59 protein-coding genes and 1 pseudogene (2 of these 60 only partly in view) are annotated in these 54148 nt (G+C 62.6%); 39 read left to right on the forward strand and 21 right to left on the reverse strand.

Features of this window, described 5'->3' with window-relative positions; translation table 11 throughout:
- The 4 genes in view from panC to K6M89_RS02030 are tightly spaced (at most 43 nt apart) and all read left to right on the forward strand, a layout consistent with a single transcriptional unit that may run on beyond the window.
- Positions 1 to 203: the end of a pantoate--beta-alanine ligase gene (gene panC / locus K6M89_RS02015; RefSeq protein WP_222138257.1), read on the forward strand. The gene continues 691 nt to the left of window position 1, outside the view; the window shows 203 of its 894 coding nt (coding positions 692-894); the start codon falls outside the window, past its left edge; it ends in the stop codon at positions 201 to 203.
- Positions 200 to 1021: a 3-methyl-2-oxobutanoate hydroxymethyltransferase gene (panB, locus tag K6M89_RS02020; RefSeq protein ID WP_097581405.1), complete on the forward strand. Its 822-nt coding sequence runs from the start codon at positions 200 to 202 to the stop codon at positions 1019 to 1021. Before panC ends, panB begins: the two co-directional genes overlap by 4 nt.
- Positions 1022 to 1064: 43 nt before the next feature.
- A complete protein-coding gene (locus K6M89_RS02025; protein WP_222138258.1) occupies positions 1065 to 1757 on the forward strand; it encodes a vWA domain-containing protein in 693 nt (230 codons plus the stop codon).
- Positions 1754 to 2062: a hypothetical protein gene (locus K6M89_RS02030; protein ID WP_222138259.1), complete on the forward strand. Its 309-nt coding sequence runs from the start codon at positions 1754 to 1756 to the stop codon at positions 2060 to 2062. The genes K6M89_RS02025 and K6M89_RS02030 overlap by 4 nt, the downstream gene beginning before the upstream one ends.
- On the opposite strand, the gene K6M89_RS02035 is transcribed toward K6M89_RS02030, so the two are convergent.
- A complete protein-coding gene (locus K6M89_RS02035) occupies positions 2052 to 2990 on the reverse strand; it encodes a hydrogen peroxide-inducible genes activator (protein ID WP_222138260.1) in 939 nt (312 codons plus the stop codon). The genes K6M89_RS02030 and K6M89_RS02035 overlap by 11 nt on opposite strands.
- Positions 2991 to 3134: 144 nt before the next feature.
- On the opposite strand from K6M89_RS02035, the gene katG reads away from it, so the two are divergent.
- Complete coding sequence (katG, locus tag K6M89_RS02040; protein ID WP_097581528.1) at positions 3135 to 5318, forward strand: catalase/peroxidase HPI; 2184 nt, start codon at positions 3135 to 3137, stop codon at positions 5316 to 5318.
- Positions 5319 to 5954: 636 nt separating this feature from the next.
- Positions 5955 to 6679 (forward strand): annotated as a pseudogene (locus K6M89_RS02045) (SDR family oxidoreductase).
- Positions 6680 to 6718: 39 nt separating this feature from the next.
- Here K6M89_RS02045 and K6M89_RS02050 read toward each other — a convergent pair.
- Both K6M89_RS02050 and K6M89_RS02055 read right to left on the reverse strand, forming a co-directional pair.
- Positions 6719 to 7270 carry a DUF3299 domain-containing protein gene (locus K6M89_RS02050; protein ID WP_222138261.1) on the reverse strand — a complete coding sequence of 184 codons (552 nt, stop codon included), beginning with the start codon at positions 7268 to 7270 and terminating at the stop codon, positions 6719 to 6721.
- A 274-nt stretch (positions 7271 to 7544) separates the two neighbouring features.
- Entirely contained in the window at positions 7545 to 8000 is a 456-nt protein-coding gene (locus tag K6M89_RS02055; RefSeq protein ID WP_097581408.1) for an SgcJ/EcaC family oxidoreductase, read from the reverse strand.
- A 427-nt stretch (positions 8001 to 8427) separates the two neighbouring features.
- On the opposite strand from K6M89_RS02055, the gene K6M89_RS02060 reads away from it, so the two are divergent.
- From K6M89_RS02060 to K6M89_RS02075, 4 genes are all read left to right on the forward strand, one after another.
- Positions 8428 to 9315: a sensor histidine kinase gene (locus K6M89_RS02060; protein ID WP_246642281.1), complete on the forward strand. Its 888-nt coding sequence runs from the start codon at positions 8428 to 8430 to the stop codon at positions 9313 to 9315.
- Positions 9312 to 9971 (forward strand): response regulator, encoded by a 660-nt coding sequence (locus K6M89_RS02065; protein WP_222138262.1) that lies wholly within the window; start codon positions 9312 to 9314, stop codon positions 9969 to 9971. The genes K6M89_RS02060 and K6M89_RS02065 overlap by 4 nt, the downstream gene beginning before the upstream one ends.
- On the forward strand, positions 9968 to 11884 hold the full coding sequence (locus K6M89_RS02070) for a sensor histidine kinase (protein WP_222138263.1): 1917 nt from the start codon (positions 9968 to 9970) through the stop codon (positions 11882 to 11884). The genes K6M89_RS02065 and K6M89_RS02070 overlap by 4 nt, the downstream gene beginning before the upstream one ends.
- Positions 11885 to 12026: 142 nt before the next feature.
- Complete coding sequence (locus K6M89_RS02075) at positions 12027 to 12494, forward strand: response regulator (RefSeq protein WP_222138264.1); 468 nt, start codon at positions 12027 to 12029, stop codon at positions 12492 to 12494.
- 46 nt (positions 12495 to 12540) lie between these two features.
- Here K6M89_RS02075 and K6M89_RS02080 read toward each other — a convergent pair whose 3' ends face one another.
- Positions 12541 to 13116, reverse strand: coding sequence for a pyridoxamine 5'-phosphate oxidase family protein (locus tag K6M89_RS02080; RefSeq protein WP_222138265.1), 576 nt, complete (start codon positions 13114 to 13116; stop codon positions 12541 to 12543).
- Between the two features lie 14 nt (positions 13117 to 13130).
- Complete coding sequence (locus K6M89_RS02085) at positions 13131 to 13835, reverse strand: SDR family oxidoreductase (protein WP_222138266.1); 705 nt, start codon at positions 13833 to 13835, stop codon at positions 13131 to 13133.
- A gap of 106 nt (positions 13836 to 13941) precedes the next feature.
- On the opposite strand from K6M89_RS02085, the gene K6M89_RS02090 reads away from it, so the two are divergent.
- A complete protein-coding gene (locus K6M89_RS02090) occupies positions 13942 to 14790 on the forward strand; it encodes a LysR substrate-binding domain-containing protein (RefSeq protein ID WP_222138267.1) in 849 nt (282 codons plus the stop codon).
- A gap of 70 nt (positions 14791 to 14860) precedes the next feature.
- Here K6M89_RS02090 and K6M89_RS02095 read toward each other — a convergent pair whose 3' ends face one another.
- Positions 14861 to 15322, reverse strand: a complete 462-nt coding sequence (locus K6M89_RS02095) for a nuclear transport factor 2 family protein (protein WP_222138268.1) — start codon at positions 15320 to 15322, stop codon at positions 14861 to 14863.
- 141 nt (positions 15323 to 15463) lie between these two features.
- Here K6M89_RS02095 and K6M89_RS02100 point away from each other — a divergent pair, with 141 nt between their 5' ends.
- Positions 15464 to 15835: a winged helix-turn-helix transcriptional regulator gene (locus tag K6M89_RS02100; RefSeq protein WP_222138269.1), complete on the forward strand. Its 372-nt coding sequence runs from the start codon at positions 15464 to 15466 to the stop codon at positions 15833 to 15835.
- Positions 15836 to 16027: 192 nt separating this feature from the next.
- On the opposite strand, the gene K6M89_RS02105 is transcribed toward K6M89_RS02100, so the two are convergent.
- A complete protein-coding gene (locus tag K6M89_RS02105) occupies positions 16028 to 16996 on the reverse strand; it encodes a zinc-dependent alcohol dehydrogenase family protein (protein ID WP_222138270.1) in 969 nt (322 codons plus the stop codon).
- Between the two features lie 54 nt (positions 16997 to 17050).
- Here K6M89_RS02105 and K6M89_RS02110 point away from each other — a divergent pair, with 54 nt between their 5' ends.
- The 5 genes from K6M89_RS02110 (at position 17051) to K6M89_RS02130 (ending at position 21970) form a co-directional block, all read left to right on the forward strand.
- Complete coding sequence (locus K6M89_RS02110) at positions 17051 to 17467, forward strand: acyl-CoA thioesterase (protein WP_222138271.1); 417 nt, start codon at positions 17051 to 17053, stop codon at positions 17465 to 17467.
- Between the two features lie 3 nt (positions 17468 to 17470).
- Positions 17471 to 18991 (forward strand): class I adenylate-forming enzyme family protein, encoded by a 1521-nt coding sequence (locus K6M89_RS02115; RefSeq protein WP_222138272.1) that lies wholly within the window; start codon positions 17471 to 17473, stop codon positions 18989 to 18991.
- Positions 18969 to 20162: a thiolase family protein gene (locus tag K6M89_RS02120; RefSeq protein ID WP_222138273.1), complete on the forward strand. Its 1194-nt coding sequence runs from the start codon at positions 18969 to 18971 to the stop codon at positions 20160 to 20162. The genes K6M89_RS02115 and K6M89_RS02120 overlap by 23 nt, the downstream gene beginning before the upstream one ends.
- 589 nt (positions 20163 to 20751) lie before the next feature.
- On the forward strand, positions 20752 to 21516 hold the full coding sequence (locus K6M89_RS02125) for an SDR family oxidoreductase (protein ID WP_222138274.1): 765 nt from the start codon (positions 20752 to 20754) through the stop codon (positions 21514 to 21516).
- Between the two features lie 40 nt (positions 21517 to 21556).
- Positions 21557 to 21970, forward strand: coding sequence for a cupin domain-containing protein (locus K6M89_RS02130; RefSeq protein ID WP_222138275.1), 414 nt, complete (start codon positions 21557 to 21559; stop codon positions 21968 to 21970).
- A 45-nt stretch (positions 21971 to 22015) separates the two neighbouring features.
- Here K6M89_RS02130 and K6M89_RS02135 read toward each other — a convergent pair whose 3' ends face one another.
- The 3 genes from K6M89_RS02135 to K6M89_RS30895 all read right to left on the reverse strand — a co-directional run bounded on the left by K6M89_RS02135 (position 22016) and on the right by K6M89_RS30895 (position 25432).
- Complete coding sequence (locus tag K6M89_RS02135) at positions 22016 to 23299, reverse strand: cystathionine gamma-synthase family protein (protein ID WP_222138276.1); 1284 nt, start codon at positions 23297 to 23299, stop codon at positions 22016 to 22018.
- 86 nt (positions 23300 to 23385) lie between these two features.
- Positions 23386 to 24465, reverse strand: a complete 1080-nt coding sequence (locus K6M89_RS02140) for a YihY/virulence factor BrkB family protein (RefSeq protein ID WP_222138277.1) — start codon at positions 24463 to 24465, stop codon at positions 23386 to 23388.
- 790 nt (positions 24466 to 25255) lie between these two features.
- Positions 25256 to 25432 carry a hypothetical protein gene (locus K6M89_RS30895; RefSeq protein WP_246642282.1) on the reverse strand — a complete coding sequence of 59 codons (177 nt, stop codon included), beginning with the start codon at positions 25430 to 25432 and terminating at the stop codon, positions 25256 to 25258.
- Between the two features lie 964 nt (positions 25433 to 26396).
- On the opposite strand from K6M89_RS30895, the gene K6M89_RS02150 reads away from it, so the two are divergent.
- Positions 26397 to 26981: a DUF4304 domain-containing protein gene (locus K6M89_RS02150; RefSeq protein WP_222138278.1), complete on the forward strand. Its 585-nt coding sequence runs from the start codon at positions 26397 to 26399 to the stop codon at positions 26979 to 26981.
- Positions 26982 to 27598: 617 nt separating this feature from the next.
- Complete coding sequence (locus K6M89_RS02155) at positions 27599 to 27853, forward strand: GFA family protein (protein ID WP_222138279.1); 255 nt, start codon at positions 27599 to 27601, stop codon at positions 27851 to 27853.
- Between the two features lie 96 nt (positions 27854 to 27949).
- On the opposite strand, the gene K6M89_RS02160 is transcribed toward K6M89_RS02155, so the two are convergent.
- The 3 genes from K6M89_RS02160 to K6M89_RS02170 all read right to left on the reverse strand — a co-directional run bounded on the left by K6M89_RS02160 (position 27950) and on the right by K6M89_RS02170 (position 30629).
- Positions 27950 to 28561 (reverse strand): phosphotransferase-like protein, encoded by a 612-nt coding sequence (locus K6M89_RS02160; RefSeq protein ID WP_222138280.1) that lies wholly within the window; start codon positions 28559 to 28561, stop codon positions 27950 to 27952.
- A gap of 108 nt (positions 28562 to 28669) precedes the next feature.
- Positions 28670 to 29608, reverse strand: a complete 939-nt coding sequence (locus K6M89_RS02165; RefSeq protein WP_222138281.1) for a diacylglycerol kinase catalytic domain-containing protein — start codon at positions 29606 to 29608, stop codon at positions 28670 to 28672.
- Positions 29595 to 30629, reverse strand: coding sequence for an SPFH domain-containing protein (locus tag K6M89_RS02170; RefSeq protein WP_097581428.1), 1035 nt, complete (start codon positions 30627 to 30629; stop codon positions 29595 to 29597). Before K6M89_RS02170 ends, K6M89_RS02165 begins: the two co-directional genes overlap by 14 nt.
- A 127-nt stretch (positions 30630 to 30756) precedes the next feature.
- On the opposite strand from K6M89_RS02170, the gene K6M89_RS02175 reads away from it, so the two are divergent.
- The 8 genes from K6M89_RS02175 to K6M89_RS02210 all read left to right on the forward strand — a co-directional run bounded on the left by K6M89_RS02175 (position 30757) and on the right by K6M89_RS02210 (position 38857).
- Positions 30757 to 31452 (forward strand): NUDIX hydrolase, encoded by a 696-nt coding sequence (locus K6M89_RS02175; protein WP_097581535.1) that lies wholly within the window; start codon positions 30757 to 30759, stop codon positions 31450 to 31452.
- Positions 31453 to 31602: 150 nt separating this feature from the next.
- Positions 31603 to 31923 (forward strand): hypothetical protein, encoded by a 321-nt coding sequence (locus K6M89_RS02180; protein ID WP_222138282.1) that lies wholly within the window; start codon positions 31603 to 31605, stop codon positions 31921 to 31923.
- Positions 31924 to 32167: 244 nt separating this feature from the next.
- The gene (locus K6M89_RS02185; RefSeq protein WP_222138283.1) at positions 32168 to 33172 is read left to right on the forward strand and encodes a LacI family DNA-binding transcriptional regulator; all 1005 of its coding nucleotides are present in this window, start codon (positions 32168 to 32170) and stop codon (positions 33170 to 33172) included.
- 36 nt (positions 33173 to 33208) lie between these two features.
- Positions 33209 to 34501 (forward strand): ABC transporter substrate-binding protein, encoded by a 1293-nt coding sequence (locus tag K6M89_RS02190; RefSeq protein WP_222138284.1) that lies wholly within the window; start codon positions 33209 to 33211, stop codon positions 34499 to 34501.
- A 74-nt stretch (positions 34502 to 34575) separates the two neighbouring features.
- Positions 34576 to 35514 (forward strand): carbohydrate ABC transporter permease, encoded by a 939-nt coding sequence (locus K6M89_RS02195; protein ID WP_222138285.1) that lies wholly within the window; start codon positions 34576 to 34578, stop codon positions 35512 to 35514.
- Complete coding sequence (locus tag K6M89_RS02200; RefSeq protein WP_222138286.1) at positions 35507 to 36400, forward strand: carbohydrate ABC transporter permease; 894 nt, start codon at positions 35507 to 35509, stop codon at positions 36398 to 36400. The genes K6M89_RS02195 and K6M89_RS02200 overlap by 8 nt, the downstream gene beginning before the upstream one ends.
- 4 nt (positions 36401 to 36404) lie before the next feature.
- On the forward strand, positions 36405 to 38123 hold the full coding sequence (locus K6M89_RS02205) for a GH32 C-terminal domain-containing protein (RefSeq protein ID WP_222138287.1): 1719 nt from the start codon (positions 36405 to 36407) through the stop codon (positions 38121 to 38123).
- Positions 38124 to 38329: 206 nt separating this feature from the next.
- Complete coding sequence (locus K6M89_RS02210; RefSeq protein ID WP_222138288.1) at positions 38330 to 38857, forward strand: sigma-70 family RNA polymerase sigma factor; 528 nt, start codon at positions 38330 to 38332, stop codon at positions 38855 to 38857.
- 31 nt (positions 38858 to 38888) lie between these two features.
- On the opposite strand, the gene K6M89_RS02215 is transcribed toward K6M89_RS02210, so the two are convergent.
- The 3 genes from K6M89_RS02215 to K6M89_RS02225 form a co-directional block, all read right to left on the reverse strand.
- Entirely contained in the window at positions 38889 to 39041 is a 153-nt protein-coding gene (locus K6M89_RS02215) for a hypothetical protein (protein ID WP_222138289.1), read from the reverse strand.
- 68 nt (positions 39042 to 39109) lie between these two features.
- A complete protein-coding gene (locus tag K6M89_RS02220; protein ID WP_222138290.1) occupies positions 39110 to 39754 on the reverse strand; it encodes an NrsF family protein in 645 nt (214 codons plus the stop codon).
- Positions 39751 to 40299 carry a sigma-70 family RNA polymerase sigma factor gene (locus tag K6M89_RS02225; RefSeq protein WP_097581437.1) on the reverse strand — a complete coding sequence of 183 codons (549 nt, stop codon included), beginning with the start codon at positions 40297 to 40299 and terminating at the stop codon, positions 39751 to 39753. The genes K6M89_RS02220 and K6M89_RS02225 overlap by 4 nt, the downstream gene beginning before the upstream one ends.
- Before the next feature lie 184 nt (positions 40300 to 40483).
- Here K6M89_RS02225 and K6M89_RS02230 point away from each other — a divergent pair, with 184 nt between their 5' ends.
- The 3 genes from K6M89_RS02230 to K6M89_RS02240 all read left to right on the forward strand — a co-directional run bounded on the left by K6M89_RS02230 (position 40484) and on the right by K6M89_RS02240 (position 42539).
- Entirely contained in the window at positions 40484 to 40732 is a 249-nt protein-coding gene (locus K6M89_RS02230) for a pentapeptide MXKDX repeat protein (RefSeq protein ID WP_222138291.1), read from the forward strand.
- Between the two features lie 191 nt (positions 40733 to 40923).
- Positions 40924 to 41766: a cytochrome b/b6 domain-containing protein gene (locus K6M89_RS02235; protein WP_222138292.1), complete on the forward strand. Its 843-nt coding sequence runs from the start codon at positions 40924 to 40926 to the stop codon at positions 41764 to 41766.
- A complete protein-coding gene (locus K6M89_RS02240; protein ID WP_222138293.1) occupies positions 41763 to 42539 on the forward strand; it encodes a molybdopterin-dependent oxidoreductase in 777 nt (258 codons plus the stop codon). Before K6M89_RS02235 ends, K6M89_RS02240 begins: the two co-directional genes overlap by 4 nt.
- A 27-nt stretch (positions 42540 to 42566) precedes the next feature.
- Here the strand turns inward: K6M89_RS02240 and K6M89_RS02245 are convergent, their stop codons facing one another.
- From K6M89_RS02245 to K6M89_RS02255, 3 genes are all read right to left on the reverse strand, one after another.
- Positions 42567 to 43328 (reverse strand): Crp/Fnr family transcriptional regulator, encoded by a 762-nt coding sequence (locus K6M89_RS02245; protein ID WP_222138294.1) that lies wholly within the window; start codon positions 43326 to 43328, stop codon positions 42567 to 42569.
- A gap of 194 nt (positions 43329 to 43522) precedes the next feature.
- Positions 43523 to 43837 carry a hypothetical protein gene (locus K6M89_RS02250; RefSeq protein WP_246642283.1) on the reverse strand — a complete coding sequence of 105 codons (315 nt, stop codon included), beginning with the start codon at positions 43835 to 43837 and terminating at the stop codon, positions 43523 to 43525.
- A gap of 75 nt (positions 43838 to 43912) precedes the next feature.
- On the reverse strand, positions 43913 to 44284 hold the full coding sequence (locus K6M89_RS02255) for a hypothetical protein (RefSeq protein ID WP_097581442.1): 372 nt from the start codon (positions 44282 to 44284) through the stop codon (positions 43913 to 43915).
- A 268-nt stretch (positions 44285 to 44552) separates the two neighbouring features.
- On the opposite strand from K6M89_RS02255, the gene K6M89_RS02260 reads away from it, so the two are divergent.
- From K6M89_RS02260 to K6M89_RS02290, 7 genes are all read left to right on the forward strand, one after another.
- Positions 44553 to 44855: a hypothetical protein gene (locus K6M89_RS02260; RefSeq protein WP_097581443.1), complete on the forward strand. Its 303-nt coding sequence runs from the start codon at positions 44553 to 44555 to the stop codon at positions 44853 to 44855.
- Positions 44845 to 45129, forward strand: a complete 285-nt coding sequence (locus K6M89_RS02265; protein WP_097581444.1) for a hypothetical protein — start codon at positions 44845 to 44847, stop codon at positions 45127 to 45129. The genes K6M89_RS02260 and K6M89_RS02265 overlap by 11 nt, the downstream gene beginning before the upstream one ends.
- Positions 45130 to 45384: 255 nt before the next feature.
- Entirely contained in the window at positions 45385 to 46143 is a 759-nt protein-coding gene (locus tag K6M89_RS02270) for a FadR/GntR family transcriptional regulator (RefSeq protein WP_222138295.1), read from the forward strand.
- 21 nt (positions 46144 to 46164) lie between these two features.
- Entirely contained in the window at positions 46165 to 47139 is a 975-nt protein-coding gene (locus K6M89_RS02275; protein ID WP_097581445.1) for a sialic acid TRAP transporter substrate-binding protein SiaP, read from the forward strand.
- 381 nt (positions 47140 to 47520) lie between these two features.
- Positions 47521 to 48093 (forward strand): TRAP transporter small permease, encoded by a 573-nt coding sequence (locus K6M89_RS02280; RefSeq protein WP_097581446.1) that lies wholly within the window; start codon positions 47521 to 47523, stop codon positions 48091 to 48093.
- 4 nt (positions 48094 to 48097) lie between these two features.
- The gene (locus K6M89_RS02285; RefSeq protein ID WP_222138296.1) at positions 48098 to 49504 is read left to right on the forward strand and encodes a TRAP transporter large permease; all 1407 of its coding nucleotides are present in this window, start codon (positions 48098 to 48100) and stop codon (positions 49502 to 49504) included.
- 10 nt (positions 49505 to 49514) lie between these two features.
- Complete coding sequence (locus tag K6M89_RS02290; RefSeq protein ID WP_222138297.1) at positions 49515 to 50549, forward strand: L-idonate 5-dehydrogenase; 1035 nt, start codon at positions 49515 to 49517, stop codon at positions 50547 to 50549.
- 9 nt (positions 50550 to 50558) lie between these two features.
- Here K6M89_RS02290 and K6M89_RS02295 read toward each other — a convergent pair whose 3' ends face one another.
- On the reverse strand, positions 50559 to 50750 hold the full coding sequence (locus K6M89_RS02295) for a hypothetical protein (protein ID WP_097581448.1): 192 nt from the start codon (positions 50748 to 50750) through the stop codon (positions 50559 to 50561).
- 131 nt (positions 50751 to 50881) lie between these two features.
- Between K6M89_RS02295 and K6M89_RS02300 the strand changes: the two genes are divergently transcribed.
- Complete coding sequence (locus K6M89_RS02300; protein WP_170964819.1) at positions 50882 to 51079, forward strand: hypothetical protein; 198 nt, start codon at positions 50882 to 50884, stop codon at positions 51077 to 51079.
- Between the two features lie 51 nt (positions 51080 to 51130).
- Here K6M89_RS02300 and K6M89_RS02305 read toward each other — a convergent pair whose 3' ends face one another.
- Positions 51131 to 52423, reverse strand: coding sequence for a GGDEF domain-containing protein (locus K6M89_RS02305; RefSeq protein WP_097581450.1), 1293 nt, complete (start codon positions 52421 to 52423; stop codon positions 51131 to 51133).
- A 152-nt stretch (positions 52424 to 52575) separates the two neighbouring features.
- Between K6M89_RS02305 and K6M89_RS02310 the strand changes: the two genes are divergently transcribed.
- On the forward strand, positions 52576 to 54148 hold the 5' portion of the coding sequence (locus K6M89_RS02310; RefSeq protein ID WP_222138298.1) for a sensor histidine kinase. The gene runs 122 nt beyond the window's last position; the window shows 1573 of its 1695 coding nt (coding positions 1-1573); its start codon is at positions 52576 to 52578; its stop codon lies off the right edge, out of view.

Here is a 54148-nt window from a genome sequence, read left to right on the forward strand (position 1 = left end):
TCGGTCGCGAACCTCTGGCAAAGCCCGAGGTCGTTGCGGTTAGGGACGCCTCGACGCTACAGCCGGTGAATTCCATCACCGCGCCCGTTGTCGTCGCGCTCTTCGTGCGGATCGGTTCGACACGGCTTCTCGACAACAGGGTCATCGGGGGCAACAGGTTTATCGGCGAGCGGAGCTTGCCGGGAAAGGGAGTGAGCAGATGAGTGCGGTCGGATCCCACAAGCGTCTTACGCCAGCCCGCATCTCAGCCATGAAGGGCGGCAAGCCGATCGTCTGCCTGACCGCCTACACCACGCCGATGGCGCGTCTGCTCGATGAGCATTGCGACCTGCTGCTGGTCGGGGATTCGCTCGGCATGGTGCTCTATGGCATGGAGACCACGATCGGCGTCACACTCGATATGATGATCGCACATGGCAAAGCTGTCATGCGCGGCGTCGCCAAGGCCTGCGTCGTCGTTGACATGCCATTCGGCAGTTATCAGGAATCAAAAGAGACCGCCTTCCGCAACGCCGTCCGCATTCTACAGGAAACCGGCTGCGACGGCGTCAAGCTGGAAGGCGGCGAGGAGATGGCCGAGACCATCGCCTTCCTGACGAAGCGCGGAATTCCGGTCATGGGGCATATCGGCCTGATGCCGCAACAGGTCCAGACCGCCGGCGGCTATCGATCCGTCGGGCACTCCGAACACGAGACCTCGAAGATCCGGCGCGACGCGCATGCCATCGGCGGCTCGGGAGCCTTCGCCGTCGTCATCGAGGGCACGGTGGAACCGCTCGCTCGCGAGGTGACTTCAGCCATGCACATACCGACCATCGGCATCGGCGCCTCCGCCGCCTGCGACGGCCAGGTTCTGGTCTCTGACGACATTCTGGGGCTCTTCAACGATTTCACGCCACGTTTCGTCAAGCGTTACGACGAGCTCGGCAAAAGAGTCGCGGATGCCGCCGCCGCCTATGCTGGCGAGGTGCGCACGCGAAAATTCCCGGCAGCCGAACATACGTTCAAACGCCGCTCGTAGGGCGAGGGCGCCCGCCCTTCAAACGCGCGGGATATCCACAATCATGGCTTTGCCGGGAGTAAAGCAGTTGGAGATCGCGCTGGTGCTCGACGTGTCGAGCTCGATGATCGAGGAGAACCGCTTCACGCCGATGCAGACCGCGGTCGCCGGCTTTCTCCAGGCCTTTTCCTCTAACGCATCGCTCGTTGACAAAACGAAGATTTCGATCGTGCCCTTTTCCAGCCGCGTCAATTTCGGCCTGGCAAACACGGCATGGCTCAAGTCCTACAATAGAACGGCTGCAGTTCCCAAGCGCTGGACCGACCCCAAATCGGTCTACACCTCCTCCAGCTACAAGCTCTCCTACTGGATCGACGGCGTCACGCCTGTCATGTCCACATCGAAGAATTACTACTGGATGGGCTGCGTCGAGCCACGTGCCGATGTCGAGGTCAGGGATACCGGTGCGATCGGTGACGGCATGGGCGACGCGCCGCCTGGTACCTCCGCCTTCGTCGCCATGGACGCCAATCCCAAATCGGGAACGAGTTTTTTCCCGCCACCGGTCACGCCGCTGACCGGCGACTTCGCCTATCTTAAAAGCGTCGTGAAGAACCTGACATCCGAAGGACCCGGCTGGATGCAGGCGCGGTCGCGGGATGGTATACGCTCTCGCCGAAGTGGCAGGGCGTGTGGGGAGACGCAACCTCGCCTGCGGAGGTTTCCGATTCCGTGCATAAGGTCATGGTGTTCATGACCGATGGCGAAATGAACACCAAATACGACCCCAACGACAAGTTCGACTGGATCTGCTCGCAAACGAAATCGTCGGCGTGCAACGCATTCGCCACCGCCGCGATGCAGACCGCATGCACGGCGATGAAGAAGAGCGGCATCGAAATCTATACGCTTTCCTACAGCGCCGATGCCGATGTGGTGAACATCCGCAACTGCGCCACCAACACCGCGCATTTCTTCACCGCATCACCGGCGACGATCAAGACCGTCTATGAAACGATCGCGGCTGCCATTCGCGGGGATACATTGCGGCTCACGCAGTAATCGCGAACGCTGCCGCCCCATCGGCATATTGCTCGCGCATCGTCTCCGCCGAGCGGCGCACCGCCTCGGCGACCTCCTGCAGCTGCTTGGCCATCGGCGTGGAGTTACGCCAGACCATGCCGATGGTTCGCGATGGCTGGGGTGACGGGAAGCGGGAGATCGAGACGCGGGCAGAGCGCGTTTCGACGGGAACGGCCATCTCCGGGATCAGGGTGACGCCGATGCCGGCGCCGACCATCTGGACGAGGGTGGAGAGCGAGCTGCCTTCCATGATTTCCCGCGGGCGGGCCGGCCCGACCTTGCAGAACGACAGGGCCTGGTCGCGGAAGCAGTGGCCCTCTTCGAGCAACAGCAGCCGCATTTCGCGCAACACCTCGCGTTCGGGCACCGGCTTGCCGCCATCCTCGTGCCGTCTGACCAGCACGAATTCTTCCTTGAACAGCTCGAGTTCGGTCAGCGAAGGTTCCGACACCGGCAGCGCGACGATCGCCATATCCAGCTGGCCCTGCGCCAGTTCCTGAACTAGCTTGGCCGTCTGTGTCTCGCGCACCTCGATCTGAATCCCCGCGAAGCTTTTGTTGAGATCGTTTATAATCGCCGGCAGCAGATAGGGTGCGATCGTCGGGATGATGCCAATGCGCAGGCGCGTCAGGAAGCTGTCGCGGGAGGCGCGGGCAAACTCGCCGAGCTCGTCCACGGCGCGCAGGATATCGCGGACGCGCAGCGCAAAGGTCTGGCCGAAGGGGGTGAGCTTCACCTCGCGGGCGCTGCGCTCGAAGAGTTCGCTGCCCAACTCCTGCTCAAGTTCTTTGATCTGCATGGAGAGCGCCGGCTGGGAGATGGCGCAGGCATCGGCGGCACGGCGAAAGCGACCATCCCTTGCCAGGGCTTCAAAATAACGTAGCTGTTTCAGGGTAAGATTTTTCATAAGCTCAGCTTATCGCAGCAATCAGTAAATCCAACTTAAAATTATTGAACGCTTCCGATATGAAGACTGCAAGGGAGAGAGTGGGGCGCCAGCTCGGCTCATCTTTTTGAACCGAAGACAGATCAAGCAATGAAGGAGACGATCATGGACAACCCCACTGACACCGCAGGCAAATGTCCTGTGGCCCATGGCAATACGCCGCGAGGCCGAGCCAATCGTGACTGGTGGCCGAGCCAGCTGAACGTGCAGATTCTTCATCACAATTCCGGCCGCGCCGATCCGATGGGCAAGGATTTCGACTATGCCGAGGAGTTCAAGAAGCTCGATCTCGACGCGCTGAAGAAGGATCTTCACGCGCTGATGACCGATTCGCAGGATTGGTGGCCGGCCGACTTCGGCCATTACGGCGGCCTGTTCATCCGCATGGCCTGGCACAGCGCCGGCACCTATCGCATCACCGACGGGCGCGGCGGCGCCGGGCAGGGTCAGCAGCGTTTTGCGCCGCTGAACAGCTGGCCGGACAATGCCAACCTTGACAAGGCCCGCCGTCTGCTCTGGCCGATCAAGCAGAAATACGGCAACCGCATCTCCTGGGCCGACCTTCTGATACTTACCGGCAACGTCGCGCTCGAATCCATGGGCTTCAAGACCTTCGGCTTCGCCGGCGGCCGCGCCGACGTCTGGGAGCCGGAAGAGCTCTACTGGGGTCCTGAAGGCACCTGGCTCGGCGACGAGCGCTATAGCGGCGAACGCCAGCTGGCCGAACCGCTTGGCGCCGTGCAGATGGGCCTCATCTACGTCAACCCTGAGGGACCGGGCGGCAATCCCGATCCCCTCGCTTCGGCGCGCGACATCCGCGAAACCTTCGCCCGCATGGCGATGAACGACGAAGAGACCGTGGCGCTGATCGCCGGCGGCCATACCTTCGGCAAGACGCATGGCGCCGGCGACCCGTCATTCATCGGCGCCGAGCCGGAAGGCGGCGCGATCGAGGACCAGGGCCTTGGCTGGAAGAGCTCGTTCGGCACCGGCGTCGGCAAGGACGCCATCACCGCCGGCCTCGAAGTCACCTGGTCGCAGACGCCGACCAAGTGGAGCAACTACTTCTTCGAAAACCTGTTCGCCTATGAATGGGAGCTGACGAAGAGCCCGGCCGGCGCACATCAGTGGCAGGCCAAGAACGCGGAAGCCTCCATTCCGGATGCTTACGACGCCGGCAAGAAGCATCTGCCGACCATGCTGACGAGCGACCTGGCGCTGCGTTTCGACCCGATCTACGAGAAGATCTCGCGCCGCTTCCTTGAAAATCCGGATCAGTTCGCCGACGCTTTCGCCCGCGCCTGGTTCAAGCTGACCCACCGCGACATGGGCCCGAAGGTGCGTTACCTCGGCCCAGAGGTTCCGGCCGAAGACCTGATCTGGCAGGACGTGATCCCGGCCGTCGACCATCCGCTCGTCGACGACAAGGACATTGCCGAGCTGAAGGCGAAGGTTCTCGCCACCGGCCTTTCCGTGCAGGAGCTGGTTTCGACCGCCTGGGCGTCGGCCTCGACCTTCCGCGGCTCCGACAAGCGCGGCGGCGCCAATGGCGCGCGCATCCGCCTTGCTCCGCAGAAGGACTGGGACGCCAACCAGCCGGCCCAGCTCGCCAAGGTGCTCGGCGTCCTCGAAGGCCTCCAGAAGGACTTCAACGCCGCCCAGACCGGCGGCAAAAAGATCTCGCTCGCCGACCTGATCGTGCTTGCCGGTGCTGCCGGCGTCGAAAAGGCTGCGGCAGCCGGCGGCACCGCCGTAAGCGTGCCGTTCACGCCGGGCCGCATGGATGCTTCCGAAGCCCAGACGGACGCGCATTCCTTCGCAGCGCTCGAGCCGCGCATCGACGGCTTCCGCAACTATGTGAACGGCAAGCGCCTGCAGTTCATGAAGCCAGAAGAAGCACTGGTCGACCGCGCTCAGCTGCTGACGCTGACCGGTCCCGAGATGACCGTCCTCGTCGGCGGCCTGCGCGTGCTGAAGGCAGGCAACCCCGAGCACGGCGTCTTCACCTCCCGTCCCGAGACGCTGACGAACGACTTCTTCGTCAACCTGCTCGACATGGCCACACAGTGGGTTCCCGCCGGCAAGGAAGGCGTCTATGAAGGCCGCGACCGCCAGACGGGTGCGGCCAAGTGGAGCGGCACCCGCGTCGACCTGATCTTCGGCTCGCACTCGCAGCTGCGCGCCTTCGCCGAAGTCTACGGCCAGGCCGACGCCAAGGAGAAGTTTGTCAAGGACTTCGTCGCCGCCTGGAACAAGGTGATGAACGCCGACCGCTTCGACCTCGTCTGATCGGTATCGCAAATCTTGCCCGGGCGCGGTTTCGGCCGCGCCCGGGCTTTTTGTCTCTATCGGATGCCCTGTGTTTCCAAGGCGTTGATTCGCCTGCCTCACCAAGTCAGCTTAGGTGGACGTAAGCACCACCTCTCCTCCCTCATTCCTGTGGCCTCAGGCTTCGCCCGAGGGATGTCACAGGAATCCACTGCGCCCAAGTCCTTGGGCGCGAGACACTTTTCAACTGTTGTATTGAGTCGTTCACCGCGCGGACGCGCGGTGGCTGGATTCCTGTGACAGGCACAGGAATGAGGAGGAGAGGTGGCGCATCCGACCTCAATAACCAGTCTACGAGTGACTGGTGAGGAGTGTGGGGTTGGCCTCCAGCCACTTTTTTCCGCAGCCGTCTCATTTCCATTCGACGTCATCCTCGGCCTTGTGCCGAGGATCTGCTGCCCTATCGACCGGAGGCAGATACTCGGGACAAGCCCGAGTATGACGGAAGAGGGGACAACCGAGCCATTCTTCCCGGATCGTTTTCCGCACCCCCGAGCATCCGGTCCTCTACGCTCAGACCGTCCCCGCCACGCCGCGAACTTCTAACTATGGCGGACCTCACATGCGATAGATAATCGACACATTGGAGGAGTGGACATGAACGGTTTGCAGGGTAAAGTCGCGGCCATCAGCGGAGCTGCCTCGGGTATTGGATTGGCGTCGACCGAAGCGATCATCTCGGCCGGCGGTACTGTGGTAATGATAGATCGGGACGAGGCGGCGCTGAGTGCTGCCTGCGGCAGGCTGGGAGAGAAGGCGATCGCGCTGCCGCTCGACCTTCTCAACCCGAAGATTGCGCCGGTCTGCTTGACGGCATTCTCTCGAAAGTCGGTCAGCTCGACATCTTCCATGCCAATGCCGGCACCTATATCGGCGGAGATCTGGTGGAAGCAAATCTCGACGCGATCGACCGCATGCTCAATCTGAATGTGAACGTGGTCATCAAGAACGTCCGGACGGTCATGCCCCATATGATCGAGCGAGGGAGGGGAGACATCATCGTCACCAGTTCGGTCGCGGGCCAAGCCGCGGCTCCATGGGAGCCGGTCTATTCGCCTTCGAAGTGGGCGATGCACTGCTTCGTCCAGGCCATGCGGCGGCAGCTCCTGAAGAACGGCATCCGCGTCGGCTCCGTCTCGCCAGGCCCTGTCAGCAGCGCTCTGCTGAAAGACTGGCCGGAGGAGAACCTACGCAAGGCAAAAGAGGCGGGCGCGCTGATCGAACCTCGAGACGTCGCGGAAGCCGTGCTCTTCATGCTGACCGGGCCGCGCAACGTGACCATACGCGACGTGGTGATCCTCCCGAGCTCCTTCGACATCTGACACGAGGCCGTATCTCCGGAGAGGGCGCGCTCCTGTCCGCTAGCGCGGCACAACTCCGAAAGGCGATAGCGACAGCAGATCGGGATCTCTCGTCGCCGAAGCCTTCGCCACCTCGGCGTGGCCCATGCTGTAGCCGTAGGACAGGACGCGGACGCCGTCGATCATGAAGAACTGCGCCTGATCTAGGCCGGGCCGCAAGGTGCCCGTCACGGTGACGGTCTCATAGATTTTTTCAAGGTGCAGAGGCTCCTGCGGAACGACGCGAACCAGTTGGTTGGGCGGCGGCGTGGGCATGTGGCTGCAGGCTCCGGCCCAGGGCACCAGCAGGAATTCATAGACGAGATCGCCGTCCTGATCGATCGGCAGGACGAAGCCCGTCAGTTCGACCGGTTGGCCCTCGTCACGCCAGACGAGGGTTTCGCCCTGCGGGCCGCTGACCGCTTTCGGCGACAGCGGAACTGTCGCCCTGGCCTGATCGGCCGGCCGCAAGGCGCTCCAGAAAATCGGCTGCGCCGCAGCGAGGGCGCCGGACACCGGCCATGCCGAGCCGAGCGTGAGCATTGCGAACATCAGGAATTGGTGCTTTTTCATCGCATCTCCCAGGCCGGCCGCTTTAACAGCATTGCCGCTACCCGAGGATGCTAGCCGATCCCGCTCGGCCGTCAAAGCGCTCGGTGGTGTAGCATCCAACTTAAACCTAACGTCATCCTCGGCCTTGCGCCGAGGATCTGCCGCACCTCAACCGTAGCAGATGCTCGGAGCACAAGTCCGCGCATGACGAAAGGGACGCCGGCAGGCATCGTAAGCAATCAAGAGATCCCGTGTAGGGTGGGCACGGGATCTCCCTGCCGGATCGGTCGGACCCTTACTTCTCCGGCATCATCGAGGAGTGGTGGGAGGTGATCAGCCAGTTCCCGCCCTTGAACTCATAGGTGTAGGTGTAGCGGGCAGGCACCTTCGAGCCGTCCTTCATGCTGAAGGTGTAGGTGCCGGTGTCGACGGCCCAGTTGCAGCCGGTCTTGATGGTGCGGCTGTCGATATGGCCCTTCGGCCCCTTTTCCAGGAAGTGCTTGAAATAGTCGATCCGCTCTTCCTGGGTGAAGCGCGGCTTGTTTGCCAGCGTCGCGAGCAGCACGGAGTCCTCGCTGTAGTTATTGGCGACCTCCTGGGGATTGAGCGTCGCCAGCGAGGCGTTCCAGCGGTCGAAGAGCTTTGCGACCTGTTCTTCGCTCGCCGGCGCGCAGGTCGCCGTTTCGGTCGCGTTGGCGGACTGGACCTGGACGAAACCGATGACAAGGGCGGCAGCAATGATCGTACGCATGTTTGAGTTCCTTTGTGGCGGTTCCGGGCGACATCGCATCGGTCAACCGCATGACCGATAGTTAAGCGCCGGAACACCGCTGCCCCATCTGCCGGGTGGCTTCGATCCGATCTGCCGAACGGCATAGATGACATTCCCGCCGGAATGACTATCGTGCCCGCGTCATTCATTTCAGGAGCAGTCCCCGCTGGATGGAGCACAATAGAGATACGGCGCATTCGCCTGATGTGGCGGAGATGAGGGCGCTTTACCGGGCGGCGGAAGCACGGGCGGCCCGGCTGCGGTTCATCATCGAGACGCGCACCCTGCTCGATGCGCAAGCCTTCGAACGGCAGCACCCGAGGTCCTGTCGCGGCTTGCCGATTTCGCAGGCGCAACGCTCGCGACACTTACCTTTCCCTCACAGCAAGGAAAGACGCCGACGCAGTTGGCGATCGGCAAGCCGACCGCCAATGACACCATGCTCTTCGCTTCCGAGGAAGGCTCCGCTCTTTCCCTGACGCTGATCGGCGCGCCCAGGGCGCGCGCTATCGACGCCGACGACCGAAAGACGCTGGAGGTGGTGGCGGGGCAGCTCGCCGATGCCTGCCATCTCGAACGGCAGGCGGCGGAGAAGCAGGCGCTGCTCGGCGATCTCGAACGGCAGCGCAGCGAACTCGCTGCCCTCGTCGCGCAGCTGATCCAGGCGCAGGAGCAGGAAAGGCAGCGGGTGGCGCTTGATCTTCACGACGGCGCGGCACAGCTTGCCGCCGGCCTCAGCTACCGGCTGCAGGACCTCGCGGCCCGCATCGGCGAGCCGCATGCGCTGAAACCGGAGATCGATCAGCTTGCGGCGTTGGCCCGCCGATCGGTTGCCGATCTGCGCGCTGCCATCGCCGATCTCCGCCCGCCCGAGCTCGACGATCTCGGCGTCGCCGCGGCGCTCCGCACCCGCCTCGACGCGATCGACGGCATGGAGGTGGTCGCCGATCTCGATGCCGGCGCCGACCGCTGGCCAGCGTCGACCGGCATCATCTTCTACCGCGTCGCCCAGGAGGCGATCACCAATGCGCTCAAGCACGCCGAGGCGAGCCGGCTCGTCGTACGCCTTTTCGAGGACGGTGCGGGCCAGGCTCATCTTGAAGTGATCGACGACGGCAAGGGTATTGGCGAGGCGCGCCATCCTGAAGTTCAGGGAAGGGGAGCCCGGCTCGGCATTGCCGGCATGCGCGAGCGGCTGGCGCTGCTCGGCGGCCGTTTCGAGATCGGCGCCGGCGTTTCCGGCGGCACGCATGTCCGCGCCGCAGCGCCGCTCAAGCAGGAGACGGCGGGATGACCGCATCCATTCTCGTTGCCGACGATCATGATATCGCCCGCGCCGGCCTGATCGCCATGATCGGCGGCCAGGAAGATTTCCATGTCGCCTTCGATGTCCGCGACGGCGCGGAAGCGGTGGAGGCGGCAGCCCTTCACAAACCGGATCTGGCGCTTCTCGACATCCGCATGCCTCGAATGGACGGCCTGGCGGCCACGCGGGAAATCCGGCGCGTCTCGCCAGGTACACGCGTCATGATCATCACCATGCATGACAGCCTCGATTATCTCGAAGCGGCGATCGAAGCCGGCGCCACCGGCTATCTGCTGAAGGATGCGAGCCGGGAGGATATTCTGCGCACGATCCGCAGCGTGCTCGAAGGCGACGCCTTCTTCGACGGCCCGCTGGTCGCAAGGCTGTTGAAGCGCGCCGCCACCAAACCGCAGACCAGCGCCAGCGCATTGAAGACGCTGACCGTGCGCGAGCGCGAAGTGCTGATCAAGGTGGCCGAGGGCCTGACAAACAAGGAGATCGGCCGGGCGCTGAAGATTTCGCCCGGCACGGTCAAGATCCATGTCGAGCGCATCATCGCCAAACTCGGGGCCGGCGACCGCACGCAGGCCGCCGTCATGGCGGTGCGCGGCGGGCTGGTGCAGACAGCCAAGGATGAGCAATGATGCTGCGCTTCGCCGACCTGCCGCTTCGGGCAAAGGGCATCGTCATCATCATGGTGCCGCTGGCGCTGCTCTTGGCCGCTCTCGCCTCGGTCTTCATCGCCGACCGGCAGAGCCGTATTGCCGAGGACCAGGTGCGGGTGACGCTGGAGATTCAGTCCGGCATTCAGGAGCTGCATGCCCTGATTGCCGAAGCGGCGACCGCCATGCGCGGCTATCTCCTGACCGGCAGGAGCGACTTTCTCGATCCCTTCAACCGCGCAGAGGACAGACTGCCCGTCGTGCTCGACGAGGTCGGCCGGCGCTTACGCGATGAAGAGCAGAAGGCCCGCCTCGAGCGCATCCGCGCCCTGGTGGATGCCAAAGTCGACCGTCTGCAACTCCTGAAACAGGCCGACATCCTGCGCGCCGGCGGGCGCGAGGATCTGGCGGCCAAGCTCATCGAGGGCAAGCAGGTGCTCGACATGCTGCGGCAGGAGATCGACGCGATGAACCGGCGCGAGGCCGATCTCCTCAACGCCAGAACGCAGGCCGCCGACCGGGTCCGCACCCTGTCGCGCAGCCTGATGATCGCCGCCGGCTTTCTCGGCTTTGCCGGCGCGCTCGTCGCCGTCTTCCTGTTTTCGGCGAGCATCGTGCGCCGCGTCCACGCGCTGAAAGCCGAGGCGCACCGCCTCTCGCGAGGGGAAGTCGTGACATCGGCCGATCCCTTCCGCGATGAGCTCGGCAATCTCGGACAGGCACTCGCGGATGCGAGCGTGCTTCTGAAAAAACGCGAGGCCGACCTGACCGAGAGCGAGGAACGCTTCCGCCAGCTGGTCGAGGGCGTCAGCGATTACGGCATCTTCGGGCTCGATCCCGATGGGCGGGTGGTGAGCTGGAATGCCGGCGCAGAGCGGATCACCGGCTACCAGGCCGAAGAGATCGTCGGCCAGCATTTCTCCCGCTTTTATCCCGCCGCGACCAGGGAGACGTTTCCGGGAGAAGAGCTTTCAAAGGCAGCCCTGCACCGCCGCACCGAAGCGGAGGGCTGGCGCCTGCGCAAGGATGGCTCGCGCTTCTGGTCGCATGTCGTGGTCACCGCCCTTCACGACGAGACGGGCCGGCTGCGCGGCTTTTCCAAGATCACCCGCGACATTACCGAGCGCAAGCAGTTCGAGGAGGCGCTGCTTGCCGCCCGCGAAGATGCGGTGCGCGCCAGCAATGCCAAGAGCGAATTCCTGTCGCGCATGAGCCATGAGCTGCGCACGCCGCTGAATTCCGTGCTCGGCTTCGCCCAGCTTCTGGAAATGGACGTCACCGACGGCGAATCCCGGGAGAGCGTCGCGCAGATATTGCGCGCCGGCCGGCACCTGCTGAGCCTGATCGACGAGGTTCTCGACATGGCGCGGATCGAGGCCGGGCGCATGGATCTTGCCGTCGAAGCGCAGCCCGTCGCCGAGGTGATCGAGGAAGCCGTGGCACTCGCAAAGCCGCTCTGCGGCAAGCAACAGATCCGCATCGAGATCATCGAGGCCGAGACGGATCTGACGGCGCTCGCCGACCGCCGGCGTCTCCTCCAGGTGTTCCTCAACCTGCTCTCCAATGCGGTGAAATATAATCGCCCGCAGGGCAGCGTGACCGTCAGCCACCGGGCGCTCGACGACCGCATCCGCATCGAGGTCAGCAATACCGGCCCCGGCATTCCGGCCGAGCGCGTCGCGCGGCTGTTCACCCCCTTCGACCGGCTGGGCGCCGAGCGCATCAGCCAGGAGGGAACCGGCCTCGGGCTGGCGCTCTCGAAACACCTGATCGACGCCATGGGCGGCACGCTCGGCTTCACCAACCGGGCGGGCGGCGCGACGTTCCACATCAATCTCCCGCGTGCGCCCGCGGCGATGCGGGGCGCAGAGGCGCAAGACGTCGCGGTGCCGTAAGTCTCCTCCGTCATGCTCGGCCTTGTGCCGAGCATCGGACCACGATAATTGCTTGGCGGAAAAACATCTATGTTCAGAAACTTAATTGGGCCGGCGTAGATCCTCGGCACAAGGCCGAGGATGACGTCGCGGGTTTGCGTCCATGGCTGATACCACCGATATCCTGCGCGCCTCGACGATCCTGATCGTCGATGACGAGCCCGCCAATGTTTCGCTGCTGGAACGCATCCTCAAGCGCGAGGGCTTTACGGCGCTGATCTGCACCACCGAGCCGCGCGAGGCCCTGCGGCTCTTCCGCGAGCATACCGTCGATCTCGTGCTGCTCGACCTGATGATGCCCGACCTCGACGGCTTCGCGCTGCTCGAGACCTTCGCAAGGCTCATCCCCGACGACAGCTACCTGCCGATTCTGGTGCTGACCGCCGATGCGACCCTGCCGACGCGCCGGCGCGCGCTGTCCCTAGGCGCGAAGGATTTCCTGACCAAGCCCTTCGACGCGATCGAGGCGGTCCTGCGCATCTTCAACCTGCTCGAAACCCGCATCCTGACGCTGGAGCTTTCCAGGCACGGACTGGCGACGCCGAAAACGGAACGTCCGCGCATCGATTGATCCGTGTCGCCGATCCGTGCTCAGATTCGGCGGGTCCAATCTCAGGTCAGGGATTGACCCAGCGGCAATAGGAGAGGGCGCCGGCTTCGTCATAGCCGAATAATGCTCTGCGATTGTCCTGCTGCCGCAACTGGAACCAATCCAGCGTCCGAGCTCTAAAGATCAAGACGCCGAAGCGCGCCTTTGCCTCTGCCTCATCCGCAGGCTCCGCCGCCGTGTCGATCGTTTCGAAGGCGCGTTCGTCCCCGGGCGGGCCGCCCGTATATGTAATCCTTGTCCCCGCGGGCAACCTGTCCCATGCGGCGTCAGCCCCTCCGCTTCCCGGCCCATGAAGCTCGACCTTTCCCTGAAGCCTAAGTTGCAGCCGGCTTTCGGCGCTGAAGCCGAGGACCGTGACATGAGGATTTGTGAAAAGCTCCTGCCATTTCGGGCTGCGCGTATCCGTATGAAATTCGAGACGCCGCGCCGATCGTTCGGCCGCACGCAGCACGACCATGCGCGCCTGCGGCCTCGTCTCGGCGTCGACGGAGCAGAGGTTGAGATAGCGGAAACCCGACTGCGGATCCGCCGCAGCCGTTTCGAGCTCCGCCCATGCCGCGGCGTCGATATCGGTCAGATCCACCGGCAGGTCCCAGGTCAAACGGAACGGGCGATGCCGCCGTCGACGCGGATGTTCTGGCCGGTGATATAGCCCGCCCCCTCGGACAGAAGGAAGGCAATGGTGGCCGCGATTTCCTCGCTGGTGCCGTAGCGGCCCATCGGAACGCTGTCGCGCCGCTCGTCGGTGGCGGGCAGGCTGTCGATCCAGCCGGGCAGGACGTTGTTCAGGCGGATGTTTTTGGCCGCATAACTATCCGCGAAGATCTTGGTGAAGCTTGCCAGTCCCGCCCGGAAGACGGCCGAGGTCGGGAACATCGGCGAGGGTTCGAAAGCCCATGCCGTCGAGATATTGACGATAGCGCCGCCGCCCTGCCTCTCCATGATCGGCGCCACCAGCCGGATCGGACGCACCGCGCTCAGGAAATATACCTCCATGCCCTTGTGCCAATCCTCGTCGGAGATGTCGAGGATCGGCGCGCGCGGACCGTGGCCGGCGGAATTGACCAGCGCGTCGATGCGCCCCCATCGCCCCATCGAGAGATCGACGAGCCGCTTCATATCGTCGTTGGACTGGTTGGAGCCGGTGACGCCGACGCCGCCGAGTTCCTTTGCCAACGCCTCGCCTTTGCCGGAGGATGACAGAATGGCGACACGGTAGCCGTCCGCAGCGAGCTTCCGCGCGGCTGCGGCGCCCATGCCGGATCCGCCTGCGGTGATGAGAGCGACTTTTTCTTCAGACATTGAAATCTCCGACTGCTGAGTTTGCGAAGCATTATGCCAGATATGCTCTCTGCTTTCGCGCGAGAAAGAAACATGCGAGACTGTAGAAAATCTACTGGATGAGCCAATGATCCAATCCCGCCGCGCGCTGCCGCCGTTGAATGCCTTGCGCGCCTTCGAGGCTTCGGGCCGCAGGCTGAATTTCCGCGCCGCCGCCCAGGAACTCGGCGTCACGCAGGGTGCGATCGCCCAGCAGGTCCGCGCGCTGGAAGATCAGCTCGGCCTCATGCTGTTCCAGCGCCTGCCTCGCGGCCTTGCGCTGACCGCGCAGGGTGCGGCCTACCTCTCTGATGTGACCCGCGCCTTCGATATGCTTGGCGAAGCGACCGGACGGCTCCTGGCGCGGCCGGAAACCGTGACGATCAGCGTCACCCCGACCGTCGCCGCCAAGCTTTTGATCCCGCGCCTCGCCGAGCTCTACAGCGCCCTTCCCGACGTGGATCTGAGGACGGTCGCCACCGAGGCGCTGTCGGATTTCGACCGCGACCAGGTGGATATTGCCGTGCGCCTGACCAGCCAGGCTTTCCCGGCAACGCTGGAGGCGAGGCTGCTGTTCCGCCAGGAACTGGTCGCGGTCGCGAGCCCGCATCTGGTCAAGGGCCTTACCCTCCCCTTGAGCGGCGAAGAACTTTGCAAGCTGCCGCTCCTGCATGACTCGCACGATCGCTGGGGGATGTTCCTCCGAATCCGGGAGAAGCTGCCGGGCGCGGCCTTCAACCACACGACACTGGCGCTGGATGCAGCACTTGCCGGCCAGGGCGTGGTGCTCGCCTGCCGGGCTTTCGTGGCGGCCGATCTCGAGGCCGGGCGGCTGGTGCAGGTGACGAATGCGACGGCGACCATCGGCGCCGATTACTTTCTCGTCCGCAAACGCTCATCATCGCCGCGAAAGGCCGTCGACGCGGTGTGGGACTGATGCTCGACGCGTCTGTCACTCGCCTGATCGCGGAATGATCGAGGCCGGCCGTCAGCCGGCCCCATCATTTTCAGAACATGGTGTTCTTGTTGGCGGCCTCTTTCGGAACCGCTTGGATTACATCCCAGTGCTCGACAATCTTGCCGTCCTTGACGCGGAAAATATCGACGATCGCCTGGCCGCGGTCGTCAGTGCCGTTCGTCGCATGCACATGCAGCCAGACGAGATCGCCGTCGGCCGCAGTGCGAACGATTTCTGCCTTCGATTGAGGGTTTTCCTTGAAGAAGCCGGTGAAGAAGGACACGAGAGGTTTCTTCCCATCGGGAACCTGAGGATTGTGCTGCCGATAATCGTCCGCGACGACTGAAGCGGCCTCGAGATCATGGCTGTTGAAGAAGCGATCGTAGAACTCCACCACTAGCTTCCGGTTGGCTTCCTCGACCTTCAAATCCCGAGAGGCGGCAAAAGCGCCGGAAGGCATGGCGATGCCCGCCAGAACGGCGAGTGCGCAAAGCGATTTCCCGAATGTCATGCATCAATCTCCTTGGTATGATTCCGCGATCTAGTCTATGAAACAGACTAGTAGGCTTGGTCTAGGACAGCGCGAAATGCCCGGCAAGAAGGCAGTTTTCAGTGCCAAGGTCAGCGCGCGTTGACCGAGAAGGAGGAAGCGATGCCCGGCAAAACCGATCCGGCGGAAGAGCGGCCCGGGGCAGGATGCCCGATCAGGGGCGTGCTCGACCGCATCGGCGATCAATGGAGCCTGCTGACGCTCGAAGCGCTGGAAACCGAGAAAAAGCGCTTCAACGCGTTGCTGCGCGAGATCGGCGACATCTCCAAACAGATGCTCTCCAAGACGCTGCGGCATCTGGAGCAGGACGGCTATATCAGGCGCACCGTCTATCCCGAGGTTCCCCCGCGCGTGGAATATGAGCTGACAGAACTCGGCCGATCCTTCCTCGCTCCCATGAAAACCCTAATCGCATGGGCCGAGCAGAACCATCCCGAGATCATTCGATCGCGGCTACGGCACGACGCCGAGTAGGGTTGAATAGGCAAGAAGCAATGTCGAAGCGCGTCCTTCGAGGCTTCGGCCTGCGGCCTACGCACCTCAGGATGAGGGAGGTTGGTGGATGCCGCGCCGATAACAACGGACGTTGGAGTATCCGCCAACGCTCAGGAGAGCCTCATCCTGAGGTGCCCCGAAGGGGCCTCGAAGGACGAGGCGGGTGCCCGATCAGGCGAGCAGCACCTTGCCGCCTGCCCGGAAGGGCAGGGCGGCTTGCAGCGCCTCGGCGATCCTTTCCAGCGGAAACACCTCCCGCACCTCGGTGGCGATCACTTTCGCGGCGATCTGCGCCGCCACCTCGGAATAGGCGCGCTGGACATTGTCCATGGTTTCGGAATTAACCCATTCCCGGAGGTGGCAAAAGGAAAAGGTGATATCGGGATGGGAGGACCAGAAGGAATTCGGGATGCTCTGGCCCGAAAGCAGGCCGTAATGCACGAAATGGCCACCCGGCTTGAGCGCATCCGCAAGCACCGAGGCGCGCGCGCCGCCGACGCAGTCGAGCACCGCATCGAGCCCGTGCCGGCCGGCGAGGCCTGCTGCCAGATCGCTATCCTCCCTGTCGATGACAACAGCCTCGAGCCGGCCGCGCAGGCGCTGGCGGGATTCTTCGCTGCGAACGATCACCACCGGCTCGACGCCAGCGGCATTTGCGAGGCCGATCAGGATCGATCCGATCGAAGAGGCGGCGGCATTGACGGCGATGCGCATGCCCGGCCTCAGCCCGATCTTGTTGTGCAGCATCAGCCAGGCGGTCATCGGGTTGACGTAGCTCGTCGCCGCCTCGAAATCGGAGAGCGCGTCCGGCACGCGCAGGCACCAGCTGGGATCGGTGTCCTTGAACTCCTGCCACCCGCCGGCGCTGCGCACCGGCAGCACGCGTGTCCCCGGTGCCAGTCCATAGACCGCTTCGCCGCAGGCTTCGACCACGCCGAAGGCTTCGAAGCCCGGAATGAAGGGCAGGGTCGTGCGGCCGGCATAGGCGCCCGAAATGGTGATGATATCGGAAGGATTGATCGAGCGGGCGAGCAGCCGCACCCGGACCTGGTCGCGCCGCAACGCCGGCAGCGGCGTCCGCTCGATCCCGACGACCTCCGGGGCCGGGCCGAATTTTCGCACGACCGCCTGATATTGCATTTGCATCCCCCACATACTCGCGGTTAGAACAGCCCACCAATTTTGGGTGATCGAATGAGCGTTGACGACAGGCCTTTAGCATCGTTCCGGGTCTCGATGCGAGACATCGACATCTATGGCCATGTCCACAATTCGGTCTACCTCGACTATTGCGAGGATGCCGTCGTCGAGTTCCTCAGGCACCGCGAGATCCTCGGCCATTTCCGCCACACCACCTCGGGTGTCGCCTATCACGTCAAGAAGGCTGAGATCACCTTTCATAACCCGATCGACGTCGACGATGTCGTCGAGGCGAAGGTCGCCGTCGAAAAGATCGGGCGCACGAGCCTCGCCTTTGCGATCGAACTCTTTCGCCGGCGCGACGGCGCCCATTGCGCATCGGCCGGCCTCGTCTGGGTCTGCGTCGGCCTTTCCGACAGCCGCCCAACGCCGATCCCGGAGGCGACCAGAGCCGCCTTGTCGCAGGGCTGATCCATGCCGATCCATGCAGAGCTGCGTCGACATGCCATGGGGAGACCGGACAAGCCGGCTGTGGTGATCGACGGCGCCGCGCTCAGCTACGGCGAACTCCACGCGCGCTCGCGGGCGATCTATCGCTTTTTCCAGGGGCTTCCCGGCACGAATCGCCGCACGATCGATCTGCCCGGCGTCGAGAAGCTCGTTGCGCTCAGCCTCGGCAATCATCTCGGCTTTGCCGAATATTTCGTCGCCGCCACCGCCTTGCCGAATGCCTGCGCCATCATCGACCCGATGATGCCGGCGGAAAGGATCGAGCGCATTCTGCAGCGCCTCGCGCCTGATGTGCTTGTCGCCGACGACGAGGCGAGCCCAAGTGCGGAGATCGGCCGCCGGCTCGGCATATCGGTCGTCATCGCCGGAGCCGAGCCCTTCGATCTCACCGCACCGGGCGAGGATCTGCCGGATGCAGATGGCATCTTCCTGATCGGCTTCACCTCGGGCACTACCGCCGAGCCGAAAGCCTATTACCGCTCGCGCGAACAGTGGCGCCGGAGCCTCGATCGGGGACGGCTGGTTTTCGAACTCCAGAACGCGCCCTCGACCCTCTGTCCCGGCGCCCTGGCACATGGCCTGGCGCTTTACGCCCTGGTGGAAGCGTTCGATGCCGGCGCGACCTTCCATTCGCTGCGAAAGTGGGATGCCGGCGCGGTCGCCCGCACGCTCGCCTCAGAAGAGATCGAACGGCTGGTCGCCGTGCCGACCCATATAGCCGGTATTGCCCGGGCATGGGCAGGCGAGCCTACGCTCGACTGCCTGCGCGACGTGCTGACCGCCGGCGCCAAGCTGAACCTCAACGAGGTCGAATCCATGCGCCGCCTCTTTCCCAAGGCGCGCATCCGGGAATATTACGGCGCATCCGAGATCGGTTTCATGACGGTCTCGACGCTTGCCGGCGGCGAGACCGATTTTCCGATCGACCGGGTGGGGCAAGCCTATCCCGGCGTTGCGATCACTATCCGCGACCCTGAGGAAAACGATGTCGGCATCGACGTGCCGGGCACCATCTTCGTCAACAGCGACCTGATCGCCGACGGCTATCTCTGGGGCGACGACGGACAGGCGTTCCGGGTGACACCGGCCGGCGCTACCGTCGGCGATCTCGGCGAGATCGACGCCAACGGTATGCTGCGGGTGATCGGCCGGGCCGGCGGCATGATGATTTCGGGCGGCAACAACGTCTATCCCGCCGAAGTCGAGAGCGCGCTGAAGACCTGCCCCGGCGTCGAGGAAGCCGTCGTCTTCGGCCTGCCGGATGCCTATTACGGCCAGAGGATCGTTGCCGTCGTTTCCGGCGAGGCGATCGACGCGAAAATTCTGGCCGAGCATTGCGCGGGCAAGCTTGCAAGGTTCAAGATCCCCAGGCAATTCTACCAGATCGGCGCCTGGCCGATGACGAGCAGCGGCAAGATCGCGCGCGGCCAGGTGCAGGCATCGGTCATTTCGGGAGACGGCCTTGTCCTACGCCTATCAGCCTGACGAGGATTGGCAGCCGGTCGTGGTCGCCGCCTACCGCACGCCGATCGGCCGGGCCTTCGGCTCGCTTGCGACGGTCGCCTCCGAAGACCTGCTCGCGCCGATCATCCGCCGCATCGTTGCCGAGACGGGCATCGCGTCCGAAGCCATAGACGACGTGCTGGTCGGCAATGCGGCCGGCGGCGGCGGCAATATCGCGCGGCTCGCCGCCCTTTCCGCCGGCTTGCCGATCGCCGTTCCGGGCGTCGCTATCGACCGGCAATGCGGCTCCGGCCTCGAAGCGATCATAATGGCCGCCCGGCTGATCCAGGCAAAGGCCGGTTCCTGCTTTCTGGCCGGCGGCGTCGAGAGCGTCAGCACCGCGCCATGGCGGGCCGAAAGGCCGAAAGCCAATGGCGCCCTGCCGCGTTTCTACGGTCGCGCCCGGTTTTCCCCCGATGCAATCGGCGATCCCGAGATGGGTGTCGCCGCCGAAAACGTCGCCCGCGCGTACGGCATCACGCGCCAGCGGCAGGATGAATTCGCCCTGCACAGCCACCGGCTCGCCGTCAAGGCAGCCGAAGCCGGCCTCTTCCGGCCGGAAATCGTCGAGATTTCCACCGGCCAGGGGCTGGTGGAAAGGGACGAATGCCCGCGCCCCACGACATCGATGGAAGCGCTGGCAAACCTCAAGCCCGTCTTCCTGACCGACGGCTCGGTGACGGCGGGCAATGCCTGCCCGCTCAATGACGGCGCCTGCCTGGTGCTCGTCATTAGCCGCGGCATGGCCAGACGCCTCGGCATTAAAAAGGGTCTCGCCTTCATCGACAGCGCTGCCGCCGGCGTCGACCCCAACCTGCTCGGCATCGGCCCGGTCGCCTCGACCAAAAAGCTGCTGCAGCGCCAGCCCGACCTCTCGCTTTCCGGGATCGGCGCCATCGAATTCAACGAGGCTTTCGCCGCCCAGGTTCTGGCATCGCTCGATCAGCTCGAAATCCCGGCGGATACGGTCAACCGGGAAGGCGGCGCCATCGCACTCGGCCATCCCTTCGGCGCATCCGGCGCGATCCTGGTGACCCGGCTCTATAGCCAGCTGATCCGCGGCGGCACTCCCGGCGCCACCGGCCTCGCCCTGATCGGCATCGGCGGCGGCATCGGGCTGACGGCGTTGTTCGAGGTGGTCCGGCTTTCGTGATTAGGTGACGGGCATCCGCTTACCCTTAAGCCAATCGACGACATCATAGCGTCCATTTCTCTGGGAATGGTCCGCCTGTCGCTCAAGCAGGTAACAAACCCAACTCCTCTTTCGTCATGCTCGGGCTTGTCCCTGGGCTTGTCCCGAGCATCTGCCTTCGGTCGATAGGGCAGCAGATCCTCGGCACAAGGCCGAGGATGACGGCGAGTCGAGAACGAGGTTTGACGAAAAAGTGAGCCGGCGAAGTTTATCACACAGCGCGTTCTGGTGCTTATCCCGTGAGACGCGCGTTTTTGACGCCGGCGGCTGATGCCGGCGGAGGCCAAATCCTCCATTTCCGCAAAACGTTTCGACCGCAGGGCGAGCCGCCCTACTGCCTTCGCATAGGGTGACAGCGACGCAGGGAGAATGGTTCGCGGCCGCGATCCGGCGCATTCTCCTGCGCATCGGTGGCGACCGCCGGCGGCCGGGAGTTTCGCGCGGTGAGGACCCCGTACCGATGAGGTCGCTTGCCTCGCCGAGGACGCGATTTCGGCAGCCATCTTCCAGTCAACAGAGGAAAACCTCGCAGCGGACAAGGAGACTACCCATGAAGATCGTCATTATCGGCGGCACCGGCCTGATCGGCTCGAAGACCGTGGAGAGATTGCGCAAGAAAGGGCATGAGGTGCTGGCCGCCTCGCCGAATACAGGCGTCGACACGATTACCGGCAAGGGCGTGGCCGAAGCGCTGGCGGGCGCTCAAGTGGTGCTCGACCTTGCGAACTCGCCCTCCTTCGAGGACAAGGCCGTTCTCGAATTCTTCCAGACCTCGGGCCGCAACCTGCTGAAGGCAGGGGCTGCCGCCGGCGTGAAGCATCATATCGCACTCTCGATCGTCGGCATGGAGCGCCTGCAGGGCAGCGGCTACATGCGCGCCAAGATGGCGCAGGAACAGCTGATCAAGGGCTCCGGCATTCCCTATACGATCGTGCATTCCACTCAGTTCCACGAATTCATGGCCGGCATCGCTCAGTCGAACACCGTCGGCGAGACCGTGCATCTGTCGCCGGCCTATCTGCAGCCGATCGCTTCGGACGATGTCGCCGACGTGATGGCCGACGTGGCGCTTGCCGCGCCCGTCAATGGCACGATCGAAATCGGCGGGCCTGAGAAGATCCGCCTCACTGAGATCGTGACACGCCTCTTCAGGGCAACGAACGATCCGCGCCAGGTCGTGACCGATCCGCACGCCCGCTATTTCGGCGTTGAACTCGAGGACGACTCGCTGGTGGCCGGCCCCAATGCGCGGCTCAGCCGGATGCGCTTCGAGGACTGGCTCAGCCAACAGCCGCCCCGGAAGAAGAGCGCCTGACAGGGATTTGCGCCTGTCGTATCAACTGAGGAGACCAGACATGCCAGGAAAGATCATCTCGGCGGCGGCACTCGCCCTCACCCTAGCCGCCGGCACGCAAGCGCACGCCGGGGACAACAGAGCGAAGATAACCGTCGTTTACGATCAGAAGCTTCCCAATGTTCCCGGCAAGAGCATGAAGGCGGTGCTGGTGGAATATGCGCCCGGCGGCATGTCGCCCGGCCATACCCATCCTGACTCAGCCTTCATCTATGCCACCGTTCTCGAAGGGGCGATCCGCAGCGCGGTGAACAAGGGCCCGGAGAAAACCTATAAAGCCGGAGAAAGCTTCTCCGAATTTCCCGGCGATCATCACAGCGTCAGCGCCAATGCCAGCAAGACCGAGCCGGCAAAACTGCTGGCAGTCTTCGTGCTGGACACCACCGAAACGGAACTGACGATCGACGACAAGTAAGCCGCCCATGATGCCCGGCGGCGCCGGGCATCGTCCCCCGCCGCCTCAGGCCGCCTGCAGCGCCAATTCCAGATCGGCGATCAGATCATCCGGATGCTCGATGCCGATCGACAGGCGGATCGTCGATTCCAGCACGCCGATCCGCTGCCTTACATCGGCGGGTACACCGGAATGCGTCATGGTCGCGGGATGGCTCGCCAGCGATTCCGTACCACCCAGGCTGACGGCAAGCTTGAAGACCTGCAGCGCGTTCAGGAATTTGAACGAGGCCGGCTGGCCGCCGCGAATGTCGAAGGAGAAGGTCGAGCCGGCGCCGCTGCATTGCGCGGCGAAGGTGCGGCCGGACGGCGATTCCGGATCGTGGTAGGGCAGGTAGTGGACCTTCTCAACCTTCGGGTGATCGCGCAGGAAATCGGCGACGGCCCGCGCATTGCTGTTTGCCCGCTCCATGCGCAGCTGCAATGTTTCCAGCGACCGGCCGAGCATCCAGCACGAATGCGGATCGAGCTGCGTGCCGATTGCGCCGCGCAGCGCCTTGACCTGCCTGACGACAGCCTTGCGGCCGAGAACGGCCCCGGCGATCAGATCAGAATGACCGCCGACATATTTTGTCAGCGAATAAAGCGAGATGTCGGCGCCGTGCTCGATCGGCCGCTGGAACACCGGCCCGAGCAGGGTGTTGTCGCAGACGATGATCGGCGTATGCCCCTGCTTTGCGCCGATCGCATCGGCGACGCGCCGGATCATCGCGACATCAACCAGGCTGTTGGTCGGATTGGCGGGTGTTTCGATCAGGATGACGGAGACGCGGCCCTTGGCCACCGCCTCGTCGGCCGCCTTCTGCACCGAATTTTCGCTGACACCATCGGCAAAGCCGACCGCGGCGACGCCGAAATTGAGGAAGGTCTTTGCCAGCAGGGTTTCCGTGCCGCCATAGAGCGGCTGCGAATGCAGGATCGCATCGCCCGGCCGGACGAAGGCGAACAAGGTGGTGGCGATCGCCGCCATCCCTGAGGAGAACAGCGCGCCGCTCTCCGTCTTCTCATAGACGGCGAGCCTGTCCTCGACGATCTCGCTGTTGGGATGATTGAAGCGCGAATAGACGAGGCCCGCCCCTTTGCCGGCCGGCGGCTCGCGCCGGCCCGAGACATAATCGAAGAAGTCCCGGCCATCCTCGGCGGAATTGAAGACGAAGGTGGAGGTCAGGAATACCGGCGGCTTGACCGCCCCTTCCGATAGCTCGGGGTCGTAGCCGTAGTTCAGCATCTGCGTTTCGGGATGCAGTGCGTGATTGCCGATATGCGTTTTGGAAGGATGTGGGGCGGTCATGATCGTCTCCTCTGTCGAACCTGCCGAAGCACAAAATACATCAAAACCGCATCGAAGCAGCGGGCAACAATGCCGCTCCTTAACGATCAGCTTACGGTCTCGCCCAAAGTATCCGCGACATACGCCCCGCGCGCGCCCATCGGCAGTGGCTGCCCCGTCGTCGTGTCCTTGGCCGTCTGATGCTCGAGCTCGGCGTTCAGTTCCGCACCGACGATGAGGATGACGACGGAAAGCCAGATCCAGATGAGGAAGCCGATCAACGCACCGAGCGTGCCGTAGGTCGCGTTATAGTTGGCGAAATGCTCGAGATAGAAGGAGAAGCCGAGCGACATGACGGCCCAGGCGAGCGTTGTCAGAGCTGCGCCCCATGTCATCCACCGCACTCTGGCTGGCTCGCGGCTCGGGCCGAAGCGATAGACCAGCATGACCGCAATCACCACCACCAGCAGCAGCAGCGGCCATCTGAGAAGGAGCGCCATTTGCTCCTTGAACTGGTCGAGCCACAGAAAGGAGAGCACAAGCGGCATCACGCCGACGAGGGCAACCATGAGGACGGCGAAGACTATCGCGCATAAGGTGAAGCAGAAGCCGATTAGGTTCAGTCGCACAAGGCTCCGCTTCTCATCCTCCTCATAGGCCACGTTCATCGCATCGAAGATCGCGAGCGTGCCGTTATGCGTGCTCCAGAGCGCGATGGCGAGACCCACGAAGAAGGTGATTCCGAGCGTGCTCTCGCGTCGTTCGATGAGCGCCTTCAGTTGGTCGGCGAGAAGGTCGAAGGCCCCCGGCGGCAGGAGGACGACCAGTTCGCGAAGATGTTCGGATATGGTGACCGGATCGGCAACAAGTCCGTAGAGGGAGACGAGCGCCGCCAGCGCCGGAAATATCGCCAGCAGCAGATAGAAGGTCACGCCGGCGGCAATGAGCGTGACTCGGTCGTTAAGGATCTCGTGGAAAACCCGCCAGAATACGTCACGAAGGCCGCTGAGCGGAATGGCCTCCGGTGTCGCCGCGCTGCGCCCATGATCGTCGCCGCCCCAGGCGGTATCGCTGGACAGGGCGACAGCCCCGCGCTGCCTTGCCTGGAGGACAACAAACGCGCCGATCGCTGCGGCCATCACCGTCGCCGCGATCGAGAACCTCTTGAGGCGGAACGCATCTGCCATTACCCTATCCTCCGATTTGCTGCGTGGATAACGCCGATCACCGCTAAAGGATGCAAGCCGTTGCTTTCCTGCGGAAATTCCCGGAGGCAGGGGAGGGGCCGCTGCAGCCATCGGCGCCTCAGCAGGCATGGACCTGCAACAACCGCCGGATTTATAAATCACTGATTTTATTGCATGCGCTTGGCACTACGGAACCAAAAGCGGACTTTGGTTTCGTTACTGCGGCACACGGGCAACCAGGCTCCGGTTGTGGCGGTCAGAAATTTTCTGCTCCGGAGGCAAAAATTCCGCTCCTCCACGACCGAGAAGAGCAGATTTTGGCCTTGTATTCCGCGCCGCCGAGGACTCGAACATCTGCCGGACGCAGGCCTGCAGGTGATCTGCGCCCAAGCTCGCTCGAGCGCTTCCGATCCATCAATAACGCCGGCGGCGATGGACGACAACAGGCGCTGTCGTTATCCACGGTTAACATCATCCCTGATCAACGAACCTATTGCTTCCCTCATGATCGCGGGTCCCCCGATCTGAGATTAGCGGTCGTGGCCGGCCAGTTGACGGCAGTAGCCTTGGCGAAGAGGCAAGCGCTCTTGTCCGAAGACCACGCGGCTCGGTGACGAGCACGCTTGCTTCGGACGACGCGAAGCATGCCGTCGATTTGCCTCAGAAGCTGCTGGGCCACTACCGGAGATGCGGCCTCTGTTGTCCGCGGGCAACCATCCGGGCACAAACCCTGATCACAAGGACAGTCTCACCGCAGACTCCTGTCGACGATAACTCGCCACTAGAAACGCTACTCCGCATTGGCCGCCGGGGGCCGCCTGCGCGCCCGGACGATTTCCCCGACGTCGTTGTCGTATCGGTCGTCGGGGAATTCGATCGTCCAGACGAGTCGACGCACCGCCTCCGGGGGAATGTTGCGATATCCGAGTTCCTCCAGCCGAAGCAGAAGCAGCAGGTGATCGGTCACGACGATCTGACCTGGTGCAGAGTCGGCCGCATGGCCGCATAGGATTTGAAGCCGAACGAGGCGGCGATGGCCTCATCGAGATGCGACGACTTGATGTTCGAATATTGCTGCCAAAGAGGTTCTTCAAAGCGGCGACGTTCGAAGGCGAGAACCTGATGGATGGGTTCAGCATATGACGATCCAGTGCTCTTGACCGAAGTCTGCCGATTACACCTCGACCGTGGTGAACATGGCCGTCGATAACGCTGTAAGCACCCTTCAACCCGGCAGCAAGTTTGGAATGGGCCTCCAGACTCGCACTCTAGCCTTCAAAGTCATCTCCCTCAAGGGTGCGCTCATACCGCGCGATTCATAGCCTAGCGATCAGAAGCACTGCTAAGAAACTAGCCGCCGGGTCAGCGTTGTCCGCGGACACCCGATCAGAGTCTACACGAACAGATCGACTTACTGGCATGGTCAAGCATCCAGCGACGACAGCTTGGAGATTGGAAACTTAGTGTTCAAGCGGATGGACAATGTTGGAATCTTGGTCGAAGAGCTGACCTCAGGCCTCCGTTGCTGCCGGGCAACGGCGCTGAAGCATGTCCTTCGAGGCTTCGCCCTGCGGGCTTCCCACCACGTTTCGCGGCAGAAAGACCCCACAGTCAAGAGGTTGAGCGACTGCAGTTCGCGAACCAGCCACAGCCGGTTGTCCGCGGACAACGCGCCCCTCCGCGCCAACTGAAAATCAAAGGCCTCCCCCCGCTTCGCCAGCCACTAGCGCAAAATGTGGAATCGAGAGGCCAACCCACCGATACCTCGGCTATCAAGGGAATTGCGCATCCCGGAGATTTCTTCGCCCGGCGGCTTCGACTCCTGACCGCCAGTGGCCAATTGTGGTCATCGAACCGCTTAATAAATGCCCGCGCATGGTGGCAGGATCGGAATCCTGGCCGTATAGTCGCCTGCCAGTTTGGAGAGAACTATGGGCGGCGTTGCCAAAAGCATCGATGAAGTTATCAAGCGTGGCTTTGCGCAATTGCTCAAAGGCGAGGGGTTTAAGAAGTCGGGACGCAATTGGCACCGGCCTCAAGGCGAGAATTGGCTGATCGTAAACCTGCAAGCGAGCAGTTCGAATTTTGGAGAGAACGGCAAGTTTACGGTGAACCTCGGCGTCTTCGTGGCTGCGGTGGCCTCCATGGCAGGGCAGAACGCGATTGACGAGAAACCTTCGGAGCCGAGCTCCACCCTTCGCACCAGATTGGGAGACCTCGTTTATGGCCGAGACCATTGGTGGGAGGTTACGGCGGCATCGGACCTGGATTTGGTAGCGGCTGATCTGGTTGAGAAGATGCAATCCACTGGCCTTCCATGGCTCGAACGTCACCTCGATCTCTCGCGCCTCGCAGCGGCTCTGAAAGACCGCCCCTCTTTGTTGTCCTTCAGCGCCGCCTTGCTTTCTGGCGACCGGAACGAGGCAACTCGACGACTGCGGGAAGCCGTTAAACTTCGGCCTGCAGGCAGAACGCATTTCCTCGCCTGGGCAAGCAATAACGGCATTTCGCTTTGAACTCGGGAGATATAAGCGACACAGGTCGACCATCCACTTCGGACCGTCAGCGTCAGCGACTATCGCGAAAACGTGGAACCGGAAGCATTTTGAGGATTCCACATTTGCGTAGTGACTGGCCCTGCTCCAAGGCCGCAGTGTCTGCGCGGCCCGGTCCCACCACCTGGCTTGAATTTGCCGCATTGCGGCACTACCTCGGGAAATGCTGAAGCGCTGCACCCCTCCTGAGCTGCTTCGGCCGGACGGACGGCACTTCCTCCTCCCATGCCGTCGGCCACTTTCGAAGCCCGGCGCATCTCTCCCGCGCCGGGCTTCTGTCGACCCTGCCCTGTCGGCGCGCCCTGCGATCAGGCGGCCGATGGAAGCGGCGCTTGCGGCACCCTTCACAAATAATCTCCCCGAGCCAGATTCGTGAGCGCGGCGGCGCGACCGAAATCTCCGCTCGATCCGGATGCCGAAATGAGAGCAAAAGAACGAGAGCGGTTTTCGTCAGATCATCCGGAGGAGCGCAGCTTTTTCGGCGGCGCCGAAGTGAATGAAAGTTGCCGCCGCGATCGATACTCCGCGGCATCTAATCGCCGTCATGAGATCAACAACATGAACAAGCGAGACAACACATGGACAGGCTTGCGCAATGCCACTGCGGATCACTCCGCGCGAAGACCGCGGGCGATCCACTGATGGTGAGCCTGTGCCACTGCCGCGATTGCCGGCGCAGAACTGGCGCAGTGGCGGGCAGCGGCGCGATCTTTGAGAAAACCGAGGTGACGATTGAAGGAGTGCGGAAAGTTTTCGTGCGCGACGCGGCGGAAGCTCAATCCTGCTCGAAAATGCTATCGGGAACCCGCCCCGATTGCGTGGCGCCGCCATGAAATGGCACATCTTCCAGACAGCCCGCGCGCCCTTGCCGCGATGTAGCGGAACCAAACGTCATGATTGCTTCCGCAACGTCTGACATGACAATGAAATCAGCGTCTTATACTTTCATCCAAGCCAACGACAGAACCGAAATCTCCAGCGATGGCGCGTGCGACATGATGCAGGATCGCTGCCGCGCTCGCCTGCGCCGGTTTGGAAGTGACATCCAGATCCAGGGTGAACCTATGTTTGGGATCGAGAACCCGCGCTTGTCTGCTTTTGTCAAAGGAGGCTTGCACATCTGTTGACTTCAACCGCTCGCGGCGCGTGGGCGTTGAAACACGGCGCGCCAATTCTTCCTCATCGCAAAGCAATCTGACCGGCACCAGCAACGCCTCGCATTGTCGGGCGGCATCGCAGATCTGGTGAAACGTGCGAGCACTGCGCTCGTCACCTGCTATACCGGCATGCGTGAAAATGAAGTTCGCCGGAGAGGGCCGATAAGCGACAATTGCATCCAACACCGCCTGGCGCACGCGCGCCGTATATTCCCATACCCCCGGGGGAAGAGGCGTTGTTCCGTCGTCGTCCAGGAGACGCAGTATCGGATTGTTGAACCAGTGATTGTCGATGATTTTTGCAGGAAAGAGTGAACTCAATTCAGTCGCGATCGTCAGTTTCCCGACGCCGGGGAAGCCCATCAGCAAAACGAAAACGCTCATGACAGTGTCAGCTTTCCAATTGTCCGCTGAGGACCTGCAGCATAGGTGATCTTTCATATGTCGCAACGCCCCGATCGGCGGCCACATACATATGTTCGCCGAGGCCGCTCACACCACCAGCGACCCCTGCCTTTCAGCGACGGTCACCACCGCCCGCGTCCCGGCGTTGAACTCAAGGAAGTCCGCCTCGATGCCGTCGCTGAAGATCACGCCGTGTTCCGGCATTTCGGAGACGATGGTCAGCGGCCGGGTATCGGAGACGAGGCCGGCGACGATGGTGGCGCCGGTGGTGCGGCTCGGGAAGGGTTCGCGGACGAAATAGCGCAGGTAATCAGCATCCCAGGCGAAGGACATGTCGATCGTCCGCTCAGGGGGTTCGAGGCCGAGCGCGCTCGCGGCCCCGAGGCAGCCGGAATAAAGGCTCTTCAACCAGCCGGTCGAGCCCATGCCTGTCGAGACGATGATGCCGCTGGAGGACTGGCGCTCCTCGCGCTCATCGGCCTGCAGGAGATAGCGGGCCGAGACATGGCTTTGCGGGCCGATGAAGAGATCATTGACGGCATGGATGACAGCGCCGGTATTCAGCGTCGCCTTGGCCATGCTGACGCGCTTGATCGGCCGCTTGTTCCTCAGCGCCTCGCCGATCACCTTCGGAAGGCTCTTCGGGTTGAAAGGGAGGAGCAGGCCGTCCCAGCGCATCGGATCCGGGTTAACGCCGAGCACCGGCTGCCCGTCAAGATATTTCAGTGTATTGGCGACCAGCCCGTCCTGGCCGAGCACGACGACGACATCGTCGGGGCCGAAGACGAAGTTCGGGAGGTAGCGGCGGTCGAGACGTTGCACGCGGGCGACCGCGCGCAGGCTGGCCTCCACCTCGGCGATCGCCGTTTCGTAGCGCTTCTTCTCGGCTAGGTAATCGCTGAAATCGGCGCCGAGATGCTCGACGTAGAATTGCGCCTGCTGCACCGTGTTGAACCGGGCGATGAGCTCGTCGAGGCGAGTCGGGCGGACGACGAGGATGATCTTGCGTTCGTCAGTGGCCGGCACGGTCCTTGCCCTCCTGCGGCTGCAATATCTCGCGCAGAAGATCGGGCGAGACGTTGAGCTGGCCGATCTTCGTCGCATTGTCGGCAAGGTCGCGGAAGGCGAGCGCCATCAGCTGGCCGGGCTTCATGCCGACCGAGGCGAGCGCCTGCAGCACTTTCGGATCGGCCAGCTCGAAGGATTTCATCATCGCCGTCAGCGCATAGGCCTGGGCATCAGCCTCGGCCTTGGCGTTGGTCGCGGCAAGCGTCACCAGATCGCGATTCTGCTCTTCCAGCGCGATCTTGCCGGCCATTTCCTCCCGCCGGATCTGCAGCCGCCGTTCCTGCACAGCGCGCTCGGCCTCCATCTGCGCCTCGCGCACCTGCCGCCTCTTGTTCTCCAGCGTGATCTCGGTGGCGATCTCGTTTTCCTTGATCGTCCGCTCCTGTTCGATGGCGGCATTGCGGCGGGTGTAAATGGCTTCGTCGGCCTGGCGGAGCAGGGCCTCGCGGGCATGGGCTTCCAGCGCCTTGGCCGTCTCGGCCTTCGGCGTGACGGCGAGCAGCGACAGGCCGAGAATTTCAAGGCCGAGCGCTTCGATCGTCGGATGTACTTTGAGGGCTTCCGCCACGCCGGCGACGAGCGTCTCGCCCGAACTAAGAACCTCCTTCAGCGACAGCATCTGCACCTCGGCGCGCATCGCCACCTGCACGCGGTCGATCACCCGGGTCGAAAGCTTCTGCGGATCCTCCGAGACATAGCGGCCCTTGTGGTCGAGTGTGAAGTTCAGGAGTGCCGCCGTGCGGCGCGGCTCGGCGATACGGTAGGTGATCTGCCCCTGCACGGTCACTTCCTGGAAGTCGGACGTCACCAGCGGAAAGATGAAGGGGTCGTTGACGCTGGCCGTCGGCACCAGCACGAGCGAGCTCGACGGCGCGAAATGCCAGAAGGCCAGGCCGGCGCCTTCGCGGACGGCTTTGCCGTTTTGATATTGGATGACGTATTGCGTAGGTTCCGTCTTGATGAAGCGCAGTCCGAACATGACCGTTTCCCCGTTGCTGGCGCGAGCCCCTGCTCGTGTCGACATGGAGAAAACATGACTTAGTGATAAATGTCAACTAACTTAGTTGAATATTTACACTAAGGTTCGCGCATGCTATGTTCGCATCATGACATCGCATGACAATCACGCCTTCAAACCGATCGCGACCGTCGATCTCGCGATCTTCTCGCTGTCGCCGGCGGGCCTTTCCGTGCTTCTCGTGCGGCGGGCGAACGCACCCTTTTCCGGCGACTGGGCCTTGCCCGGCGGCTGGATCCATATTGACGAGGATGCGGATCTGGAAGCTGCCGCCCGGCGCGTGCTGAAGGAAAAGACCGGGGTCGAAACGCCCTATCTCGAACAGCTGCAAACCACGGGCAGCCGCAGCCGCGACCCGAGGGGCTGGAGCATCAGCATCGTCTATATCGCCCTGCTTTCCGCCGATGACGTCGCCGAACGGCAGGGTGGAATGGCCGCGGAGGCCGAATGGCGGATGATCGAGGGCGAGGGCGTCGGTTGTCCCATCGCCTTCGACCATGCAGCCCTCCTGAAGGAGGCGGTCGGCCGCATCCGCAGCAAAGTCGAATATTCGAGCCTGCCCGGCCATCTGCTGCCCGTCCATTTCACCTTGAGCGAACTGCAATCGGTCTATGAGACCCTTCTTGGCCGCAAGCTCGACAAATCGGCCTTTCGAAAGCGCATGGCCGAAGCCGATTTCCTGGAGCCGGTCGAGGGCGAAATGCGCCGGGCGAGCAATCGGCCCGCCCAGGTCTTCCGATTGAAGGACACCCGGTCGCTGGCGCTCTTCGACCGGACGATCTGACACGCCCGATCAGGCTCAATCGCTGCTGCGTTTGCCGATCGAAGGCTCCAGACCTGCCACATATTTGTCAGCAGCCGTTGCGGAACAATGGCCTGCCAGTGAGGTTGTGGATAGGCCAATAAGGCAAAATTCCCCAAGGAGGATACCCCAATGCATATGAAACTCGTAGCGGCTTCGCTTCTTGCCGTCGGCATGGCCACATCGGCCTTCGCCCAATCCAATCCGGCGCCGGCCGGCGCCACGATCGATAAGAACCAGGCCGATCAGGGTGGCGGCGCGACCGGCGACACGAAGGCCAAAAAGCCGATGGCAACCGATACCACCACGACCGGCTCCACGACCGGCGGCACGATGAAAATGGACAAGACCAAGTGCCCCAACCCGGTCAACAACTCGGACAATCTCCAGACGCAGGGCGGCACCAGCAATGCCACGCCGATGGATGAAGCCTGCTCCGCACACAACAATTGAGCGCTGCCTGCGAGAAAAACCCCGCTTCGGCGGGGTTTTTACGCGTCTGCGCACTGCGCATCCTGATCCGCCCTTTGCGAAACTCTCATTTTCGAACATCGTAAGAATTCTGGTTGAGTTGGACCATAGGGGCTCAGGCAAATCCCCGGGAGGCGGCATTTGCGTATCAGCAACGCCAGCACAACTTGACTTCCAGCAAAACGACCGATATCAATTTGGGTAATCGATAACCCAAAGGGCTCCCGTGACCGCCTCACTCAATGACATTGCCGTCCGCGCAGGCGTCTCCGTCAAGACGGTGTCAGGCGCACTGCATGGCGGCTCGGCCCGCATGTCGGAGGAAACTCGGCAGCGGATCAAGGAGATCGCCGAGGAGATCGGCTATGTCACCAACTTCGCCGCCCGCAGCATGCGGCAGGGCTGGATGCCGCTCGTCGGCCTTGTCGCCGATGATCTGATCACTTCGCCTTTTGCCACCGAGATCATCAGGGGGCTCGACGGCGCCGTGCGCGCCGCCGACATGGCCGTCTTCGCCATGACCCTCGGCGGCCACCGGAGCATCGCATCGATACTCGACGAGATGCGGCGCTTTCGCCCGCGGGCGATCGCCTATGCCGCCATGTATCACAAGAGCGTCGACCTGCCGTCCGAATTTGCCGATGCGGTCGGTGTCATGATCAATTGCCGCGATGCGAACGACCGCGTGACCTCGCTGGTGCCCGATGAAACGGGGGCGGCGCTCGAGATTACCAACTATCTCATCGATGCCGGCCGGCGCAACATCGCCTTCATCAATCTGCCGGGACTGCTCGCAGGCGAACTCCGGGAACTCGGCTTCCGGCAGGCGCTCGATCAAGCTGATATCGACGGAGCCGGCGCCATCGTCCTGCCCGCCGTCAGCAAGGCGATCTACAGTGACCGGGCCCACAGCCTCGTGGCCGTGCATGTGCAGGAGCTGATGAACGGCCCCCAGCGCCCCGATGCCATCCTGTGCGGCAATGACCGCGTCGCCATGGAAGTCTATGCCGCGTTGCGCCGGACAGGCGCAGCCATTCCCGACGACGTCGCCGTTGCGAGTTTCGACAACCAGGTCGAGATCGCCTCGCGTCTCGACCCGCCGCTGACCACCATGGCGCTTCCCCATCGCGCCATGGGCCGCCAAGCCGCGCAAATCCTGCTTGCCGAAGACCGGGTCCCGGTCGGGGTGCAGAAACTGCCGTTCCAGCTGGTGGAGCGGGCATCCGTATGAATTGAAATAGGCCCATTCAATGGAGGAGGAATTCTAATGGGTAAACGTTTACTTTGGTCGCTGGTCCTGTCCTCGGCACTATCAGCCGTAGGGGCGCAGGCAGCCGAGAAAACCGCAATACAGGTCATGCATCAGGGCGACCCCGGTTTCGTCGCCGCCTATGGCAAGGTCGCCGAACGGTTCGAGGCCGCCAATCCCGATGTCGACGTGCAGTTCATCTATGCGCCGCACGACGCCTATAACGAGAAATTCAGCGCCGCCGTCATGGCCAAGCAGCTTCCCGACGTCATGGAACTCGATGCGCCGTTCCTCGCCAATTACGTCTGGTCGGGCTATCTTCAGCCGATCAAGCCGCTGATCGACAAGGACCTCCTTGACGACATGACGCAGTCCAACGTCGCCCAGGGCACATACCCGATCGACAAGGACCTCTACGCCATCGGCCTGACCGACTCGTCGGTCGTTCTCTACGGCAACAAGAAATATCTCGAAGCGATCGGCGCCCGCATCCCGAAATCCGTCGAGGATGCCTGGACCCGGGAGGAGTTCGAAACCTATCTCGAGAAGCTATCCAAAGTCGACGGCGTGAAGTGGCCGATCGACACCTTCCGCGGCTACGGCATCAAGACCGAATGGATCACCTATGCCTATGGCCCGATCCTGCAATCGGCCGGCTGCGATCTGATCGACCGCAAGGCCTGGAAATCCGAGGGCACGCTCGACAACGACGCCTGCGTCGATGCGCTGGCGATGATGCAGAAATGGGTCAAGAACGGCTGGGTCGTGCCGCAATCGGCCGGAACCAACCAGTTCTTCGCCGAAGGCAATCCGGCAGCGCTGGCGCTCGGCGGACACTGGGTCTATGCGGAAGCCGCCGCGACCATGAAGGACAACATCGTCGTGCTGCCACTTCCGAAATTCGGCGCCAAGGGCGCGAGCCCCGACGGCACCTGGATCTGGGCTGTCACCAAAACGTCGGCGCATCCCGAGATCGCAGGCAAGTTCGTCAGCTTCCTGCTGAAAGACAAGGAGTTCCGCACCTACGTCGCAAGCCAGTCCGGCTATCCCGGCCTGAAGAGCTTCGCCGCTGAATCTCCGCTCTATGCTCCCGGCGGCCCGATGGCGATCGCCTTCGAACAGGCATCGAAGACGGCCGTCGCCCGCCCGCCGCATCCAGCCTACCCGACCATCACCTCCGCCTTCATGCAGGCGGTCGACGAGGTGTTCAATGGCGGCGATCCGAAGGAGGCGCTGACAGCGGCCGCCGAGAAGATCGACCAGGATATCGAGGACAATGACGGCTATCCGCCGTTCGGCGACGAGCAATAAGCTCGATCGCCCTGCAATGCCCCGCCGGACATTGCAGGGCGGGACCGGCAATCGAGACTGGAGAGGAGGAGCCAATGGCCATACAACAATCGATATCTTCGACATCCGTCCGAAGGGCTCCGGCACGCCGGCATGACAAGGGACGGCTGATGCAGGAAGCGGCCATGCTTGCGCCGGCGGTCATCCTGTTGACGCTCTTTCTGATCCTGCCGTTTCTCCTGTCCTTCTGGACGGCGATGACCAACCAGCCTCTGGTGCCGCGGCCGACGCCGGTCCGCTTCGTCTGGTTCAACAATTTCATCCGTGTCTTTCAGGACGATCTGTTCTGGACGGCGCTTTGGAACGTCTCGCGCTTCACCTTCTGGATCATTCCGGCCCAGTGCGGCCTCGCTTTCGCGACGGCGCTGCTGCTGCATCAGAAGCTGCCGTTGCGCAACCTGCTGCGCGGCATGTTCTTCCTGCCGGCGATCACCTCGATGGTCGTGGTCTGCGTCATCTGGGGCACGCTGTTCCAGTATCCGACGGGGCCGTTCAACCAGATCCTCGGCTTCCTCTCCGGTGGGGCGATCCAGCCGATCGACTGGCTCGGCGATCCCCAGTGGGCGATGTTTTCGCTCGTGCTGCTCTCGGCCTGGCAGGCCTACGGCTTCCAAATGATCGTCTACCTCGCCGGCCTTCAGAGCATTCCTGATGAACTCTACGATGCCGCCAAGATCGACGGCGCCAACGCTTTCCGCCGCTTCTGGCATGTGACCATGCCCGGCCTCAGGCCGACCCATGTCTTCGTGCTTGTCATCACCACCATCCAGGCCTTCAAGCTCTATACCCAGGTCGCCATCCTCACGCAGGGCGGGCCGAAGAGCAGCACCGAAACGGTCGTGCACTACATGGTTCGCGCCGGCTTCGAAGAGCAGAAGATGGGCTATGCCTCCGCCGTCTCGGTCATCCTGTTCGTGATCGTTCTCGTCATCGCGCTGATCCAGCGCCAGCTCCTGAGGCGCTTCGATGTCTGATATCGCTCTCTCGATCCCGCAGGCCAGCACGGCACGGCCCCGTTCGGCCGCGAGGGTTCTCCGCGCCATCCAAACCGTCAGTATTTTCATCATCGCATTGGTGATCGTCTCTCCATTGCTGCTGCTGGTCGTCGCCAGCCTCAAGGACGACCGGTTCCAGATTCTGGCCGACATGGGCAGCTTCCGGGCCTTTTGGGTATCGAACCCGACGCTTTCGAATTATGCAGAAGTCGGCCGCCTCTCCGGTGAACTCGCCTTCGGACGCTACCTCATCAACTCGCTGATCATCCTCGTCACCACGGTTTGCTCCGGCCTGATCGTCAATTCGATGGCCGGCTTTGTTCTGGCCTGGGGCTCGCTCAAGGGCCGCGCCGTCATCCTGTCCGTCGTCATCGCGCTCTACGTGATCCCGCAGGAAAGCATCATCATGCCGCTGGTGATCATGGTCTCGCGAGCGGGTATCTCCGATACCTTCGCGGTACAGATCGTGCCCTGGGTCGCAAGCCCGCTTTACATCTTCCTGTTCTACCAGTTCTTCGCGCAGCTGCCGAAGGAATTGCTTGAGGCCGCCGAGATCGACGGCGCCTCGTTTTTCCGGGCCTATCGCTCCATCTTCCTGCCGCTCAGCCTGCCCGCGCTCGCCACCGTGTCGATCCTCATGGGCATCGAGACCTGGAACCAGTATCTCTGGCCGATCCTCGTCACGCAGACCGACTATGCCCGGCCGATCGCGGTGGCCATCGCCACCTTCTTCGGACAGGACAGCATCTACTGGGATCGGGCGATGGCGGCCTCCGTTTTGATGATGATCCCGATCCTGGGGCTCTACCTCGCATTCCAGCGCTGGTTCGTGAGCTCCTTTATCGGCTCTGCCGTGAAAGGTTGAATCGATGACAAGCCCAGCGATTTCTCCCTCCGATGAAGCGGGGATTGAGCCGATCCGCGCCGTCCTGCCCGCGGGGTCCACAATCCATGCCTGGATCAGGGCGTCGCATGGAGGCACCTCGGGAAGGCTGGCGGCACATGTCGACGGGAACCCGGCCGGCGCCGTCGAAACCTCAAATCCTGATGAGTTCGAGTTTCGGCCGATGACGCTGGAAAGAGGCGGAGAGACCGCCTTCTCCTACGATCCGGCGACAACCGAGGTCTCGGTCCTCTATGCTTTCCTTGAGCCCCGCGTTCTCGAAGAAGGCATCCGGCTGCTGCATGTCCGCCCCGCCAATGCCACCCCCGAAACTCCGGGCGGCTATCATTTCCGCCCGCCTTTCGGCTGGATGAACGATCCCAACGGCTTTGGAAGGTTCGGTGGCAAGCCGCACCTCTTCTACCAGCACTATCCCCACAGCCTTCGGTGGAACAACATGCATTGGGGTCATGCGGTCTCGAAGGACTACCTTCGCTGGACGCATCTCCCGATCTTTCTTTTCCCTTCGGATGAACTTGCCGCCCGGGCCGACGGGCGGGGCGGGGCATTTTCCGGCTCGGCGATCGCTCTTCCCGGCGATCAAGCCGGCCTTCGCATTTTCTTCACCGAGCATATGAAGGACCGGGAACCGGAGGAACAGGTTCAGTTCACCGCCACCAGCCGCGATCTTGTCAATGTCGAGCCGGCGCGCCTGATCCTGCCGGCGCGTCCCGCCGGGCTCGGGCTGACGACCGATTTCCGCGACCCTTACGTCTTCCGAGGCCCCGACGGCAAATGGAAGATGCTGCTCGGCACGCGAGACCGCGAGGGCGGCGTCATCCTGCTCTACGAAACCGACGATCCGGCCGCGGCGGCGGGATGGACCTTCCTCGGCACGCTTCACCGCGAGAACCGCTTCGGGATGACGGCGGCGGAATGCCCATGCATGCTGCCGCTCGACGGTCCCGCCAACGACCCGGCGACTCGCTGGGCCTTGATCTTCGGTCTGCTGACCAGCCGCGACCCGGCAACCGGCCGGCGCAATATGACGCTTGCGACCGTCGGCCGTTTCGATGGCCGCAGCTTCTCCGTGGAATTCGAGCAGGAACTGGATTTCGGCACCGACGCCTACGCCTTCCAGGCCTTCGTCGACGAGGGCGGCCCGATCGGCATTGCCTGGCTTGCGAACTGGACGGATGTATCAAAAGGGATCGACATGCCGACGGCGATGACCCTGCCACGCCGGCTGGCATTGCAGAGCGGTGCGCTGACCACGTCGCCGGTGCCAGGTGTCGAAAGCCTGCGTCAGCGCCAGTTGGATGCCAAAGCTCTTCTGGATGGCCGGACCGTCGATCTCGCCAATGGCTCCGTCGAAATCCTGCTCACCCTCAGGCAGGCCGGCAATGCGTTCCGCCTCGATCTCGAACATCCCGAGGCGACGGTCGCGGTTCAGCTGAACGACGACGGGCTGAGCATTCCCTTCTCGGTGGCGAATGCCAAGGCATCGCCCCGCTATATCGCCGCCGGCGCGCGCCCGTCGACCATCCGGATCTTTCTCGATGCCGGCTCGATCGAGGTCTTCGCCGACGATGGCCGCTGGACGGGCACCAAGCGGCTGCCCGGTTTCAAGGGGGTGGGTGCGGTGCGTCTGACCGCACCCGAGGGAAATATCATCGCCGCCGAAATCTGGCAGCTCGGTCTTTGATCGCTGGAGGAGCCGGGGCAAAGCACGGCTGCAGAAAGCTCGCTTCGGATTGCGCGGCGCGGGCCATTGGGCGCTCAGATGCCGCGGGCGAGGTCGTGACCGATCGGCAAAAAACACCGGTCCAGGCTGAAACGCTCGGTTTGTCCGATATCGTACGGCAACGAATAGGACTGCCGGAACTTTCCCTCCCATTCTAGGAGAGAAAAATGACTTCCTCGTCTTCAGTAGGGCCTGCGTCGCACTGCAAAGAAACGTCCGCAATCGAGCGTGAGATCGTCGAATTGACGCCGGCGTTGCGCGCCTTTGCCCGCAGGTTCCTGCGCAGTGACGACGACATTGATGATCTCGTCCAGGAGACCTTGCTGAAGGCGCTGAACTCGCTGCATCTCTATCAGCCCGGCACCTCGCTCAAATCCTGGCTTTTCACCATCCTTCGAAATACGTTCTGCACCAATTACCGCCGGCAAAAACGCGAGCCGGCAGGGATGGATGCGGTGATAGAACAGGTTGCGATCGCGCCAACCCAGGAGTGGACGCTGCGGGAGCACGAGCTGCAGCGGGCCTTGACACGGCTTTCCGACGACAGGCGCCGTGCTCTGACACTGGTGGCTGCCGGAACGAGCTACGAGGATGCCGCCAGGATGTGCGGATGCCGCATCGGCACGTTAAAAAGCCGTGTCAGCCGCGCCCGCGCGTCCCTGCTGGCAATGCTCGGAAACCACCTCGTCGACTGAGCGCCCCACGGTCGATTCATCGGCCGCTCCATCAGGGCTTGGCTTCCCGCGAAAATGGCGTGCTTTGATCGCTGCTGCTGCCCGCGTTCCAGGAGAGCGTAGCGCCGAGCACGATCAAAAGCCCGACCAAGACGATGGCTCCGATATAGATTGCGAAAGCGCGGCGATCCGATTGCTGGCTCATCTTCCTCTCCTTCGACCCTTGAACCAGCCGAAAGGCGGAATGTTCCTGTCAACGGGATGAGAAAGGATTTACCAGCGGAGCAGGCGGGGGCCGGTGAGCGAACCCAGCGCGCCGGTGAGCAGGATGCCGAGCGAATACCAGATCAGCACGAAGGGCATGCCGTTTTCGGTGCAGAACCAGGAATAGACCCAGGCGCCGGCGGCGCCGGCGGCGATGCCGGCGACGAAACCCGTCAACCTGAGATCAGCAGGTGCGGCCCGGCGCAGTGACCAGACAATACCGGCATAAACGGGCAGCGCGAAACCGATGATCAAGACCGGGCAATGGAGCGCCGAAGAGCCGAGGATCAGCACCGGGTAGGTCTCGACCGGAGCCGTCATGAGCTGGATGGCCGCGACCGTCGCCATGGCGGCGAAGATCGCGGCAAGCAGACCGAAAAAGCTTCCCTCGGAACCATCGGGGCGGGAAAGCCGGAAAATGGCTGCAAAGGCGGCCGCGGCAATCAAGGCATTATAGGCCGACTTGATCCAGAAGACCGGCAGCATCAGCACGTCGGGCATATCGATCCTGAGACGAAGAATGGTCAGCATCAGCAGCAAAGAGAAAGCGAGGGACGGCACGATGCCGAGCGCGAAGCGGCGGCGTAGCGCATTGCGCGGCACCGGCTTCAGGTCCCCTGCCAGGCGTTCGATAATGTCGTCCGTCTCTGTCACGATGCGCCTCGCAATCTTTCTCCGAGCGCCTTGAGCGCCCGGTGGATCCCGACTTTCACCGCCGATTCAGACTGGCCGGTGCTGTTCGCGGTATCGGCGACCGACTGGCCCTCGAGCTTCACCTGCCGGATCAGCTCCCGTTGTCTCGGCGGCAGCCCGTCGAGCAATCGCTCGACATCCATGCGGGCCGTCACCGCTTCCTCGCTGAAATCGCTTTCGATCTCTTCGCCAAGCTCGGTCTCAGCCAGTCTGCGCCCGCCGCGGCCGCGATGATGGTCGATCAGCTTGTAGCGGGCGATCGAGAAGAACCAGGCGGTGAAAGGTCTTTCCCGGTCATAGGTGGACCGGCGGGAATGCAGTGCCAGCAATGTCTCCTGGACCAGATCTTCCATATCCGCTTTCGTCGCCGCAGCCATCCTGCGGCTGTAGTAACCGACAAGCAACACACGCACAGCCGTCAGCAAACGCCGATAGGCAGCCTCGTCCCCGTCAAGGGAGAGAAGCATCAATGCTTTCAGGGCTTCTTCCGAATGGGCGGTTGTCATGCTGTCACGAGTTCATTCGCTGGAAGCGGCCAATCGGTTACAGCAGAGATCAAAACAATTGCGGCATCACAGTCCTATCACATGCGAGTGAAGCTGTAACGCATCCCGGCACTCCCGCGAATAACCGGATGTGAGCCATCGGCAGGCCGCCGGCGGACACGACAAATCCATTCAGGAGAGTTCCATGACCAAGCTTTTTTCCAGCCTCGCAGCCTGCACTTTCATCGTCGGTCTATCGCTTGCCGGTGTCGCCTCGGCTGAGGACGCCATGAAATCCGATACGATGAAGAAGGACAATATGCAGAGCAGCGCGATGTCGAAGGAAACCATGAAGACATCGGAGCCCAGGACCGACTGCATGAACAAGGCCGACATGGAAAAAGACGTGATGAAAAAGGCCGACATGATGAAGGCCTGCGACGCGATGAAGTAGGCGTTTTCGCGTCTCCGCGGCCGCTGAAACTTTCTACAGCGCCGCGCGTCTTTTTAGACGCGCAAAGGACGCTGTAGCACTTTTGGTTGCTGCATAATTTTGTCCTTAAATCGATTCCGATTTAAGGATTATGCAGCGGGCGGCGGCCGCGTCTTCTTCTCCCGAAGCATCCATTCATTCGGAGAACAATCATGACGACGATCGATGCCGGCCCGACAACCGGCCGCACGCTTATGTACCGCCACAGTCTCCCTGTCCGCCTCTCGCATTGGGTGAATGTGCTTTGCCTCACCGTGCTACTGTTCAGCGGCCTGCAGATATTCAATGCTCACCCGGCTCTCTATTGGGGCCAGTACGGCGCCGACAACGATCCGTCCTTCATCTCCATGGAAGCAACAGAAGACGGCGGCCGGGCGAAGGGGCTGACGCATGTCGGTCCGTTCACCTTCGATACGACAGGTTTCCTCGGCCTCTCCGATGTCGACGGCGAGGCGACGCCAAGGGGCTTTCCGAACTGGCTCACGCTTCCGAGCTATCAGGACCTGGCGAGCGGCCGGCGCTGGCATTTCTTCTTTGCCTGGCTCTTCGTCTTCAACGGCCTTGTCTACCTCGCCTATGGACTGATCAGCCGGCATTTCCGCCGGGATCTTACGCCGGCTGGTAACGAACTGACACTTTCCCATCTCGGTCACGAGGTCGTCAACCACGCCCGGCTGCGCTTTCCGAAGGGCCCCGAGGCGCAGCACTACAACACGCTGCAGAAACTGACCTATCTCGTGGTGATCTTCCTGCTGCTGCCGCTGATGATTGCGACGGGTCTGACCATGTCGCCGGGCTTCAACGCGGTGGCGCCCTGGCTGCTCGATGTCTTCGGGGGACGGCAATCGGCCCGCACCCTGCATTTCCTCACCGCCTTCTCGCTTGTCGCCTTCGTCGCGGTGCATATCGCCATGGTGGTGCTGTCGGGTGTGTTCAACAATCTGCGCTCGATGATCACCGGCTATTACGCCATCGAACAGGGAGACGAACGATGAGCCGCCTGATCACCCGCCGCCGCTTCATGATCGGCTCGACCCTGACCGCCTCCGCAATGGGATTGAGCGGCTGCGACGCATTGGTCGAAAGCGACCGGACGAAGTCGGTGCTGAAGATCGCCGAGGGCTTCAGCATGAAGACGCAGCGCTTCCTGCTCGGCGATGATGCGCTCGCCCGAGAATTCACCGAGGCGGATCTCTCTCCGGTCTTCCGGTCGAACGGCACCAGCATGCCCGATAATCCGCAATATATCGACTGGGTGAGCCAGCAATTCTCGACCTGGAAGCTTGATGTCGGCGGCCTTGTCGAAAAGCCGTCGCAGTTCTCGCTGGCGCAGCTGAAGGCGATGCCGTCGCGCACACAGATCACCCGGCACGACTGCGTCGAAGGCTGGAGCGCGATCGGCAAATGGACCGGCCTGCCGCTCGGCGCCCTGCTGCAATCGGTCGGGCTCAAGCCCGAGGTACGCTACATCGTATTCCATTGCGCCGACGAATACGAAAAGACGCTCGACGGCAGCGGCTGGTACTATGAAAGCATCGATCTCGTCGACGCCTTCCATCCGCAGACGATCCTCGCCTATTCGATGAACGGCAGCGACCTTGAGGTGGCGCATGGAGCGCCGCTGCGACTGAGGGTCGAGCGTCAGCTCGGCTACAAGCAGGCGAAATATCTGACCCGCATCGAGGCGGTCGCCGATCTCGGCCAGCTCTACGGCGGCAATGGCGGCTTCTGGGAAGATCGCGGCTACGAATGGTATGCCGGGATATAGGTCACCGGCAGGCTTTGATCCGCCTGTTCATGCCGGCTGTGGGGACGCTATCTCGGTGAGACCGCGCCTCGACTTCCTGAGAGGCCCGATCAGCCGCTCATATTCGTCCTCTGCCTTGCCATAGGCGTCGGAAGCAAAGTCCTCCAGGCCGGCGCGATCCCTGACGATCACCAAGCCGCGGACGGAGCGGATGAAGCGGTAGCCTTCGAGCAGATGCAGGGCGGTGGTGACGCTCGGCCGCCGCACCGCCAGCATCAAGGCAATGTACTCGTGCGTCAGCGCGAGCTCATTGCCGTCGATTCTATCATGGCACATCAATATCCAGCGGGCCAACCGCTCATCGATCTCATGGACGGCATTGGAGAGCGCGGTGAAACCTGCCTGCGTCGCCAGAACATGAACAGCCTTGTGGAGAAGGCTGGCGAAAACCGGCTGCGTTTTCATCAGATCCAGCAGCGTGGTTTGCCGCAGACGATAGGCGAAACCCGGCACCTGGACGGTGACCTCAGGCACACTGATGCCTGCACCTATCGCCGCCGCGACCGGTGCAAAACCGTCGCGGCCGAACAATCCCGCTTCGACGCGATTGCCCTCAGGTGAGATATTGATGACCGAGCCTATGCCCGAGCATGGAAAATAGGCATGCTCGATCACCGCATCTGCCGGGACGATAATGTGACCGCGAGGTATGGCGCAGGGTTCGAGATGGGCGACGACTGCCGTATATTCGTCCTCCGGCAAGAGACCCAGCAGGCGATTCTCTGTCGGCCGCATCATGGTTTCTGCCATTATTTGCCCTCCGGCAAGCACGGAATGCTACAGACGGGACCGTCGAATCCCAATGGCCACCTGCGTCCGCCCAAGCCCAACTCACAGGCCCTTTGTTGGTTCCCGCCATCGCCGCACCGCTGATCACTGATCCGCGCGTGCATATTTCTTTGCGCGTTGATGTCGATGCGCAGCTGCCGCCCTCGCAATTCGCGTTACGATCCGGCCATTCCGCCTTCTGGCCTGCCGGCGCCAGATATGACCGCTGCGGCCACATCAGGCGTGTTCTGCGTAAGTGCCAGACGAGCGACCGACAGCAACTTGTCATGGTCCGTCACGCCATGACGATAGAGTCCGATCAGCAAAACCGCGATCTTTTGCATCGCTGCCCCGCGCAGCGGTTCACCGGCTTCGGAGCAGATCACATTCAAGATGGCCCGCAATCGACTGAGATCGGCCGAATCCAATGCGTTCAGATGAATAGACTGACAGTCGGGCATAGCACCGTTCCTGATGCCAAGGCTTCCCATTAGTATCTTCTAATAATGGGACTCGACGAAGCTCGATTCAACTCTCCCCGACGAATTGTACGCAAACGAACACCCTCAATGATAATAGGACAGGTCCGGCCCGAACAACGCTGCGATCATCGCATCGATATCGGCAGGACGGCCGCTGAGAGTAAAGCCGCCGGGCGGCGCTTTGGACCGCTGATCGTGCGCGAAGACAAAGGGTATGCCTCGGTTCTCCAACCATTCGTTCAGCCAGAGCATAGCCTGATCGGAGATCCTGACGTCGATGATCGCGGCCTCGAACACGAGCCCCTCACTCAAGCATTCCATCGCGCTGGCGACGACGACCGGCCCGGCGATCGAAGCCTGACAGGTGATCAGGGCCTGTCTTGCATCGTCCGAGAGGAAGCCCGGCTCACCGATGATAAGGATCGTTTTGCCGGCGACCGGACTGAGCGATTTCATGGCGGATGCCCACAGCCTTGGTTTGGACGGTGCTCACGCTGTTCAATGGCGACTCAAACCTCAGACGATCCGCTTCCTCGTGCGTAACACACGTAAGCCCGCCGCGCGACGGTCATTCACCATTCCCGCCGAACCTGATCCGACCACGTTGGTTCCACGGCTTTGAGGTAGGAAGCCCACCGACCGCTCGCCTCCGTACGCTTCCGTACCCGTAGTTGAAAACGAAAATCCGAAGATTAGGATTGGCTCACATATGGGAGGAATGCGGATGAGCCAGCATTCGGGAATTACGAAGCCGGCGCTGCAGCCCGAAGACATAGCCATGCTGCATGCCGTGCTCAGGGGGTGGTGCCGGGAAAAATCCTGCGAAATCGGCAGTCCGGCGGCGCAGCATGTTGCGCGGGAACTCGTCTCCTGGTTCGAATGCGGCATCCGCAATCCGCAAAAGCTCGCTGGCCTGATGCGCCACATGCACCTGGATGCGCAAGACCTGCCGACCTCACCAGATGCATCGGGCACGGTCTCGCGCCCAGCCGCGAAAGCCGGCGGGCTGGCGTGCCATGACGGATAGAAGCCGGCGCAGCGCCTCTATCCCGGTCTGTTCCTCCGCTCTGAGCCTTCTGGAACGGCAGATCGCCCTCAGGCAGATCATCGATGAGCTTCAGGATCTCTGCGACGGCGCCGCCAATCGGCGCCCGGTCCTCCATCATCTGGTTCAGACGATCCGCGAATCGACGGTATCGATCGCCAGAGCCGTTGACGATTGCTGCGATGATAGGCAGCTCTTTCAGCTCCGGGCCACGATAGTGCGTGTTGAAACCGACGCGGCCATCACCTGCCATTGATCGGTTTTGCGAACGGATGGCGGACAAGCGCGAGTCTCTCTCTGATGCGGTGGCTCATTTCCGCATCATGATCTGCTGATGCTCCTGGGCAAAATGCCGATCGGCGTCGTCCCGGCCCGCACACCCGCCGACAACGCTCGTGTTCTGCGTTTATGCGGCGCATTGACGCACAACCCGTTGGATGATATCGATGCATTTAATTGGTCAGGCCAGTTGACCAGCCGCGGCTTGAGGAGACGCCGCCAGGGAGGCATGATGTTTTCGCCCGTTGAATCCCGCCGCCTTTATCGACAGGTGGCGGACCAGATTCGTTTTATGATCGCGAGCGGCGAGCTTGCCGTCGGCCAGCGGCTGCCGGCCGAGCGCGATCTGGCGGAGCAATTGTCCGTATCACGCCCGACGGTACGCGAGGCGCTGATCGTCCTGGAGGTCGAAGGCCTCGTCAACATTCGCATGGGATCCGGCATCTATGTGGTGCGCCAGCATGCCGCCAATGCTGCGGCAAGCGAACGCGAGCCCGTGGAGGGACCTTTCGAGTTGCTGCAGGCGCGCGCCATTATCGAATGTGCCATTGCCGAGGAAGCGGCGGGCTGCGCCAAGCCGGACGGCATCGCCGTGCTCGACGAGGCGCTGATGCGCATGAGCGGCGGCGTCAATGATGCGAGCGCGGTGCTTGCCGCCGACCGGGCCTTCCACACCGGCATCGCCGCCATCGTCGGCAATGCGACGCTGATCCGCGTGACCGGCGAAATGTTCGACATGCGCATGACCCCATATTTCGCCAGGCTCGCCAGCCATTTCGAGGGGCCAAATACATGGCGCAGTGCTCTCGATGAACATCGGACCATTCGCGATGCGATCGCCGCCGGCGATGCAGACGGCGCGAAGGTCGCCATGCGCACCCATCTCACCATGTCGCAGAAGAGGTTTTCCGAGAGCTTCGGGGAGGAGTTCTCGGGAGCAGAGAAGCGCGGCCACGACAAGGGGCGCGCGAAACGAACGGCCAAGACTTAACCGAGCTCGGAGGAGAGAGCGATGAAGAGCAGACTGGCAACGATACTTTGCACCGCAGCCGCGATCATGGCGAGTACAGCGATCGCCCACGCCCAGACCGTGCTGAAATGGGCGCACGTCTATGAAACGTCCGAGCCCTTCCACACCGATTCCGTCTGGGCAGCGGAAGAAATCAACAAGCGCACCGACGGCCGCTACAAGATCGAGGTCTATCCGGCCTCGCAGCTCGGCAAGGAAGCCGACATCAACCAGGGCCTCAAGCTCGGCACGGTCGACATCATCATCTCGGGATCGAGCTTTGCGGCGCGCGACTACAAGCCGATCGGCGTCACCTATTTCCCCTATATCTTCCGCAGCCCGGAGCACCTGATCGCCTATACCAAGAGCGACGTCTTCAAGCGCCTCGCCAAGGGTTATGAAGACAAGACCGGCAACCACATCGCCGCCGTCAGCTATTACGGCACGCGCCATACGACCTCGAACAAGCCGATTGCCAAATGCGCCGATATGCAGGGCCTGAAGATCCGCGTGCCTGATGTTCCCGCCTATCTCGCCATGCCGCGCGCCTGCGGCGCCAACACCACGCCGATCGCCTTTGCCGAAGTCTATCTCGCTCTGCAGAACGGCACGGTCGAGGCGCAGGAAAATCCGCTGACGACGATCGAGGCGAAAAAGTTCTACGAAGTCCAGAAGAACATCATCCTGACCGGCCACATCGTCGACCACCTCAACACGGTGATCTCGAAGACGCGGTGGGCGAGCCTTTCCGACGAAGACAAGAAGATCTTCGGCGAAGTGATGCAGGAGGCCGCCGAGCGCACCACCAAGACGATCGCCGGCAAGGAAAACAGCCTCGTCGCCACCTTCAAGGAAAAGGGCATCAACGTCACCGAGGTCGACAAGGCCGATTTCGAAAAGACTGTGATGGAGAAGGTCAAGTTCGAGGACTTCGGCTACGAGAAGTCCGACTGGGAAGCGATCCGGGCGATCCAGTAAGAGCTCGCGGCGACAACTGCCCCTCACCCTAACCCTCTCCCCGCTCGCGGGGAGAGGGGACGTGCCTTGCGAGACGTAAGCGAGGGACGAAAAGGTCGCGGCACATCCCCTTCGCCCCGTTTACGGGGAGAAGGTGGCGGCAGCCGGATGAGGGGCGGGACGCCGCCGAGCAATAACGAGGTTTGTCGACGAATTGAAAGGGCCGCCATCTCCTCTTTCGTCATGCTCGGGCTTGTCCCGAGCATCTGGCCCCGTTCGATAGGGCAGCAGATCCTCGGCACAAGGCCGAGGATGACGCCGAGCAAGGAGCGGGGCTCGTCATCAAGGTTAGGCGCGCCGCCCGCGCCGCGCCCTCCTTCCCCAACAGGAACAAGGCCGATCATGTCGCAAGAAATTCACACGCCAATTACGGCCGAGGAAATCGGCCACGAATTCGAAGGCCATGCGCCGACCGCAAAAGTCTCGGACTATGCGATCGAGGACTGGATCACGCTGATCGTCTTCTGGCTGATGGCGGGCTGCGTCTTCCTGCAATTTTTCACGCGCTATGTGCTGAACGACAGCTATGCATGGACGGAAGAGATCGCGATCAACTGCCTGATCGGCGTCGTTTTTCTGGGCGCCGTGATGTGCGTGCGCACCTCGCGGCATATCCAGGTCGACGTCTTCTATCACTATATGCCGGCGGGGCTGGCCCGCGTGCTCGCCACTTTCGTCGATATCGTCCGCATCGGCTTCTTCGCCTATGGCTGTTATCTGATGTGGCGTTACGTCGATATCGTCGCCGACGAGCAGATGGTCACCATCGAGCTGCCGCGCAACATCGTCTTCTACTCGGTGCTTGTCGCTTTCGTGTTGATGCTGATCCGCGCGGTGATCGTCTTCATCGCCAATATGCGCCGCGGCTACTCCGTTCTGGAGCGCCCGGAAGAATTCCAGACCGTCGAGGGTTGATCCAATGCTGCTGCTTCTTGGCTCCTTTCTGGTGATGATGCTGATCGGCGTGCCCGTCGCCATCTCGATGGCCGTCGCCTCCGTGCTTTACATCGTGCTCTACGGCATCGCGCCGGACATTATCGTCGCCCAACGCATGATCGCCGGCGTCGAAAGCTTTCCGCTGCTCGCCGTGCCCTTCTTCATCCTGGCGGGCAATCTAATGAACTCGGCGGGTGTGACCGGCCGCATCTATTCCTTCGCGGTCGCGCTGGTCGGCTGGATGAAGGGCGGGCTGGCGCAGGTCAACATCATCGGCTCGGTCATCTTCTCCGGCATGTCGGGCACGGCGCTCGCCGATGCGGCCGGCATCGGCACGATCGAGATCAAGGCGATGAAGGATCACGGCTATCCGGTCGAAGCGGCGGTCGGCGTGACGGCGGCGTCTGCCACGCTCGGCCCGATCTTCCCGCCGTCGCTGCCCTTCGTCATCTATGGCATGATGGCGAACGTCTCGATCGGCGCTCTGTTCATGGCCGGCATCCTGCCCGGCGTCGTCATGACGCTGCTGATGATGGTCACCGTCGCCGCCTTCGCCTATTACAAGCGCTGGGGCTCGGACGCGCCGTTCGATGTCAGGCAGCTGCTGTCGGCCGGATTGGAGATCCTCGTCGTCCTGCTGGTGCCCGTGGCGATCTATCTGATGATGCGGGCCGGCCTGTCGATGAATGCGGCGGCGGGAATCGCCCTTCTCGTGCTGCTGGCGCTCGACTGGTATTTCGCCTTTTCCGCCGTCATGGCGCTGATGACCCCGGTTATCCTGATCGGCGGCATGACGATGGGCTGGTTCACGCCAACCGAAGCCGCGGTGGCGGCCGTGCTCTGGTCCTTGTTCCTCGGACTCGTGCGCTACCGCACCATGACATTCTCGACGCTCGCCAAGGCCAGCTTCGATACGATCGAGACGACCGCATCGGTTCTCTTCATCGTCACCGCGGCTTCCGTCTTCGCATGGCTCTTGACGGTCAGCCAGGCCGCGCAGCTGCTGTCCGATGCGATCCTTTCGATCACCGACAATAAATGGGTGTTCCTGATCCTCGTGAACCTGCTGATGCTGTTCGTCGGCTGCTTCCTGGATACGATCGCGGCGATCACCATTCTCGTGCCGATCCTGCTGCCGATTGTCGCCAAATTCGGTATCGATCCGGTTCAGTTCGGCCTGATCATGACGTTGAACCTGATGATCGGCCTCTTGCATCCGCCGCTCGGCATGGTGCTCTTCGTGCTGTCCAGAGTGGCGAAACTCTCGGTCGAACGCACCACCATGGCAATCCTGCCCTGGTTGGTGCCGCTCTTCCTCGCATTGATCCTGATCACCTTCATCCCGGCCGTATCGCTCTGGCTGCCGCAGCAACTCGGACTGTTGAGATAGGAAGGCCATGATGCGAACACGTCTGGCACGGCTTTACCAAAAGGGCGATCTCAGGATCGAGGCCGACATCGTTGCGCCCCCCGGTCCAGGCCAGGTGCTTCTGAAAATGGCAGCCGCAGGCATCTGCGGCTCCGACCTGCATTATTATCAGGACGGCGGCTTCGGACCGATCCGGGTGCGCGAGCCGATCATACCCGGTCACGAGGCATCGGGGATCGTCGAGAGGGCGGGGGAAGGGGCAGACCTGAAACCCGGGACGCTGGTGGCGGTCAACCCCAGCCAGCCCTGCGGCCAATGCGAATATTGCGCGAAGGGACTGCCGATCCACTGCCTCGACATGCGCTTCATGGGCAGCGCGATGCGCCTGCCTCATGAGCAGGGCATGTTCCGGGAATGGCTGGTCGTGCCGGCCAAGCAGTGCTTCGAAGTGCGAGCGGCGACGACGGCTGCGGAAGCCGCCTGCAGCGAGCCCTTGGCCGTTTGCCTGCATGCGGCATCTCGTGCGGGAGCGATCGCGGGCAAGCGCGTCCTCGTCACAGGCGCCGGTCCGATCGGCTGCCTGATGGTTGCCGCCGCCCGCTATCACGGCGCGGTCGGGATCATCGTGACCGATCTGGCCGATGCGGCGCTGGAGAGAGCCGAAGCGATGGGCGCGAGCCGGACGATCAATGTGTCTCGAGAGGCTGCGGCGCTTGCCGAATTCGAGACGGGCAAGGGTTATTTCGATCTCGTCTTCGAATGCTCGGCCGCCGCAACCGCCATCCGCAGCGCCATTGCCGCCATCAGGCCGCGCGGCACGATCGTGCAGGTCGGCGTCACGGGAGAGATTCCGATCCCGCTCAACGCCATCGTCGGCAAGGAGCTCCATATCCACGGCACGCAGCGTTTCGACGAGGAATTTGCCGCCGCCGTCGAGCTGATCTCAGGTCGAGAGATCGATGTCCGGCCGATCATCAGCCACAGCCTGCCCCTCGAAGAGGCCACCGCCGCTTTCACACTCGCCGGCGACCGGACGGCCGCCTGTAAGGTACAGCTTACGTTTTAGAGACCTGTGTCACTCCGTGCCGGCGCGCCATTCGCGCCAGGCGAGATGGATCTTCGCGCCGATCGTCGTCAGCGGCTGCGGCGGCAGCGTGCGCTCATCGCAATGCTGTAGCGGCCGCACGGATCGAACAGTTCCTTCCTCCCAGCCGTTCTCTGCCGCGAGCTCGCTCGCGAGCGCGATTGCCGAACGCTGCAGCAGCACGGAGCCGCGGGCGTGCCGGGTGGTTCGAAAAAGTGCAACGCCATGTGGAAACAAAGCGGGCCGAGTTTTGTTACTGATAGACCCGCGCAGGAGTGTTCCTGCCGGGCGGCGGCCGAAACGGGAGCAGAATCATGGAGACAGCAACGCAGTTGGCGCTTTTCTTCGGCGCACTGACGTTGGCGAGCTGGATAGCGGGAGGCATTGCGGCCGTCCTTGGAAGTGTCGAGCTCGGCCACCGACAAAGAGCGACAGAATATCTGACGTTCGGGCTCAGCGCCGCCGGCTTCATCTCGGCAGCCGCCATGGCGGCGGTTTTGGTGATCCGCTGACGCTGATTGCGCCGATGCCCGTCGATCGAAACCTCCCGCCCAGCTGCGCCTTCAGCGGCGGGCGGCGATCTGCTCGGCAGCGGGTGGCGGACGGTGGAAGACGCAGACCTGGTTGCGGCCTGCTTCCTTGGCGCGGTAGAGTGCCACGTCGGCTTCGTGCTGGAGATTAGCCAGGGAAACGCCGGTATCGGCCGCCGATTTGAAGGCCACCCCGACGCTCAGCGTCACCGACGGGCCGACGCCGGAAGACGGGTTCGGAAGGGCGGCCGCCTCCACGCTTTCACGTATTCGCTTCGCCACCGCGACAGCCTCTTCTTCTTCGACGTCAGGAAGGACGATGAGAAATTCCTCGCCGCCGTGTCGTGAGACGAGGTCGCGATCGGCGCGCACGCAGCTCTGGATGATGCCGGCGACCTTGACAAGGCAGCGGTCGCCTTCGCCATGCCCGAGCTTGTCGTTCAGCGCCTTGAAGTGGTCGATGTCGCACATGAGCATGGCGACGATGCCGGTTTCACGGCCGTGGCGCCAGAGGCTCTCGAGCGTTTCCATCATCCAACGGCGGTTGGCGATCCCCGTCAGCGGATCGGTTCTGGCCAGCCGTTCCAATCGGGCATTTGCATCGGCCAATTCCGCGACGCGGCGCTGATCCCTGCAGTCGAGGAGAAATGTCTTCTGCGCCAGGATGTTCATCGTTCGCCTTGCGACCACGGTCGCGATGATCCCGCAGGAAAAGAACAGGGTCCCGGCTATGACGCTGCCCGCGTCCACGAGCGGGTTGTACCATTGAAAGGTGAAATAGAGGGCGAGGGCATAACAGGCGATTGCGATCGTCCAGGCGAGCGGCACGCTGAAGATGGTGATTGCGCTCGTGGCAACGAACAGCATGATGGTCAAATGGCGCTCGTAGAATTCGCCCCCCGCAAAGACGCCGACGAGTGCGACCGACAGCAGGATGACGCACATTCCGCCGAGGAGCGATGCGCGTTGAACCGCCGCCGAGCGCGGCTTGGTCCAGATGAGCGCCGTCAGGATCGCCGCCGGCGGCAGCAGGCAGGCCGGGGCGACCATTAACAGGGCAACCTCACGCGGAAGCAGCATGGCATTCAGCGCCAGCGTCAGAACATCGACGAAGGCGACCCAAGTCATCCAGGAACGGATGACTTTCGCCCTCTGGCGCCATAGCCTTTCGTCGAACCGGCGCCGCAGGTCGCCCGTCAGGCGAATATCGCGGGTTCGCCCCGATAAAAGGCGTTCGACCTCATCCGCCATCGCGCCGGTCAGCGGCCGCGGCGAAAAGGACCCGGCTGCAGAACCTTCGAAGGACGTGCTTTTGGCATCATTCATCTTTGCACTATCTAGCCGCAATCGGAAACTCGGCAAGGTTGCCGCGCGGACGTCCGGATTCCTGCGTTGATATTTTGTAAACAAGTTTGGCCGTGTGATCTGGGCCAGACCCTCTCGGACATGCTACCTACCTTGTTCCGAGAGGAAACAGGATGAGACTTAAGCTGGTCGCAGTTGCGGTCGCGGCGCTGGCGCCGGTGGTGGCGATGCTCGTTTACAACGAAGTCGCGCTGCGCCACCAGCGCAATGAAGAGGTGCGCGCATCCGCGGCACAAGCGGCCAGACAAGCTTCGTCGGAAGTCGAACGGATCATAGAAGGCCTGCACGCCCTTCTCGTCTCCGTCGCCGCCATGCCTTCCGTCCGGCAGCTCGACGTCCCGGCTTGCAATACGGCGCTAAAGGCGGTTGTCGAAAGCATTCCAAACATCCGCACCATCTTCGTCGTCGGGCTCGACGGACAGCCGATCTGCGGCAGCATGGCTTTTCCCGAGGGCGTGATCTTCTCCGATCGAGACTATTTCCAGCAGATGCTCACGACCAAGGCTTTCGTCGTCGGCACCTATACGCAGAGCCGCCTTGTCGACAGACCCGTCCTGCCGCTCGCCATGCCCCTGATGGAGGGCGACGCCATGAAGGCCGTCATCGTCAGCGGAATCCGGCTGGACTGGCTGCAGAACCGCATCACCGAGCGCGGCGTTGCTCCCGGCAACGCGGTGACGATAGCCGACGGCAACGGAACGATCGTTGCGCACGTTCCCTCGCCCGAGCGCTTCGTCGGCACCGTCATACCCGATGCGCTTGAGCGCCTGATCCATGCCGACCAGCCCGACGTGATCGATGTGGTGAGCCAGGACGGAACCGAACGCATCCTCGGCTATCGCCCGATCGCGCTGCCCTCCAGCCCTCTGTATGTCAGCGCCGGCTTCTCCAAGGAGGAAGCTTTCGCGCCGATCAACCGGGCGACGACGATGAATACGCTCGCCATTGTCGGCGGTGCGCTTTTTGCCTTCCTCGCCTCGATCTTCATCGGCAACCGCTTCATCCTCGTGCCGATCTCCAGGATCGCCGATGTGATGGAAAAGTGGCGCAGCGGTCAAACGACAGCGCGGACCGGCATGAAAGGACCGGACGAGCTCGGTGTCGTCGGTGCGACCTTCGACCGGCTGCTTGACGAACTCGATGAACGAAGACGCCAGAGCCAGGAGGCGGAGGAGGAGCGCAGCCTTCTTGTCCGCGAACTGGCGCATAGGGTCAAGAATGGCTTCACCCTCGTTCAGGCGATCGCCCGGCAAACCTTCTCACGCTCCGATCCGGAAAGATACAATTCCTTCGCCGAGAGGCTGGCAGCGCTCGCCGGCACTTATGATCTCATCCTGTCGCGCGAGGGATCGGCCTCGTCTGTCAGGGAGATTGTCTCGGCGGCCTTGCGCGCCCACGTCGCCTCGCAGGCCGAGCGCATTCGCCTGGATGGCCCGGAAGTGGTTCTTCCCGCAGACATCGCCCTGCCGCTTTCGCTCGTGTTGCACGAGCTGGCGACCAACGCAACCAAGTATGGAAGTCTCGGAAGCGAATATGGAACAGTCACCATCGAGTGGAAGCACGATGACGGACGCGTCCTTCTCGTCTGGACGGAAGCGGGTGGGCCGCCGGTTTCGACACCGACGAAAAAGGGCTTCGGCTCGATACTGATAGAACGGGCCTTCCCGGCGAAGGCGCAGGCGCGGT

The organism is Rhizobium croatiense (assembly GCF_019793465.1).
Classification (GTDB): Bacteria; Pseudomonadota; Alphaproteobacteria; order Rhizobiales; family Rhizobiaceae; genus Rhizobium; species Rhizobium croatiense.

What these genes read in the sequence shown, in the direction of transcription:
- panB (WP_097581405.1), top strand. Translation starts at nt 200, where the DNA reads ATGAGTGCGGTCGGATCCCACAAGCGTCTTACGCCAGCCCGCATCTCA.
- K6M89_RS02160 (WP_222138280.1), bottom strand. Translation starts at nt 28,561, where the DNA reads ATGAGCGTTTTCGTTTTGCTGATGGGCTTCCCCGGCGTCGGGAAACTG.
- K6M89_RS02255 (WP_097581442.1), bottom strand. Translation starts at nt 44,284, where the DNA reads ATGAAATCGCTCAGTCCGGTCGCCGGCAAAACGATCCTTATCATCGGT.
- K6M89_RS02300 (WP_170964819.1), top strand. Translation starts at nt 50,882, where the DNA reads ATGGAGACAGCAACGCAGTTGGCGCTTTTCTTCGGCGCACTGACGTTG.
- K6M89_RS02085 (WP_222138266.1), bottom strand. Translation starts at nt 13,835, where the DNA reads ATGTCTGAAGAAAAAGTCGCTCTCATCACCGCAGGCGGATCCGGCATG.
- K6M89_RS02050 (WP_222138261.1), bottom strand. Translation starts at nt 7,270, where the DNA reads ATGAAAAAGCACCAATTCCTGATGTTCGCAATGCTCACGCTCGGCTCG.
- K6M89_RS02065 (WP_222138262.1), top strand. Translation starts at nt 9,312, where the DNA reads ATGACCGCATCCATTCTCGTTGCCGACGATCATGATATCGCCCGCGCC.
- K6M89_RS02250 (WP_246642283.1), bottom strand. Translation starts at nt 43,837, where the DNA reads ATGGGAAGCCTTGGCATCAGGAACGGTGCTATGCCCGACTGTCAGTCT.
- K6M89_RS02235 (WP_222138292.1), top strand. Translation starts at nt 40,924, where the DNA reads ATGACGACGATCGATGCCGGCCCGACAACCGGCCGCACGCTTATGTAC.
- K6M89_RS02170 (WP_097581428.1), bottom strand. Translation starts at nt 30,629, where the DNA reads ATGTTCGGACTGCGCTTCATCAAGACGGAACCTACGCAATACGTCATC.
- K6M89_RS02150 (WP_222138278.1), top strand. Translation starts at nt 26,397, where the DNA reads ATGGGCGGCGTTGCCAAAAGCATCGATGAAGTTATCAAGCGTGGCTTT.
- K6M89_RS02140 (WP_222138277.1), bottom strand. Translation starts at nt 24,465, where the DNA reads ATGGCAGATGCGTTCCGCCTCAAGAGGTTCTCGATCGCGGCGACGGTG.
- K6M89_RS02135 (WP_222138276.1), bottom strand. Translation starts at nt 23,299, where the DNA reads ATGACCGCCCCACATCCTTCCAAAACGCATATCGGCAATCACGCACTG.
- K6M89_RS02240 (WP_222138293.1), top strand. Translation starts at nt 41,763, where the DNA reads ATGAGCCGCCTGATCACCCGCCGCCGCTTCATGATCGGCTCGACCCTG.
- K6M89_RS02155 (WP_222138279.1), top strand. Translation starts at nt 27,599, where the DNA reads ATGGACAGGCTTGCGCAATGCCACTGCGGATCACTCCGCGCGAAGACC.
- K6M89_RS02075 (WP_222138264.1), top strand. Translation starts at nt 12,027, where the DNA reads ATGGCTGATACCACCGATATCCTGCGCGCCTCGACGATCCTGATCGTC.
- K6M89_RS02115 (WP_222138272.1), top strand. Translation starts at nt 17,471, where the DNA reads ATGCCGATCCATGCAGAGCTGCGTCGACATGCCATGGGGAGACCGGAC.
- K6M89_RS02225 (WP_097581437.1), bottom strand. Translation starts at nt 40,299, where the DNA reads ATGACAACCGCCCATTCGGAAGAAGCCCTGAAAGCATTGATGCTTCTC.
- K6M89_RS02190 (WP_222138284.1), top strand. Translation starts at nt 33,209, where the DNA reads ATGGGTAAACGTTTACTTTGGTCGCTGGTCCTGTCCTCGGCACTATCA.
- K6M89_RS02095 (WP_222138268.1), bottom strand. Translation starts at nt 15,322, where the DNA reads ATGACATTCGGGAAATCGCTTTGCGCACTCGCCGTTCTGGCGGGCATC.
- K6M89_RS02105 (WP_222138270.1), bottom strand. Translation starts at nt 16,996, where the DNA reads ATGCAATATCAGGCGGTCGTGCGAAAATTCGGCCCGGCCCCGGAGGTC.
- K6M89_RS02270 (WP_222138295.1), top strand. Translation starts at nt 45,385, where the DNA reads ATGTTTTCGCCCGTTGAATCCCGCCGCCTTTATCGACAGGTGGCGGAC.
- K6M89_RS02215 (WP_222138289.1), bottom strand. Translation starts at nt 39,041, where the DNA reads ATGAGCCAGCAATCGGATCGCCGCGCTTTCGCAATCTATATCGGAGCC.
- K6M89_RS02025 (WP_222138258.1), top strand. Translation starts at nt 1,065, where the DNA reads ATGGCTTTGCCGGGAGTAAAGCAGTTGGAGATCGCGCTGGTGCTCGAC.
- K6M89_RS02245 (WP_222138294.1), bottom strand. Translation starts at nt 43,328, where the DNA reads ATGGCAGAAACCATGATGCGGCCGACAGAGAATCGCCTGCTGGGTCTC.
- K6M89_RS02090 (WP_222138267.1), top strand. Translation starts at nt 13,942, where the DNA reads ATGATCCAATCCCGCCGCGCGCTGCCGCCGTTGAATGCCTTGCGCGCC.
- katG (WP_097581528.1), top strand. Translation starts at nt 3,135, where the DNA reads ATGGACAACCCCACTGACACCGCAGGCAAATGTCCTGTGGCCCATGGC.
- K6M89_RS02130 (WP_222138275.1), top strand. Translation starts at nt 21,557, where the DNA reads ATGCCAGGAAAGATCATCTCGGCGGCGGCACTCGCCCTCACCCTAGCC.
- K6M89_RS02275 (WP_097581445.1), top strand. Translation starts at nt 46,165, where the DNA reads ATGAAGAGCAGACTGGCAACGATACTTTGCACCGCAGCCGCGATCATG.
- K6M89_RS02195 (WP_222138285.1), top strand. Translation starts at nt 34,576, where the DNA reads ATGGCCATACAACAATCGATATCTTCGACATCCGTCCGAAGGGCTCCG.
- K6M89_RS02110 (WP_222138271.1), top strand. Translation starts at nt 17,051, where the DNA reads ATGAGCGTTGACGACAGGCCTTTAGCATCGTTCCGGGTCTCGATGCGA.
- K6M89_RS02180 (WP_222138282.1), top strand. Translation starts at nt 31,603, where the DNA reads ATGCATATGAAACTCGTAGCGGCTTCGCTTCTTGCCGTCGGCATGGCC.
- K6M89_RS02055 (WP_097581408.1), bottom strand. Translation starts at nt 8,000, where the DNA reads ATGCGTACGATCATTGCTGCCGCCCTTGTCATCGGTTTCGTCCAGGTC.
- K6M89_RS02100 (WP_222138269.1), top strand. Translation starts at nt 15,464, where the DNA reads ATGCCCGGCAAAACCGATCCGGCGGAAGAGCGGCCCGGGGCAGGATGC.
- K6M89_RS02030 (WP_222138259.1), top strand. Translation starts at nt 1,754, where the DNA reads ATGACCGATGGCGAAATGAACACCAAATACGACCCCAACGACAAGTTC.
- K6M89_RS02305 (WP_097581450.1), bottom strand. Translation starts at nt 52,423, where the DNA reads ATGAATGATGCCAAAAGCACGTCCTTCGAAGGTTCTGCAGCCGGGTCC.
- K6M89_RS02205 (WP_222138287.1), top strand. Translation starts at nt 36,405, where the DNA reads ATGACAAGCCCAGCGATTTCTCCCTCCGATGAAGCGGGGATTGAGCCG.
- K6M89_RS02280 (WP_097581446.1), top strand. Translation starts at nt 47,521, where the DNA reads ATGTCGCAAGAAATTCACACGCCAATTACGGCCGAGGAAATCGGCCAC.
- K6M89_RS02285 (WP_222138296.1), top strand. Translation starts at nt 48,098, where the DNA reads ATGCTGCTGCTTCTTGGCTCCTTTCTGGTGATGATGCTGATCGGCGTG.
- K6M89_RS02265 (WP_097581444.1), top strand. Translation starts at nt 44,845, where the DNA reads ATGACGGATAGAAGCCGGCGCAGCGCCTCTATCCCGGTCTGTTCCTCC.
- K6M89_RS02260 (WP_097581443.1), top strand. Translation starts at nt 44,553, where the DNA reads ATGAGCCAGCATTCGGGAATTACGAAGCCGGCGCTGCAGCCCGAAGAC.
- K6M89_RS02230 (WP_222138291.1), top strand. Translation starts at nt 40,484, where the DNA reads ATGACCAAGCTTTTTTCCAGCCTCGCAGCCTGCACTTTCATCGTCGGT.
- K6M89_RS02290 (WP_222138297.1), top strand. Translation starts at nt 49,515, where the DNA reads ATGCGAACACGTCTGGCACGGCTTTACCAAAAGGGCGATCTCAGGATC.
- K6M89_RS02175 (WP_097581535.1), top strand. Translation starts at nt 30,757, where the DNA reads ATGACATCGCATGACAATCACGCCTTCAAACCGATCGCGACCGTCGAT.
- K6M89_RS02210 (WP_222138288.1), top strand. Translation starts at nt 38,330, where the DNA reads ATGACTTCCTCGTCTTCAGTAGGGCCTGCGTCGCACTGCAAAGAAACG.
- K6M89_RS02070 (WP_222138263.1), top strand. Translation starts at nt 9,968, where the DNA reads ATGATGCTGCGCTTCGCCGACCTGCCGCTTCGGGCAAAGGGCATCGTC.
- K6M89_RS02200 (WP_222138286.1), top strand. Translation starts at nt 35,507, where the DNA reads ATGTCTGATATCGCTCTCTCGATCCCGCAGGCCAGCACGGCACGGCCC.
- K6M89_RS02125 (WP_222138274.1), top strand. Translation starts at nt 20,752, where the DNA reads ATGAAGATCGTCATTATCGGCGGCACCGGCCTGATCGGCTCGAAGACC.
- K6M89_RS02035 (WP_222138260.1), bottom strand. Translation starts at nt 2,990, where the DNA reads ATGAAAAATCTTACCCTGAAACAGCTACGTTATTTTGAAGCCCTGGCA.